Annotated in this window: 49 protein-coding genes (1 of these 49 only partly in view); 44 read left to right on the forward strand and 5 right to left on the reverse strand. The window is 57.7% G+C overall.

What is annotated here, in order from left to right:
* From LARV_RS07145 to LARV_RS07230, 18 genes are all read left to right on the forward strand, one after another.
* Nucleotides 1-1369: TolB family protein (locus LARV_RS07145; protein ID WP_172797806.1), on the forward strand; the 1369-nt coding region annotated here is incomplete at its 5' end.
* A 124-nt stretch (nt 1370-1493) separates the two neighbouring features.
* Nucleotides 1494-2633, forward strand: coding sequence for a PrsW family intramembrane metalloprotease (locus LARV_RS07150; protein ID WP_075072988.1), 1140 nt, complete (start codon nt 1494-1496; stop codon nt 2631-2633).
* Nucleotides 2634-2989: 356 nt separating this feature from the next.
* Complete coding sequence (locus LARV_RS07155) at nt 2990-3769, forward strand: MinD/ParA family ATP-binding protein (RefSeq protein WP_075072989.1); 780 nt, start codon at nt 2990-2992, stop codon at nt 3767-3769.
* An 11-nt stretch (nt 3770-3780) separates the two neighbouring features.
* Nucleotides 3781-3993 carry a hypothetical protein gene (locus LARV_RS07160; RefSeq protein ID WP_075072990.1) on the forward strand — a complete coding sequence of 71 codons (213 nt, stop codon included), beginning with the start codon at nt 3781-3783 and terminating at the stop codon, nt 3991-3993.
* Between the two features lie 19 nt (nt 3994-4012).
* Nucleotides 4013-4396 (forward strand): hypothetical protein, encoded by a 384-nt coding sequence (locus LARV_RS07165; RefSeq protein WP_075072991.1) that lies wholly within the window; start codon nt 4013-4015, stop codon nt 4394-4396.
* Between the two features lie 53 nt (nt 4397-4449).
* Nucleotides 4450-5205, forward strand: a complete 756-nt coding sequence (locus LARV_RS07170) for a MinD/ParA family ATP-binding protein (RefSeq protein ID WP_075072992.1) — start codon at nt 4450-4452, stop codon at nt 5203-5205.
* Between the two features lie 79 nt (nt 5206-5284).
* Nucleotides 5285-5611 carry a hypothetical protein gene (locus LARV_RS07175; RefSeq protein WP_075072993.1) on the forward strand — a complete coding sequence of 109 codons (327 nt, stop codon included), beginning with the start codon at nt 5285-5287 and terminating at the stop codon, nt 5609-5611.
* Nucleotides 5612-5724: 113 nt separating this feature from the next.
* Entirely contained in the window at nt 5725-7068 is a 1344-nt protein-coding gene (locus LARV_RS07180) for a hypothetical protein (protein WP_075072994.1), read from the forward strand.
* A 24-nt stretch (nt 7069-7092) separates the two neighbouring features.
* The gene (locus LARV_RS07185) at nt 7093-8121 is read left to right on the forward strand and encodes a HAMP domain-containing protein (RefSeq protein WP_083522398.1); all 1029 of its coding nucleotides are present in this window, start codon (nt 7093-7095) and stop codon (nt 8119-8121) included.
* Between the two features lie 96 nt (nt 8122-8217).
* Nucleotides 8218-9570, forward strand: coding sequence for a hypothetical protein (locus LARV_RS07190; RefSeq protein WP_075072996.1), 1353 nt, complete (start codon nt 8218-8220; stop codon nt 9568-9570).
* Between the two features lie 309 nt (nt 9571-9879).
* Entirely contained in the window at nt 9880-9969 is a 90-nt protein-coding gene (kdpF, locus tag LARV_RS07195) for a K(+)-transporting ATPase subunit F (RefSeq protein ID WP_075072997.1), read from the forward strand.
* On the forward strand, nt 9969-11714 hold the full coding sequence (gene kdpA, locus LARV_RS07200; protein WP_075072998.1) for a potassium-transporting ATPase subunit KdpA: 1746 nt from the start codon (nt 9969-9971) through the stop codon (nt 11712-11714). Before kdpF ends, kdpA begins: the two co-directional genes overlap by 1 nt.
* 2 nt (nt 11715-11716) lie before the next feature.
* The gene (gene kdpB / locus LARV_RS07205) at nt 11717-13819 is read left to right on the forward strand and encodes a potassium-transporting ATPase subunit KdpB (protein WP_075072999.1); all 2103 of its coding nucleotides are present in this window, start codon (nt 11717-11719) and stop codon (nt 13817-13819) included.
* A 12-nt stretch (nt 13820-13831) separates the two neighbouring features.
* Nucleotides 13832-14116: a hypothetical protein gene (locus tag LARV_RS07210; RefSeq protein ID WP_152031743.1), complete on the forward strand. Its 285-nt coding sequence runs from the start codon at nt 13832-13834 to the stop codon at nt 14114-14116.
* Nucleotides 14113-14685 (forward strand): potassium-transporting ATPase subunit KdpC, encoded by a 573-nt coding sequence (kdpC, locus tag LARV_RS07215; RefSeq protein WP_075073001.1) that lies wholly within the window; start codon nt 14113-14115, stop codon nt 14683-14685. Before LARV_RS07210 ends, kdpC begins: the two co-directional genes overlap by 4 nt.
* Nucleotides 14686-14689: 4 nt before the next feature.
* Nucleotides 14690-17389 carry a sensor histidine kinase gene (locus LARV_RS07220; protein WP_075073002.1) on the forward strand — a complete coding sequence of 900 codons (2700 nt, stop codon included), beginning with the start codon at nt 14690-14692 and terminating at the stop codon, nt 17387-17389.
* Nucleotides 17382-18080 carry a response regulator gene (locus tag LARV_RS07225; protein WP_075073003.1) on the forward strand — a complete coding sequence of 233 codons (699 nt, stop codon included), beginning with the start codon at nt 17382-17384 and terminating at the stop codon, nt 18078-18080. Before LARV_RS07220 ends, LARV_RS07225 begins: the two co-directional genes overlap by 8 nt.
* A gap of 189 nt (nt 18081-18269) precedes the next feature.
* Complete coding sequence (locus LARV_RS07230) at nt 18270-19067, forward strand: HD domain-containing protein (protein ID WP_075073004.1); 798 nt, start codon at nt 18270-18272, stop codon at nt 19065-19067.
* 90 nt (nt 19068-19157) lie between these two features.
* Here LARV_RS07230 and LARV_RS07235 read toward each other — a convergent pair whose 3' ends face one another.
* From LARV_RS07235 to LARV_RS07245, 3 genes are all read right to left on the reverse strand, one after another.
* Nucleotides 19158-20264, reverse strand: a complete 1107-nt coding sequence (locus tag LARV_RS07235) for an Ldh family oxidoreductase (RefSeq protein WP_075073005.1) — start codon at nt 20262-20264, stop codon at nt 19158-19160.
* Nucleotides 20265-20340: 76 nt separating this feature from the next.
* A complete protein-coding gene (locus LARV_RS07240; protein ID WP_075073006.1) occupies nt 20341-21312 on the reverse strand; it encodes an ABC transporter permease in 972 nt (323 codons plus the stop codon).
* A gap of 1 nt (nt 21313) precedes the next feature.
* Nucleotides 21314-22366: an ABC transporter permease gene (locus LARV_RS07245; protein WP_075073007.1), complete on the reverse strand. Its 1053-nt coding sequence runs from the start codon at nt 22364-22366 to the stop codon at nt 21314-21316.
* A 248-nt stretch (nt 22367-22614) separates the two neighbouring features.
* Between LARV_RS07245 and LARV_RS07250 the strand changes: the two genes are divergently transcribed.
* The 11 genes from LARV_RS07250 to LARV_RS07300 all read left to right on the forward strand — a co-directional run bounded on the left by LARV_RS07250 (nt 22615) and on the right by LARV_RS07300 (nt 35057).
* Nucleotides 22615-23922, forward strand: coding sequence for an Nramp family divalent metal transporter (locus tag LARV_RS07250; protein ID WP_172797808.1), 1308 nt, complete (start codon nt 22615-22617; stop codon nt 23920-23922).
* A 2-nt stretch (nt 23923-23924) separates the two neighbouring features.
* Entirely contained in the window at nt 23925-24830 is a 906-nt protein-coding gene (locus tag LARV_RS07255) for a universal stress protein (RefSeq protein ID WP_075073009.1), read from the forward strand.
* 126 nt (nt 24831-24956) lie between these two features.
* Nucleotides 24957-25409 carry a MarR family winged helix-turn-helix transcriptional regulator gene (locus LARV_RS07260; RefSeq protein ID WP_075073010.1) on the forward strand — a complete coding sequence of 151 codons (453 nt, stop codon included), beginning with the start codon at nt 24957-24959 and terminating at the stop codon, nt 25407-25409.
* 22 nt (nt 25410-25431) lie between these two features.
* On the forward strand, nt 25432-27195 hold the full coding sequence (locus LARV_RS07265) for an ABC transporter ATP-binding protein (RefSeq protein WP_075073011.1): 1764 nt from the start codon (nt 25432-25434) through the stop codon (nt 27193-27195).
* Nucleotides 27192-29003, forward strand: coding sequence for an ABC transporter ATP-binding protein (locus tag LARV_RS07270; protein ID WP_075073012.1), 1812 nt, complete (start codon nt 27192-27194; stop codon nt 29001-29003). Before LARV_RS07265 ends, LARV_RS07270 begins: the two co-directional genes overlap by 4 nt.
* Nucleotides 29004-29098: 95 nt before the next feature.
* Nucleotides 29099-30115 (forward strand): TIGR00374 family protein, encoded by a 1017-nt coding sequence (locus LARV_RS07275; protein WP_075073013.1) that lies wholly within the window; start codon nt 29099-29101, stop codon nt 30113-30115.
* Between the two features lie 117 nt (nt 30116-30232).
* Nucleotides 30233-30808 (forward strand): TetR/AcrR family transcriptional regulator, encoded by a 576-nt coding sequence (locus LARV_RS07280; protein ID WP_075073014.1) that lies wholly within the window; start codon nt 30233-30235, stop codon nt 30806-30808.
* Nucleotides 30809-30855: 47 nt separating this feature from the next.
* A complete protein-coding gene (locus LARV_RS07285) occupies nt 30856-31395 on the forward strand; it encodes a hypothetical protein (RefSeq protein ID WP_075073015.1) in 540 nt (179 codons plus the stop codon).
* 16 nt (nt 31396-31411) lie between these two features.
* Entirely contained in the window at nt 31412-32596 is a 1185-nt protein-coding gene (locus LARV_RS07290; protein WP_075073016.1) for an iron-containing alcohol dehydrogenase, read from the forward strand.
* A 30-nt stretch (nt 32597-32626) separates the two neighbouring features.
* The gene (locus LARV_RS07295; RefSeq protein ID WP_075073017.1) at nt 32627-34570 is read left to right on the forward strand and encodes an aldehyde ferredoxin oxidoreductase family protein; all 1944 of its coding nucleotides are present in this window, start codon (nt 32627-32629) and stop codon (nt 34568-34570) included.
* 37 nt (nt 34571-34607) lie between these two features.
* On the forward strand, nt 34608-35057 hold the full coding sequence (locus tag LARV_RS07300) for a 4Fe-4S binding protein (RefSeq protein WP_075073018.1): 450 nt from the start codon (nt 34608-34610) through the stop codon (nt 35055-35057).
* A gap of 53 nt (nt 35058-35110) precedes the next feature.
* Here LARV_RS07300 and LARV_RS07305 read toward each other — a convergent pair whose 3' ends face one another.
* Nucleotides 35111-37210, reverse strand: coding sequence for a glycosyl hydrolase family 65 protein (locus LARV_RS07305; RefSeq protein WP_075073019.1), 2100 nt, complete (start codon nt 37208-37210; stop codon nt 35111-35113).
* Between the two features lie 436 nt (nt 37211-37646).
* Between LARV_RS07305 and LARV_RS07310 the strand changes: the two genes are divergently transcribed.
* From LARV_RS07310 to LARV_RS07355, 10 genes are all read left to right on the forward strand, one after another.
* A complete protein-coding gene (locus tag LARV_RS07310; protein ID WP_075073020.1) occupies nt 37647-38996 on the forward strand; it encodes a GAF domain-containing sensor histidine kinase in 1350 nt (449 codons plus the stop codon).
* Nucleotides 38997-39006: 10 nt separating this feature from the next.
* Nucleotides 39007-39714, forward strand: coding sequence for a response regulator transcription factor (locus tag LARV_RS07315; protein WP_075073021.1), 708 nt, complete (start codon nt 39007-39009; stop codon nt 39712-39714).
* 549 nt (nt 39715-40263) lie between these two features.
* Nucleotides 40264-40740, forward strand: coding sequence for an NADH-quinone oxidoreductase subunit NuoE family protein (locus LARV_RS07320; protein ID WP_075073022.1), 477 nt, complete (start codon nt 40264-40266; stop codon nt 40738-40740).
* A complete protein-coding gene (locus LARV_RS07325) occupies nt 40737-42602 on the forward strand; it encodes an NADH-quinone oxidoreductase subunit NuoF (protein WP_083522400.1) in 1866 nt (621 codons plus the stop codon). The genes LARV_RS07320 and LARV_RS07325 overlap by 4 nt, the downstream gene beginning before the upstream one ends.
* Nucleotides 42603-42611: 9 nt before the next feature.
* Entirely contained in the window at nt 42612-43319 is a 708-nt protein-coding gene (locus LARV_RS07330; protein ID WP_075073023.1) for a 2Fe-2S iron-sulfur cluster-binding protein, read from the forward strand.
* A gap of 8 nt (nt 43320-43327) precedes the next feature.
* Complete coding sequence (locus LARV_RS07335) at nt 43328-45457, forward strand: hydrogenase iron-sulfur subunit (RefSeq protein ID WP_075073024.1); 2130 nt, start codon at nt 43328-43330, stop codon at nt 45455-45457.
* A 41-nt stretch (nt 45458-45498) separates the two neighbouring features.
* The gene (locus LARV_RS07340; RefSeq protein WP_172797810.1) at nt 45499-46665 is read left to right on the forward strand and encodes a Coenzyme F420 hydrogenase/dehydrogenase, beta subunit C-terminal domain; all 1167 of its coding nucleotides are present in this window, start codon (nt 45499-45501) and stop codon (nt 46663-46665) included.
* Nucleotides 46666-46688: 23 nt separating this feature from the next.
* Nucleotides 46689-47339 carry a GltB/FmdC/FwdC-like GXGXG domain-containing protein gene (locus LARV_RS07345; RefSeq protein ID WP_075073026.1) on the forward strand — a complete coding sequence of 217 codons (651 nt, stop codon included), beginning with the start codon at nt 46689-46691 and terminating at the stop codon, nt 47337-47339.
* A gap of 54 nt (nt 47340-47393) precedes the next feature.
* Nucleotides 47394-48968, forward strand: a complete 1575-nt coding sequence (locus LARV_RS07350; protein ID WP_075073027.1) for a glutamate synthase-related protein — start codon at nt 47394-47396, stop codon at nt 48966-48968.
* Between the two features lie 74 nt (nt 48969-49042).
* Nucleotides 49043-51592, forward strand: a complete 2550-nt coding sequence (locus tag LARV_RS07355) for a PEP/pyruvate-binding domain-containing protein (RefSeq protein WP_075073028.1) — start codon at nt 49043-49045, stop codon at nt 51590-51592.
* A 38-nt stretch (nt 51593-51630) separates the two neighbouring features.
* Here the strand turns inward: LARV_RS07355 and LARV_RS07360 are convergent, their stop codons facing one another.
* Nucleotides 51631-52401 (reverse strand): alpha/beta hydrolase, encoded by a 771-nt coding sequence (locus LARV_RS07360; protein WP_075073029.1) that lies wholly within the window; start codon nt 52399-52401, stop codon nt 51631-51633.
* Nucleotides 52402-52600: 199 nt separating this feature from the next.
* Here LARV_RS07360 and LARV_RS07365 point away from each other — a divergent pair, with 199 nt between their 5' ends.
* The 5 genes from LARV_RS07365 to LARV_RS07385 all read left to right on the forward strand — a co-directional run.
* A complete protein-coding gene (locus tag LARV_RS07365; RefSeq protein WP_075073030.1) occupies nt 52601-53602 on the forward strand; it encodes a phosphotransferase enzyme family protein in 1002 nt (333 codons plus the stop codon).
* Nucleotides 53603-53700: 98 nt separating this feature from the next.
* Nucleotides 53701-54186: a hypothetical protein gene (locus tag LARV_RS07370; RefSeq protein ID WP_075073031.1), complete on the forward strand. Its 486-nt coding sequence runs from the start codon at nt 53701-53703 to the stop codon at nt 54184-54186.
* Between the two features lie 71 nt (nt 54187-54257).
* Nucleotides 54258-55028: a hypothetical protein gene (locus tag LARV_RS07375; RefSeq protein ID WP_075073032.1), complete on the forward strand. Its 771-nt coding sequence runs from the start codon at nt 54258-54260 to the stop codon at nt 55026-55028.
* Between the two features lie 16 nt (nt 55029-55044).
* Nucleotides 55045-55824, forward strand: coding sequence for a hypothetical protein (locus tag LARV_RS07380; RefSeq protein WP_152031744.1), 780 nt, complete (start codon nt 55045-55047; stop codon nt 55822-55824).
* A gap of 311 nt (nt 55825-56135) precedes the next feature.
* Nucleotides 56136-57671, forward strand: partial view of an SH3 domain-containing protein gene (locus LARV_RS07385; protein WP_075073034.1) — the 5' portion only. It continues 546 nt past the right edge of the window; 1536 of the gene's 2082 nt are visible here — the first part of the coding sequence; its start codon is at nt 56136-56138; the stop codon falls past the right edge of the window.

Genomic DNA, 57671 nt, shown 5'->3' on the forward strand with positions numbered 1-57671 from the left:
CACGCCGACGGCCACGGCTACACACACACCGACCGCCACTGCGACCAATACGCCGACGGCGACCTTCACTCCAACCGCTACGGCCACGCACACCCCAACGGCCACGGCTACACACACACCGACCGCCACTGCGACGCACACGCCGACGGCCACAGCCACACACACACCGACCGCCACAGCAACGCATACTCCAACAGCGACCTTCACTCCAACCGCTACGGCCACGCACACCCCGACCGCCACGGCAACGAACACCCCGACGGCAACCTTTACGCCAACTGCCACGGCGACGAATACGCCCACAGCTACGTTTACCCCGACTGCGACCGTGACGAGCACGCCGACGGCCACCGTAACCCCCACGGTTCCGGTTCCGACGGTTGTGCCGGCGCCTCAACAGCCCTGCGTCCAGTGCCTTATCTTCCACACCTTCCGGGATGGGAACCTGGAGATCTACCGGTTGGATGGCATTGAAGGCCAGCCCGGCTACAAGCTGTACAACCTATCCAAGAGTGAGTCGGTCGACAGCCGCCCCAGCCGTTCGCCAAACGATACCACGATCGTCTTCCAGAGCAACCGCAACGGAAACGTCGAGTTGTACACCACCAACCTCCTGGGCAGCGGTCAGGCCGTTCGTCTGACCAATACGACATCCAACAACACCAACCCAATGTATGGCCCTGACAGCCGCACGATCGTCTATCAGAGCGATCGCAACGGCAACAGCGATATCTTCACCATCGACCAGAAGACGCTCGTCGAACGGCAGTTGACCACCAACCCGGCCGAAGATATCAACCCGTTCTTCTCTCCGGATAAGAATTGGGTGGTCTTCCAGAGCAATCGCAATAATAACTGGGACGTCTTCGCGCTCAACCTCAGCACCGGTAACGAATACCAGATCACGAGTTCGCCCGCGAACGAGACCTTCCCGGCCTGGTCGCCCAATGGAAAACAGATTGCCTTCCTCTCCGATCAGGACGGAGGCACCAACCTGTTCGTGGTCGACACCGACGGCGGCAACCTGATCCAGATCACGACGGATGGCATGACGAACAATGCCGTCTGGTCGCCCGAAGGTTATCGCCTGGCCTACCAGTCTGAACGGAACGGTAACCTGGACGTGTATTCTTACGACCTGAAAGCCAAAAAGGAATACCGCGTAACCGATTTCGAAGGTCCGGACAGCGGCCCGACCTGGGATTGTGGCGGCAATAATCTGGCCTTTACCTCCACCCGTGACAACAACCCGAATGTGTTCATGGTCTTCTGGAAGGGTGGGACAGCCGGCAACATGACGATCGATCCTTCCACGGATAAATGGTCACAATGGCGTCCTTCCAACGACATCTCCAGCACCGGTTACTAACCGGTTCCAGATAGCCAAAAGGGACCGTCCAGTTTTTCCTTAGGACGGTCCCTTCCTCATTCCAATGCGTTTTGCTTGACAATCTTGATGGATCCGTGTCTTTGATGAAATTCCAGGTCAAACCATGCAAATCATAGCCCTGCTTATTGCCTCTCTAATTCCATTGTTGGCGCTGTATTTGATCTACAAGCTGGATTTGTACAAGACTGGCAATTTTCGCTCCGTGTTGATCTGTTTTCTGGCCGGGGTGGTGGGTTTCTGGGCAGCTTCGATGATCAACCGGACCACGATCAGCCTGGGTTGGCTTCCACGAACCAGTGTCGTCCGCTATTCGGCTCCGGTCGTGGAGGAGATTTGCAAGGGCCTGGTGCTTCTTTATCTGGTGCGCCGCCCGAATTTTACTTACTTCGTGGAAGGTGCAATTTACGGTTTCGCAGCCGGAATTGGTTTCGCAATCTTCGAAAATTATCAGTACATTTTGGCGGCCAGGGATGCCGGGCTTTCGGTGGCCATCGGGCGGGTGCTTTCGACCAATTTGATCCATGCCACCACCTGTGGTTTGCTGGGGATTGCCCTGGGGCTGGCTCGCTTCCAACGTGGTTTTCGGGTTGCGCTGGTCAGCCTGGCGGGTCTGATGCTGGCCATGTTGCTGCACATCGGCTTCAACAACCTGGTGACGCGGGTCAATAGTGGTTTGCTGCTGGTCTACGCGGCCATCTGCGGATTGGGCGGGGCGGGCATCATCGCTCTGGCGATCCGGCGCGGGTTGAAAGAGGAGAAAGTCTGGATCGAAGAGACGCTGGGAATGGACGATCGGGTGACCGTCCATGAGGCGAACGCCGTTCAAAGCATCCAGAATGTGCACGAGATCCTCAAACCCCTGGCGCAGCGGTTTGGCGACAAGAAAGCCGCCCAGATCGAACGCTTCCTGATCATCCAGGCCCGCCTGGGCATTCTGCGAAAGTCGTTGGAAAAACTCAACGACGAACGCATGAAGCGCTCGGTGGAGGAACAGATGGCCCGATTGCGGATCGAGATGGACGCGGCCCGCCGGGATGTGGGCAGTTACGCCATGCTATATCTGCGCTATACCTTCCCTGAAGACGCCAGCCCATTATGGGGCCGGTTGGAAACCGCCATTCAGGAAAAAGCGGCGGCGCGGCCGGCGACCGGCGGCATCAATTTGTGGGCCAATCTCCAATCGCGCCAGGCCGAAAAGAAAAGTGAGACGCCTGCGCCATCCTCAGACACGCCTGCCTCCTGAGGAGGTGCCCTAAAACCAACCGGCGCATTGGTCCGGAAGATCGCGTTTTTCGGAAATAGGTGAAATTCCTGCAAGGCGAAAGGAGGATCCAGATGCATCCAGACGGTGCCGACCGCCATCCAGGGCGGGCACAGTCTATGCAACCGGAAAGGGTTATCGTAAAATTGATAGTCACCTGCAAGTTTATCGGCCGATCCACTTATGCTAGTATGGTTGAGATAATCAGGCGGGATTCTTAAAAATGAAATTGCCTGCCGCTTCCGGCCAGGAAAGTAAGATCAGCCACAAAGCGCTTCTTCCAATCTTGCGGTAGATCCGCAGTTCTTAAAGTGAATATCAGCATCAAGGAATGGCCTATGGGGAACATCGTATCAATTCACTCCTTCCGGGGTGGCACTGGCAAATCAAATCTGACCGCCAATCTTGCTGCGCAGGTTGCCATGGCTGGCAAACGCGTCGGGATTATCGATACGGATATCCAATCGCCGGGTATTCATGTTCTGTTTGGCCTCAACGAAGCCAAAATGGGCCATACTCTGAATGAATATTTGCGCTCGGAATGCGACATCCTGGATGTGGCTTATCCGGTCGGCGAGCATGGAAGTGAACTTCCCGGTCTGAAACAACTGGCCGGAAAGCAACTCTGGTTGGTGCCGTCCAGCATCAAGAGCAGTGAAATCAGCCGTGTGCTGCGGGATGGGTATGATGTCGCCCGCCTGAACGAAGGCATGCAGCGCCTGTTCAAGGAAATGAAGCTGGATTACCTGTTCATCGATACACATCCGGGGTTGAACGAAGAAACCCTGCTGTCGATCGCGGTTTCGGATATCCTGATGATCATCCTGCGCCCCGACCAGCAGGACTTTCAGGGTACTTCGGTGACCGTGGATATCGCGCGCGGTCTGGATGTCCCGAATCTTTTCCTGATCATTAATAAGGTGTTGACCCGGTACAATTTCGCCCAGATTCGCGAGCAGGTTGAAAAGACTTATCAAGCGGAAGTTGCCGGGGTTCTGCCGCTCACGGAAGACGTGGCAGACATGGCCAGTGCGGATATATTTTCGCTACGCTATCCAGATCATCCCTGGTCTCGATCGCTGCGCGAAATTGCAAAAACTATCATGGAAACTGCCTAAAGAGGTGTCATATGCAATGCTGGGTATGTGAAAAACCGGCGCGCGCCGCCTGTTTTTTCTGCGGTCGTTTTGTTTGCAAAGAGCATGCCAAGACCATGCCGGCTTTCCTGGCCATGTTCCTGGGATCGAATTCGACTCCCAAAGGCCTGGCTGTAGCAAATGTCATCTGGTGTGGAATTTGCGAACCGCAGCCCGAGCCCATCGGCATGCCTGAGTTGTGGTGACCCCTCTGTGGAGGTCCAAATGACCATTTTCGACAGGCTGCAACGTCAGCTTGACATCCAGAAACGCGAACAGGGCATCAGTGCACTGGAACTCATGGACTTACCTCCGAATTTACGGCGCATCATGAAGCTCATGCTGCGCGAGATTGTCATTAAATATGACCATCTGGTGCAGGTAGCCGCGGAGTTCCCTCAGGCCAACCGCATGACGCGCGAAGAATTGGACGGTGCGTTGGCGACCCTGGTCGAGCAGAACTGGTTGATCACCAACGGCGAGGGAGAATTTCTAAGTTATCGGGTTAACCTGCGGCGCAAGGCCGGCAGTGCACTGGATCAGGATATCTGGGCTGCTCTGAATGATCGGATTGCAAAATCATCCGCGCAGCACACCGATCAGCAATGAAGGGAAAAATCCTTCTCAATTTGCATTGAAATTTCAGAGGGAGAATCGAACCTATGGCAAAAATTATCTCCGTGCATTCGTTTCGTGGCGGGACCGGAAAATCGAACACCAGCGCCAATCTGGCTTCGATTTATGCTATGGAAGGAATGCGTGTCGGCGTAGTGGATACGGATGTTCAATCGCCCGGCATCCATGTCCTGTTCAACCTGGATGAAGCTCAAATGGCGCATTCACTCAACGACTACCTGTGGGGCAAATGTACCATTATCGATGCCGCAGTCGATGTGACCGCGAACCTGAAAAGGAATATTCCGGGCAAGATTTACCTCATTCCTTCCTCGATCAAGGCGGGTGAAATCGCCCGTGTGCTGCGCGAAGGGTACGACGTCGGCCTGCTGAACGATGGCTTTCAGAATTTGATCTCCGAATTGAACCTGGACATGCTGGTGATCGATACGCACCCGGGTTTGAACGAAGAGACCCTGCTCTCGATTGCCATCTCGGACGCGCTGGCAATCATCATGCGCCCCGACCAACAGGATTATCAGGGCACCAGCGTCACGGTCGAGATCGCCCGAAAGCTGGGCGTCCCCACCATGTACCTGGTCGTGAATAAAGTGCCGCAGGCTTTCGATCAAAAGCAGTTGAAGACCAAGATCGAGAATATCTACAACTGTGATGTCGCGACGATCATTCCGCACTCGGATGAGGTCATGACCCTGGCCAGCGCGGGTATTTTCACGATGGAATACCCTGATCACCCCATCAGCGCTCTGTACAAGCAACTGGCGGCCCGGCTGATTGCCTGATTGACGATCAGTTCTTAAGCCAACGCACGTGATGCCATTGCCCCGGAGATCTCTGTCGCACAAATGGAAAGAGGGCAGAATGTATGCGCAGTTGATACGCGAGTTGGAGCAAGTGTCCCCGATCACCAGGGACGTCGAATTGAACGTCACCAATTTATTGTCATTTCCTCCCGCCGTCAGGCAGTTCATCACCTGGATCATGCGCCAAAAATTGGTTCAGGTCAACAGCGTCACCAGTTTTCTCGACCAGGATGAGCCCACCAGCCAGGCTTTGATGGATTTGCTGGTGCAAAAGGGGTTGGTGGAGGAAGAACGGTCCGCGAAAGGACTTCAATACCAGGTGCCGGTTCGCTCTTCCCGAAATTACCGGGTGCCGGAACGGATCTGGAAAGCGCTGGACGAATGACAGCCGATTGAGGCAAGTATTTATGTCACCCGAGGAATGCGCCGATGAACCATTCGCGCAATCCTCAATCGCATTGAAGCAAGAACTTCACGTTCCACACAAAACCGAGGGGTATGCTGTCATTAAAGGGTCGCGGATCTGCTTTTCAAGCGGGTGAACTGAAAGTCGTTTTGATTCTGGGATTCTTACTGTTGGGAAATTCCCTGGCCCGGCAGGTGGCTGGAATTGTCGGCCTCAGCGGCTTCCTTTCGGCCAGCGGGGTGAACTCGATGCTGCTGGTCATGGCCATCGATTACCTGATTGTGCTGGCCGTCAGCGCGGTCCAATCCCTGATCGTGGATAAGTTCGACCGGAAAAAGCTGCTGGCTGGCATTTGCCTGGTATTCATGCTGGTCTTCATTTGCCTGCGGATGCTGTTCCTGTTCCACGCTCCGGAATGGCTGAGTTATGCCATCATGTACCTGGTGGCGGAACAGCAGTTGATCTTCTTCCCGCTCATTTTCTGGGTGCTGGCCAATGACATCTGTAACATGGCCCAGAGCAAACGTCTTTTCCCGGTCATCTCAAGTTGGAGTTTCGTCGGCAAGATCCTGGGAATAGGCGTTGCGGCAGCTTCACCGGCGCTTTTTGCGAAGATTGGAATTCCAACCGAAGAAATTCTTACGTTGAATGTCCTGATCTATCTGATTGCCTTTTTGCTGATCGTTTTCGGCCTAAAGAATCAAGAGATTCGGAAAACAACCCAGACGAAGGAAACCGTTCGCGAAACGATGGCTGAAGGCTGGGACTTCATCAGTAACGTGCCTTCCTTCCGCTACCTGATCATCGCCATCCTGGCCATGGCAGTCTGCGATACGATCGTCGAATTTCGCTTTCTGGTCATTTCCGATGCCTCTTTCCCGGGGCAGGGCGCTTACCAGCAGTTCTACAGCCTGTACCGCCTGGGCGCGACCCTGTTGTCTTTCCTGATGCAGACGTTCTTCACCAGCCAGATCATTTCCCGCCTGAATTTGAAGAATGTGTTCTTTATCCTGCCGACCGTGACTCTCCTGGGTTCGGTGGGCATGTTCTTCCTGCCGGGGTTATCGATGGCATTGGTGGCGATGGTATCTCTCAAACTAATGCGCGAGACCGTCGACGAATCATCCCGGAAGTCATTCGAGGCGCTGGTGCCCGAAGAACGGCGTGGACGGGTCAGCACCTTTATGGATAGCTACCTGCCCGCAATCGGCACGGTCGCGGCCTGCCTGGTTACCGGAATCATCGTTTTGTTGGGCCTTGGATTTGGGCGGGACCTTTCGGGAGTCTATATTGCCGTGGCGATTGCCGGGGCGATTGGCGCGATCTGGTCGATCGTAAAGATGCGCACCTGCTATGACAGCAGTTTGCTCAACTGGCGTTTGAAGCGTCGCCAACGCGGTATGGCCGCGGACCTCTTGGATAAATTGACCTTCTAATCCTTTTCACCGGAGCATGAAGATATGGGCACTGTAGCATTGAATGTAAAGCCGTCTCAGAGAGTTTTGTTCTTCAGCCTGCGATGGAAACTCCTGCTGGGATTCACATTGGTATTCAGCGTGGTGTTTGCCGCAGCTTTCTACTGGTTCCTGACCTATTCCACCAATACGGCGTTGGATAAAATCCAGAACGATTTGGAGAATACGGTCAGCGGCGCTGCCAAAGGTGTAAACACGGAGGAATTGTTAGCGCTGGCAAATGAAGGCGTGCCCAATGCGGACGGTTTTACGGATGACCCACGTTTCCAGGATCAGCTCAACTGGTTGGACACGGTTCATCAGATCGAGCCGCGCGCCTGGCCCTATATCTACATCCCGGGTAAGGAAACCAACGAGATTATCTACGTGGTCGACCTTTTTGCGCGCTATGACGCCAACCGGGCGACCACCTTCCTCAAGCACAAAATCAGCAAGGGCTTTTCGTTGGCCGGCCTGAAGGAAATGACCATTCGAACCACGGATGGAAAATTCGATACCTACGAGGATGAATATGGCTCGTGGGTCTCGGCCTACACGCCCATTCGGGATGCCCAGGGCAAAATTGTGGGCGCGATGGGGATGGACTTCGAGGCCAGTTATGTCAACCGGGTCCGCCAGGCCATCCTGGATAAAATCGTGGTCGCCTTCGCCATTACTTATTTGACCCTGTTCGTACTGGTCTACCTGGTTTCACGCACGTTGACCTCCCCGATCCGCAAACTGACCCGGGTGGCCGAAAAAATCAGTGAAGGCGATTACAACCAGGATTTCGCGCAGATGATCCACGAGCGCTTCCCGGATGAAATCGATACGTTGACCTCGGTATTTGGCGTGATGGCCAGCAAGATCTACCAGCGCGAGCAATCCCTGCGCGCCCAGGTGGAGCAATTGAAGATCGAGATCGACGACGTCAAACGCCAGCGCCAGGTGGCCGAAATCGCCGATACAGATTTCTTCAAGGAATTGAAATCGAAAGCCATTCTGATGCGCCAGCGGCACGCCACTTCGAGTTGAGCGCGTCCGCCGGAATGCCCCGCGGCAGATCCGGATCCGCCTTAGAACACGACCCTGCTCAAGCAGGACTTGAGTGGGGGATTCACAGGTAAAACAATGGATAGAAGCATCGAACCCTCCCATTGCACCCAAAAGCCGCCGGTTGTGGTGATTTATAACAACCTGGAAACTTTCTATCCATTTCTATCCCGCTTCGAGGATCCGAGCATCCTTGAAAAGCGCAAGTACCGCGGCGACCGGGCGCTTTTCTGGCTGGGCAGCCAGAAACTGGTCATTGCCAGTTCCTCGATTCCGGACGCGGAGAGGCTTTGCCAGCTCTATGGGTATAAAGGGACCCGTTCGATCACGCCCCGGAAACCGAGCTATCAGTTAAGCCTGGATATCCTGAATGATCCGCAGACGGTGGCGCACATCGTTCAACTTGCCGGGCCGGGTAAAGCCATTCGGCTGATTCCGTATGCTGCCACGCGTGAGATGTATCGCCTGGCCCGTTTTCTACGCGAAACCTGTGGCCTGCGCGTTGATTTACCAGAGAGCCCGGCTGAAAAGGACATCGAAATCCGCGATTTCTATGATACCAAGCTGGGTTTTCGCCGGGATGCACCGGATTGGATTACCGAGTCCGTCCGCCTGCCGCGAGGCTTCGGCGTGCAAGACCGGCATTCCGCCAGTGAGGCGATTACCTGGTTTCTGATCCGCGGATTGGATTGCATGGTTAAGCCGGATCGCGGCGAGAGCGGCCTGGGCATTCAATACTTCGACCACCACGTGGCGCATCCCAACCTGCTGGCCGAACTGCAATCCAATGCCTTTTGTCCAGGCGAAAGTGTCCTCGTGGAAGAATACATCCGCCCCCAGGCCGGGCTTTCGCCATCTCTGGAACTCTTCGTACCCCCGCTCGGTTGCGGCGAACCGTTCATCACCTATCTTTCCAACCAGCACTTTGGGCAGTTGGGTCGTTTCAGCGGGGTCATCATCTCGAAAAGCTACTTGGAGGCGAATTGGTATGCTCCGCTGGCTGAAAACGGCCTGCGAATCGCCAGCCAACTGCAAAAGTTGGGTTATGTCGGCAACTTCGACCTGGACACGGTCATCGACCAACAGGGCCGGGTCTACCTGCTGGAAATCAACACGCGCCGCACCGGGGGGACTCACGCCCACGAGTTCGGCCGGTTCGCCTTCACCGACCGTTATCTTGAGGATGTGGCCCTGTTCAGTTCCAACCAGGTAAAGGCGGCCGGCGTCTCCTCCCTCGACCAGCTCTTCGAATTGTTGTCTCCCGTGCTGTTCCCAATCTGCTCCGAGAAGCGCGGTGTGGTGATTACGGTTTCATCCACCCTGAAATCCGGCGATTTCGGCTGCCTGATTGTGGGCGAAAGCATTGCCGACCTGATGGAGATCAAGCAGGAAATGGAATTCCTGCTCCATCCGGTCGTTCAAGTTCAGTAGACCCGGAAAAATCACTGAGAGGAATGGAAGATAATCATTCCCTGTCCTGATCTTTTTCACCGGTCGGGTAGACAACTGAAGACATCGAAACATGCCAAATTACCAAAAACGCCCGTCACCGGGCGTTTTTGGTTTTAACATCCCCGAATTTCTTTTTTCTTTACACCGTCTTAACTTTCATATGAGTATAACCGTTTGAGAGTTGGAGGTTTCTCAAATGCGTGATCTTGTTTTGATCGTCTCATTACTCTTGTTCTTCGCTCTTTCGTTCCTGATGATCAAGGGAATTGAGAAGCTAAGGGATTGACGATGACGTTTCTCTATGTGATTACCGGCGTGGTTGCCTTTCTGTTGCTGATCTACCTGTTTGCAGCTTTGCTCAAACCGGAGAAATTCTAATGACGCTCACAGGCTGGTTCCAAATCATATTATTCGTCCTGGTATTGGTTTTGTTGGTTAAACCGGTCGGCCTCTATATGGCGCGGGTATACCAGGGCGAGCGCACCTTCGTATCCCCGATCCTGGCGCCGGTCGAGCGGTTCATTTACCGAATCAGCGGTGTGCACCCAGAAGAGGAGATGACCTGGAAAGAATACGCTGTCGCTTTACTTCTTTTCAGCCTGTTGGGTATCCTGCTTTTGTTTATTCTGCTTCGTGCGCAAAACGGATTGCCCCTGAATCCTGGTGGAATGAAGGCGATGCCTTCGGATTTGGCTTTCAACACTGCCGTCAGCTTCGTTACCAACACAAACTGGCAAAACTACGGCGGCGAATCCACGCTTTCCTATCTTTCTCAAATGCTCGGATTGACCGTTCAAAACTTTCTGTCAGCCGCCTCCGGGCTGGCGATTGCCATGGCTTTGATCCGCGCATTCGCGCGCCACAATGTACAGACACTGGGTAATTTTTGGGCGGACCTTACGCGCAGCGTTGTGTATATCTTGATTCCATTGTCCATCCTGTTAGCGATGATCCTGGTTTCACAAGGAGTGGTCCAAACCTTCTCTCAATCGATCACTGCCAATGTACTCCAGCCATCCACGACCTCAGGTGGTGAGACGATCCATCAGCAGGTGATCGCAGTTGGCCCGGTGGCTTCCCAACTGGCGATCAAGCACCTGGGCACCAATGGCGGTGGTTTCTTCAACGCCAATGCCGCTCACCCCTTCGAAAATCCAAATGCGCTGACGAATTTCCTGCTCATCCTTGCCGAGACCCTCCTCCCCGCGGCGCTGACTTACACCTTTGGCAGGATGGTCGGGGATACAAGGCAGGGCTGGGCGATTTTCATCGCCATGATGATCTTGCTATGCGTTTTTGCCGGATTTGCTTATGCATCGGAATCGGCGGGGAATCCAGTGTTCTCGAAACTGGGAGTGGATCAAGGTGCCACAAACATCAATCCGGGCGGCAACATGGAGGGCAAGGAAGATCGGTTTGGAATTGCACCTTCCACGCTGTTTGCTACCGTCACGACGGCCACATCCACCGGCGCCGTGGACAGCATGCATGATTCCTACACGCCGCTGGGCGGATTGGTTCTGCTCTTGATGATGGAATTTGGAGAGGTGGTTTTGGGTGGCGTTGGTTCCGGCCTGTACGGCATGCTGGTCTTTGTCATCGTGGCAGTTTTCGTGGCCGGGTTGATGGTCGGCCGGACCCCCGAATATCTGGGAAAGAAAATCGAACCTTTCGAGATGAAAATGGCGGCGTTATTGATCCTGATCATGCCGATTGTGGTATTGGGCCTGACAGCTCTGGCGTCGGTGACCGGCGCCGGACAGGCGGCCATCAGCAACCCCGGGCCGCATGGGTTCAGTCAAATCCTGTATGCCTTCACATCCCAGGGAAACAACAACGGCAGCGCTTTTGCCGGACTTTCCGGAAATTCGGCTTTCTATAACCTGACCGGCGCGGCGGCCATGTTGATCGGGCGATTCTGGCTGGCAATCCCGACTCTGGCCCTGGCTGGATCGCTGGTTTCGAAAAAGAAAGCCGTCCCCGGCGCGGGCACCCTCTCGACCACATCCCCCCTGTTTATTGGCTGGCTCATTGCCATCGTCATTGTGGTCGGAGCGTTGAATTTTGTTCCGGCCCTGGCTTTGGGGCCGGTCATCGAGCATTTACTGATGATAGGCGCTTGAATATGAGAACGTTGCGGAAGAATTCCAGTACTTTTCGAAGGGAGCTCTACCAACGGGCGTTTCTGGATGCATTTGTGAAATTGAATCCACGCCGGATGGTGCGTAATCCCGTGATGTTTGTCGTTGAAGTTGGCAGTGTTCTAACGACCGGCCTTTGGATTCAATCTCTCCTGGGTAAGGGCGAGGCTTCAGCCTGGTTTGTAGGAACGATCTGCATCTGGCTATGGTTCACGGTGCTGTTCGCCAACTTTTCTGAAGCGCTTGCCGAAGGGCGTGGAAAAGCTCAGGCAGAATCGCTGCGCCGGACGCGCAAGGAAACGAGCGCAAAGAGACTGTCTCAAATTCCGCGAAAAGGAGAACATCCGGGTAAATATTCGACCACTCCATCTTCGGCTTTGCGCCAGGGAGATCTATTTCTGGTTGAGGCTGGCGATATTTTGCCTGCGGATGGGGAAATTGTCGAAGGCATCGCCTCTGTCGATGAATCGGCGGTGACGGGCGAATCCGCGCCAGTCATTCGCGAGTCGGGTGGTGACCGCAGCGCCGTAACCGGTGGAACCCGCATCCTTTCGGATTGGCTGGTCGTAAAAGTAACCGCCAACCCGGGTGAAGGCTTCCTGGATCGGATGATTGGCCTGGTCGAAGGCGCAAAACGGCAAAAAACGCCGAATGAAATTGCCTTGAGCATTCTACTGGCTTCTTTTACGATCATCTTCTTGATTGTGTGTATCACTTTGCTGCCTTTTTCGCTCTTCAGCATTCGAGCGGCCGGGCAGGGGACGCCGATCACGATCACCGTGCTGGTGGCGCTTCTGGTGTGTCTCATCCCGACCACGATCGGCGGTCTGCTTTCCGCGATCGGCATTGCCGGAATGGACCGCCTGATCCAGCGTAATGTCATCGCCCTTTCCGGTCGCGCGGTGGAAGCGGCAGGCGATGTCGACGTCTTGCTGCTGGATAAAACAGGCACGATTACCCTGGGAAACCGGCAAGCCGTGGATTTCATACCGGTTGGAAATATTGAACCGGATTCGTTGGCCGAGGCAGCCCAATTATCTTCCCTGGCGGATGAGACCCCGGAAGGCCGGTCTATCGTTGTCCTGGCGAAGGAAAAGTACGGGCTGCGAGGTCGGACATTGACCTCGACCGATATCGCTCCACAGGGAATGAAATTTATCCCGTTCACCGCTCAAACCCGGATGAGCGGGGTGGATTTCGATGGTTCCTATATTCGCAAGGGATCTCCAGAGGCCATGTACCAGTACCTGGAATCGAATGGCACCTCAGCGTTCACCGAACTGTCCCAAATTGTCGATTCGATCGCACGCAGCGGGGGAACCCCGCTTGTGGTTGCGCGTAACAGCGTTCCCCTAGGCGTCATTCACCTCAAGGACATCGTCAAAGGCGGGTTGAAGGAACGATTCTCTCAGCTTCGCCGGATGGGTATTAAAACGGTGATGATCACCGGCGACAACCCGCTGACCGCCGCCGCGATTTCCGCCGAAGCCGGGGTGGACGATTTCCTGGCCCAGGCCACGCCGGAGAAGAAATTATCGCTGATCCGGCAATACCAGGAAGCCGGAAAACTGGTTGCAATGACCGGAGACGGGACAAATGACGCTCCTGCCCTGGCCCAGGCGGACGTGGCGGTGGCCATGAACACCGGAACGCAGCCGGCGCGCGAGGCGGCCAACATGGTGGATTTGGATAGCAATCCAACCAAGCTCATTGAAATTGTCGAGATTGGCAAACAACTGCTCATGACCCGGGGTTCACTGACCACATTCAGCATCGCCAACGATGTATCCAAATACTTCGCCATCATTCCGGCAGCTTTTGCTTCGACTTATCCACAATTAGGGGCGCTCAACTTCATGCACCTGACCTCCCCGGAGAGCGCGATCCTTTCGGCGGTGATTTTCAATGCTTTGATCATCATTGCCCTGATTCCGCTGGCGCTTAAGGGAGTGCCTTATCGGGCGGTGGGCGCTGAACAATTGCTGCGTGATAACCTGCTTATTTATGGCCTGGGTGGGTTGATTGCCCCATTCATTGGGATCAAATTGATCGATTTGCTACTCGCGTTCCTTGGAATTGTCCATTGAACACCAGGAGATGTGAAGATGAAAACCTTACGTGTACTGCTTGGCTGGGCTCCTCCGATTATTCTGGCCGGGATTTTCCTCGGTGGATTATTCTGGGAGGAAAAACTGAAGATCAACCTGACTGACCACAAATTGGTCGCGATCGGTTTCTTGCTGATCTTTTTCTACTTACTCAATCGCTGGATCGATCTGAGTGAAAGAAACTACCTGGCGTCCAGAAATTTAAACAAAGACGACGATCACTATCTGGAGATTCATTTTCTGGATGAGGAAAGTCGTTCGGAGAAAAGCAAATGATGAAACAGCTCAGACCCGCGTTCACCCTCCTGATTACCTTCGCGATTCTGACCGGGTTGATCTACCCATCCTTGATCACCGGTCTGGCGCAGTTGATCTTCCCCAACCAGGCCAACGGCAACCTGATTATGCTGGATGGACGGACCGTTGGGTCGGCTTTGATTGGACAACAATTCGATGCCCCCGAATATTTCTGGGGAAGGCTTTCAGCGACGACCGGCGTTCCTTATAACGCTTCCGCTTCGGGTGGATCGAATTACAGCGCCTTGAACCCGGATTTACAAAAACAGGTTGAGACGCGTCTTCGCGACCTGAAGAACGCCGACCCGGAAAACAATTTACCGGTTCCGGTCGATCTGGTAACTGCTTCGGCCAGCGGTCTGGACCCGGATATCAGTGTTGCAGCCGCGGAATATCAGGCTGCCAGAGTGGCAGGTGCACGCGGGCTTTCCATCGATCAGGTTGATGCGTTGATCCAGGAATATACCCGCGGCCGGATATTTGGCGTGCTTGGCGAGAAAACGGTCAACGTGCTCGAGATCAATCTCGCATTGGATGGGATACAATAATTTTATGACCGAAGATTTCAAACGCCCGAATCCGGATGAACTGCTCGCCCGCCTCCAATCGGAAGAAGCGCACGCCAAACGTGGGAAGCTCAAGATCTTCCTGGGATACGTTGCTGGAGTGGGAAAAACATACGCCATGCTCGAGGCGGCCCATGAGCGTCGGGATGAAGGCGTGGATGTCGTCGTTGGTTATGTTGAGACGCACGGGCGCAAGGAAACCGAAGGGTTGCTATCCGGCCTTGAGGTGATTCCAAGACATGAGACGGAATATCGCGGGATCCGTCTCACGGAAATGGATCTGGATGCCGTCATTGAAAGGCATCCGCAGATTGTGTTGGTGGATGAACTTGCGCACACCAACAACCCGGGTTCCCGGCATCCCAAACGTTACCAGGATGTTGAGGAGATCCTGAATGCCGGGATCGATGTTTATTCGACGGTCAACATCCAGCATCTCGAAAGCCTTTCGGATGTGGTTCAACAAATTACAGGCGTTTCGGTCCGAGAGAAAATCCCCGACCGGGTGATCGACGAAGCGGATGAGATCGAATTAATCGATTTACCGACGGACGAATTATTAAAGAGACTCAAAGACGGCAAAGTCTATATTTCCGATCAGGCCATGCGCGCACTGCAGAAGTTCTTCCGCGAGGGGAACCTGACTGCGCTGCGCGAGCTCTCGCTACGGCGGGCGGCAGACCGTGTAGACAGCCAGATGCTGAGCTATATGCAGCGCAAGGCGATCGCAGGGCCCTGGCCGGCGGGTGATCGCATTTTGGTCTGCATCAGTTCGCACCCCATGGGAGAACGGTTGATTCGTTCCGGCCGCCGCCTGGCGGATGAACTGAATGCGGAATGGTATGTACTTTTTGTCGAAACGCCGCAACATCTGCATATGCCGGTCGAGAATCGGATTCGGGTGCAGCGGTTTCTCAACCTGGCTGAAGAATTGGGCGCCAAAGTCGATAGTGTTTCCGGAAACTCTGTGGCTGAAACCGTGCTTAATTTCGCCCGCGAGCATAACGTAACCAAAATCGTCGCCGGTAAACCGCTGCGCTCGCGCTGGTATGAGTTATTGCGGGGTTCCGTCATCGATCAAATCATCCGCAACAGCGGAACGATCGACGTCCACGTCGTCAGCGATGTTGCGCCCACGATTCCGATGGAAAAACCGAAGAAGGAGCTGACCTATAAAGCCCTCTGGCGATATGGTCTGAGCATCTTGCTCTTAATTGGAGTCACCGTATTCGGAAAAATCATTTTTCGGTTCCTGGATCCGACCAACCTGATCATGGTCTATCTCCTGGCCGTCGTGATATCAGCGGTCTACCTTGGGAGGGGGCCCGCAATTCTCGCTTCGGTGATCAGCGTATTGGTGTTTGATTTCTTCTTTATCAATCCAATTTTTTCGTTTACCGTAAACGATACTCAATATTTATTAACATTTTTTGGCCTCCTGATTGTTGGATTGATCATCAGCAATTCGGCAGCTCTCTTACGCGATCAGGTCAATGCACTGCGAAATAAAGAACGACAGGCTCAAGTGTTTTTAACCCTCAGCCATGAATTGACGGGGGCGGTCTCTTTGGATCAGGTGGTTGAAATTGCCACACGATCGATTTCATCGATTCTGGATAGTAAAAGCGTCATTCTCCTGCCTGAAAAAGGAAACCTGGTCAGTAAATTTTCTTCGGAGGGTCTTTCTCTTGACGAAAACGAGCTGGCGATGGCTGAATGGTCCTACAAACATGCTCAATCCGCCGGCCAGGGCACGGATACACTTCCCGCGGCGGCCATGCGTTTTGTGCCGCTGAGAACAACCCATGGATCCATTGGCGTGATCGGAATCAAACCGGATGGCACTGGAAATACGTTGACCAGCGAAAAACGCATGATCCTCGAGGGCTTGTCGCATTTCATTGCTCAAGCCGTGGAGCGCGTCAACCTTGTCGACGCAGCCACACAAAGTGAAATGCTGCGTAACACGGAAAAGCTTCAATCTGCGCTGCTGAATTCGATTTCACATGAATTGCGCACGCCGCTGGCTTCCATTACCGGGGTGCTGACATCTCTGGGAGAATCTGAAAAATCCCCAAAGCTCTCCAGAAGATTGGATACGAGGACGAAAATCGAATTGCTGGATTCAGCGACGGATCAGGCGCGGCAATTGAACCTGCTGGTTGAGAATTTATTGAACATGACCCGGCTCGAAGCTGGCAGTGTTCGCCTGAATATCGGACTCTGCGACCTTCAAGATCTGGTTGGGTCGGTGGTACAGCAATTTACGACACGATTGATGGATCATCCCCTTGACCTGGAGATCCCGGATGATTTGCCGATTATCAATTGTGATGCGATCTTCATCGCGCAGGTGATCTCGAATCTCTTGGATAACGCCTGTAAATACTCACCGTCTGGATCTCCGATTACCATCGGGGTAACCAGAAAACCTGAGGATATTGAAATCTTCATTCGCGATCAGGGGATTGGAATTCCCGAGTCAGAATTGGGCAAAGTATTTTCCAAATTCTATCGCGGCAGCCAACACAATAATACAACCGGGACGGGGTTGGGTCTTTCCATCTGCAAAGGAATCGTCGAAGCGCACGGCGGATGGATCAGAGCCGAGAAGAATCCGGATCAGGGGATGACCTTCCGTTTTAGCCTGCCATGCAAAATTGGGCAAGAGGGCCGAAATGAGTGAACGAACTCGAAAAATTCTAATCGTGGACGACGAGGCCGAGATTCGGCGCTTTTTACGAGCCTCACTCAACCTGTATTATCACGAGATCATCGAGGCGGAAAATGGATCGGAGGCTTTGGATTTAACTTATTCACAAAAGCCCGATCTGCTCATCCTGGATTTAGGGCTGCCGGATATCGATGGAGTGGAAGTAACCCAGCAGGTGAGGGCGATGAGTACCGTGCCCATCATCATTCTATCCGTGCGAGATAGTGACAGAGATAAAATCGAAGCCCTGGATGCCGGGGCAGACGATTATCTGACAAAGCCATTCAGTATGGGCGAATTGTTGGCGCGGGTGCGGGTGGTTTTACGCCGCCTGGAACCCGAGATTTCAAAAACCATTCTGAAGACAGATGCCCTGGTATTGGATATCCCGCGTCACCGGCTGACTCTGGCCGGCAAAGAGGTCGCCCTGACGCCAACCGAGTTCGACATCCTGGCGGTCTTGATGCAGAGCCGGGGCGTGGTTGTCACCCATCGACAGTTGATTCATCAGGTTTGGGGGAGCATTTATGAGGATGAATCGCGCCTGTTGCGGGTAAATATCAGCAATCTTCGGCATAAAATCGAGATCGACCCAAATCGACCGACTTACATCATCACCGAGTTGGGGGTGGGCTATCGCTTCAAGGACGTCGAGGAAGGCTGATTTTTTCTTGAAGAAATCGATAGAAGAATATCACCCAACCGGGCTGTTCTCTTGTGGGCCGGTCGCGCATCCGGGTGATGAACAGGGGGCTGAATCTGTTACAATCATTCATACAAGAGAAGATATCCTGCGATAATCAATTCGTAGATTATCGATACTCGTTGAAAATTCAAAGAGGAAGTTTACCGAATGGAACCCAAGAAGTACGCACATATCGACATCCGCGTCCCGGCGCATCGCAACAGCCTGCTGGAAAAAGCCCTGGCGTTGATCAACGAGGATGTCGAAATCAAGACTCTGTGGCGCATCAATAACATCAACGCCATCGACCGGTTGGGTATGACCGATCACGGAGCCGTCCATTTTCAAATCGTCGCCAATATCGCGCTGCGCCTGGCGCGCATCCTTGAGAAGAACGATGTCGTCATGTCGGTTGCCCGCGATTATGAGCTTTCGAATGATTATTCAGAGCTGGTCATTTTACTGGCCAGCCTTTTCCACGACCTGGGCATGTCCGTCAGCCGCGAAGGCCATGAAGAGTACAGCCTGTTTCTGGCGAACAGCATCCTGCACCGGATCCTGGATTTCCTGCCGGTCGAGGAAAGAACGATTGTGATCTCGGAAACACTGCACGCCATCATCGCCCACCGCAGCGGCGGCACGCCCTACACCGTCGAGGCCGGCATCGTGCGGGTGGCGGACGCCCTGGATATGAGCGAGGGCCGTTCGCGTATTCCCTACCAGGCCGGTAAGATGGATATCCATTCCGTTTCGGCGGCTGCGATCGACAAGGTCGAAATCCAGGAGGGGACGGACAAACCCATTCAGATCAACATCTGGATGAACAACAACGCGGGCATCTTTCAGGTGGATGAGCTGCTGCGCCGCAAGCTGATCGGATCTGGAATCGAGAAATATGTCAAGGTCAGCGCTTACCTGGTCGAGGGCGAGGAGAAGAAGCTGTTCAAGGAATTTCAAACCCAGTGAGGGCTTGAAACGAAATTTTCGAGCGAAGGCTGAAGCAAAGTAAAAAAAATCTACCCGACCGGGTAGATTTTTTTATCGTAAATCCGAACTCTAGAAGGGGAAATCGTACTGCGACAAACCCAATTCGGATTGCAGGAACTTGATTTCCTTTTGCAGGTTGGGAATGATCGGGACGCCGTCCCGGCGGATGATCTTTTCTTTCTCATATTCTTTTTCGCCGGCCGTATAAATGCGCGTCTGGCCGGGCGCCTTGGTGGAAGCGCGCAGTTCGCGCAGGATTTCACCCGTGGTGCGCTTGAATTCGTCTACCGGGCAGAATTGCTCGATGTCGATGGCCATGAAGAAGTGTCCCAACTTGAACGGCTGCTTACTGCTGTCCGGGGCGATGCCGGTCAGACCATACATGAAGGCGCCACCCTGCAGGGAAGCCGAGAGGATTTCGACCATGGTGCCCAGGCCGTAACCCTTATAACCGGCCAGGGTTTCGCCTTCGCCGCCCAGCGGGAGAAACGCCGCCAGGCCCTTATCCAATCCGGTCATGACCTGGTTCGGGTCGGTGATGGGCTGGTTGTTCTGGTCGATAACCCAACCGGACGGAATGGGCTTCTCCTCGCGGACCTTGATTTCGATCTTGCCGCGCTGGGAGATTGGCGTCGATCCGTCGTACAGGAAGGGGCATTCCTCGTCCGTCGGCGCGCCGAAGGCAATCGGATTGGTGCCGAGCATGGGCTGCACGCCGAAGGTGGGGGCCGTGGCGGGGCGGGCATTGGTGAAGGCCATGCCGATCATGCCTTCCCGGATGGCCATCAGCGGGTAGTAGCCGGCGATGCCAAAATGGGTCGAATTGCGCACGGCCACCGAACCCATACCATAGGTGCGCGCCTTGTCGATGGCCATCTGCATGGCCTTGTGGGCCACCACCATGCCCATGCCGTGATGCCCATCCAGCACGGCCGTCGTCGGTCCTTCGCGGATGACCTCGATTTCGGTGACGACTTTGTGTTGCCCGGCCTTGATTCGGTCGTAGTAATACTTCAGGCGGCCGATACCATGCGATTCGATGCCGCGCAGGTCTGAGGTGATGATGACATCGACACACGTTTCAGCATCATCGGGAGGGACGCCGAGCGCCAAGAGCACATCCTTCATGAAACTGCGCAGCGTGCCGACCGGAATATGGGGTACATTCTTGTCCATGGGGGTTCCTTTATAACAATTTCGTAGAGAAGCCGGGTGGTTGTGTTTTCGTAGAATGTCTGGCCCGAACCGGGGATCAGACCGAATGGGGGTTGAGCGCGTCGTTCAGGCCGTCGCCCAGCAGATTCCAGCCGATTCCGAACAGAACAATGGCCAGGGTGGCCGGCAGGAACACCCACCAGTAGGTGAGAATGCCGCCGGGAGCATAGATCCAATCCCGGCCGGTGACCAGCAGGGTGGCCCAGGGCGAACCCTGCCCAAAGCCGATGAAAACGAAGGTCGCCTGAAGAACGACCATGCTGCCAATGTCCCGGGCTGCCAGGACGATCATGGGGGCGATGGCGTTCGGGATCAGGTGGCGGACGATGATGCGGGAAGGCCGGTCGCCTGAAGTTTTGGCGGCCTGGACGTAATCGACGTCCTTGAGGCGCAGAACGGTCGTGTTCATGACGCGCGCGTACGGCATCCAGGAAAAGAGAATCAGGGCAATGGCGACGGAATCGATCTTCAGTAACAGATCAAAAGTGGCCTTGATACCTGCGGGTACCTCGTACGGTAAGCCGTTTACCATATATACATAAATGCCCGTTAGGGAGTATTGGATTCCCATATTGTCGATAGCGATGGTGATCAATTGCTGGATCAAAACGACACCGGCAATGACCGGAAAAGCCAGAAATGCATCCGTCATGCGCATCAGGAAGCTATTCAGAAAACCGCCGAAATACCCGCTGACGGCGCCGATCAACACTCCGATAACCGCGCAAATGAGGGTTATGGTCAGGCCAAAGAAAAGCGCCGAACGGGCGCCCCATACCAGGCCGTGATAGACGCTGATCTGTCGGGGCAGGGTGCCAAGGGGCGCCTCGGGGCTGGGCGGATGGGGGCGGAGATCCGTGTTCGATCCGACCACCTTCATCGGGCCCGGATTGCGGGAATCGACGGGGGATAACAGCGGGGCGGCAATTGCCATTCCGATGAAGGCGAGGACCAGCAGCATCCCCAGCCAGTTTTGCCAGCGTGAGAAGAAAATGCGCGCTATCCTCATATCAGGCCTTCTCTCGCAGGCGTGGATCCAGGCTGTACTGGACCAGATCCAGAATGCTCATCAGGATCAGAACGAGGATCACGCTGAAAACGGCAAACCCCAAAGAAGCCGGCGCATCCGGAATACCTCCCATGCTTTGCACGGCGATATACGAGATGCCCGGATAATTGAAGATGATTTCCGAGACGAAGACGCCGGTCAGCAGGGAGGCGGCTGAGACCATGCTGCTGGAAAAGGCGGGGGATATGGCGTTGCGCAGCATGTGCTGCCAGACGATGCTGCGTTCGGTGACGCCGCGCGCCCGGGCCGCCATGACGTAATCCTGGTTGGCTTCTTCGATCATCGTGGCGCGCGTGATGCGTCCCAACGTGGCCCATTGGGCCAGCGCCAGGGTGATGACCGGCATGACCAGGTGGCGCAGGGCATCCAGACTGATATCCGGCCGGCCGTTGAGCAGACCGTCCAGAATCATGAACCCGGTCAGCCCGTGGAACTGGTCGGAATGCAGGTAGGAATAATATTGCGAACTGAACCGCTCGGGGGCGAACCAGTGCAGGTTGATATAGAATATCGCCATCATGAGGATGGCCAGGATAAAGGGCGGCAGCGACGTGGCGGTGAAGGCGGAAAATCGGAAGAGATGATCGGAAGGCCTGTTTTTACGGTGACCGGCGATGACGCCGCTGATGATGCCAAGCGGAATATAGACCAGGATCGACAGCAGGATCAATTCGGCGGTCGCCGGGGCCCTCTGCAGGATGGCGCTGAAGACCTCCTCGTTGAGCGTCGGGCTGTAGCCCCAGTTGCCCTGGAACAGACTGACCATCCAAAAATAATATTGCACCGGATAAGGGGCGTCCAGGTGATACTTTTCGATGATGTTTGCGATCACAGTATCATAAGTCTTTTCGCTCACGCGCGGCGGCAGATAGAGAGTCGCCCGGGATTTTACCGGGGTCAACATCGCGGTGGCATACAGCAAAGCGGTGATGATGAAAAATGTGAGCAGCTGGGAAAGGAATCGTTTAAATAGATGCTGGAAGAAAAGTAGCATGTCGATGTCGATGTCTGGGGGATGAAATTGTTTAGAACTGCCTGGAACTTTTGAATTGTATCACATCTCCCAATCGGGCGTCGCATTGGGGCGCAGTGCCTGATTTGCCAGGGGACCGCCGAACCCTTTCCTTATTGACGGACCTCCTGAACCTCAAAAAAACAAAGCCCTTCAGCCCTTGACTTGCCAAGGTTAAAAAGATTAATATCATACCTAAATACACCTTTTTTGATCAAAAAGGGGAGAGCATGGCAAGTAAACCAAAGCCTACCGCAATGACATCCAGTGATGACCGCACCGTAAAGGCCGCCCAGGCTGTATTACGCGGGAAGAGCAAAAAGGGCCGATTTGCCAGCCTGCTTCCTTTTCTGGGGCCGGCCTTCATTGCCAGCGTAGCCTATGTGGATCCCGGCAACTTTGCCACGAACATCGCCGGCGGGGCCGAGTTCGGGTACACCCTGTTGTGGGTCATCGTCGCCAGCAATCTGATGGCGATCCTGATCCAGACCCTGTCGGCAAAACTGGGAATTGCCACTGGATTGAACCTGGCCGAACAATGCCGCAAACACTTCCGGCCCGGATTCGTCAAGTTTTTATGGGTGCTGATGGAGCTGGTCGCCATGGCCACCGACCTGGCCGAGTTTTTGGGCGCGGCCATTGGATTCAATCTCCTGCTGCACATTCCACTCTGGCTGGCGGGAATTCTGACCGGCATTACCACCTTCTTGATCCTTGGATTGGAACGCAAGGGATTCCGGCCGCTCGAGGCGGTCATTTCGGCCATGGTCGGCGTGGTGGCGGTCAGCTACGTCATCGAAACCATCATCGACAAGCCGGATTGGGGGAATGTGCTCTACCACGCGGTCGTGCCTACCTTGAAAGGTCCCGAAAGCGTGATTCTGGCGACAGGTATTCTGGGGGCAACCGTGATGCCGCATGCCATATTCCTGCACAGCGCCCTGATGCAGGGGCGGGTCAAGGTCAAGAAGCCGGCCCAGCTCAAACGTTTGTTCCGGTTCGAGCTCGCGGACGTGCTCATCGCGATGAGTGTCGCCAGCCTGATTAACGGCGCCATGCTCATCATGGCGGCTTCGGCATTTCACAGCCAGGGATTGACGAACGTCGGAAGCATTCAGGAAGCGTACAAGACGCTCGAACCGTTGCTGGGAAAAGCGGCCCAGAGCGTCTTTGCGATCTCGCTGCTGGCTTCGGGACTTTCCAGCGCTTCAGTGGGTACCATGGCGGGCCAGGTGATTATGCAGGGCTTCCTGCACCTGGATATTCCGGTCTGGATCCGCCGCCTGGTGACCATGGTGCCATCCATGATCGTGATCGCCATTGGCTTGGACCCCAGCCGTACCCTGGTCATCAGCCAGGTGCTGCTGAGTTTTGGGCTGCCCTTTGCCATCATCCCGCTGGTCATTTTCACCAGCCAGAAGAAGATCATGGGGGCGCTGGTGAATCACAAAATAACCACCATCCTGGCGTCCGGCGTGGCCGGGCTGATCGTGGTCCTGAATATCTACCTGTTGTACACCACGTTTACTGGAGGGTAATCATGTTTGAACATATCCTTGTGCCTTTGGATGGTTCGGGATTGGCTGAAGCGGCCATCCCTCCAGCAGCGGCGTTGAGCCGGAAACTCGGTTCGGAAGTGACCCTGTTGCATGTGATCGAGAAAAACGCTCCACCGGAAATTCACGGTCAAAGGCATTTGACGGCTGAAGAGGATGCGCGTAGATATCTGAAAGAAATAGCAGAAGGCCATTTCTTTGATCCCAGCGTGCAGGTCAACACGCACGTTCACGCCGAAGAGCAAAGCCAGGTGGCGCGCAGCATTGTGGAGCACAGCCATGAATTCAAACCGGATCTGATCATCCTGTGCGCGCACGGGGCAGGGGGGCTGCGCGATTTTGTCGTTGGCAGCATTCCCCAGCAGGTGATTTCGGCCGGGACGGTGCCGGTGCTGTTACTGCAGCCCGAAACGGGAACCGAATACCAATCGCTCGAATTCAAGCGCCTGTTGGTGGCCCTGGACGGTGAGTCGGATCACGATTACAGCCTGGTCGTGGCCGGCGAACTCGCCCGGAAAATCGAGGCGGAACTGCACCTGATCCGGGTCGTGCCCACGCTCTCCACGCTCAACGCCGAGGATGCCGCCAGCGGAACGCTTCTGCCGGCCGCAACCAACGCGATGCTCGAGATCGCCGAGGACGAGGCCTGCGAATACCTGCAGGAGAAAGTGAATGCCCTGACGGCGGCTGGGATCGCGGCCGGCGCCGAAGTCCAACGTGGCGATCCGGCGATAGAGGTTGTGAATGCGGCCGACCGCCAGGAAGCAGACCTGATCCTGCTGGCCACACATGGGAAGAAAGGCATGGGGGCATTGTGGGCGGGCAGCGTCGCGCCGCAAATCGTCGCCCGCACCCACCGGCCAATTTTGCTCGTGCCGGTCGCAGCCTAGAAGGCCGTCATCCCAGGTTCGCCTGCAGGATATTGCCCGTCGAAAAGATCACACTTGACGGGCGGAATGTATATGATTATAGTTAATTAAATTAACTGTTAAGTAAGTTAATTATAGGACCAGATCATGGCTTCAACTGAAAACCTTCAAAAGACCATCGAACGTTTCTGGGATACGATTCCGCGGGTGTGGGGAAGTGTGCGCTGCGTTGCCCGGAAGAATGCGGCCCAATATTTCGACCTCTCCCTGATCCAGTTTGATATCTTACGCCACATCCGCCGCGGGGCGCACTCCGTGGCCGAACTGGCGGAACGGCAGCAGATCAGCCGGCCGGCCATCAGCCAGGCGGTGGATCTGCTGGTGGAAAAGGGCCTCGTCTCCCGCAGTCCCGGGGCAACCGACCGGCGCTACGTCCGGTTGGAACTGACCGGCAGCGGAGAACGGCTCATCGCAGAACTCTACATCAAGAACCGGGCGTGGATGGCCGAAAAATTGAGTGTGCTTTCCGATGCGGAGCTTGAAACGGTCATCGATGCCATGCAAATCTTGAAGAAAGCGCTCGACCCATCGACCCGCTGATCTTACTGGTGGTGAACCGATCATGTATGAAGTAAAACGAATTCTACACTTCGTAAAACCCTATCGAAAACTGGCCTTGATTTCCCTGGTGATGCTGCTCATCATGGTCGTATCCGACCTTTCGATTCCGCGCCTGGTCGAACGAATCATCGATCAGGGTATCCGGCAGAACAACCTGCAGGTCGTCCTGCAAACCTCGGCCATCATGCTGGTCATCTCGGTCATCAACACCTATGTCGCGGTGTTGAACAATAACTTTTCGGTGCGCACCGGAGAAAGCACTGCGCGGGATATTCGCGAAGCGATTTTCGTCAAAATCCAGGAGCTTTCTTACGGCGATCTGGACCGCTTCAGCACCGGCAAGTTGATGGTTCGCCTGACCAGCGACGCCAGCGCCGTTCAACGTCTCGTTCAGGTTTCGCTCCGCATTGGAACCCGGGCCCCCTTGCTGGGAATCGGCAGCATCATCCTTATGTTCATCACCAGCCGCACCCTGGCCACGGCCATGATTCCCTTGCTGCTGGTTGCTTCGATCATCATCATTTTCTTCAGCATCAAGATGGAGCCCCTCTTCCGGATTGTCCAGCTCAAGCTGGACCGCCTGAATACGGTCCTGCAGGAGAACATTGCCGGAGCGAGACTGGTGAAGGCGTTCGTGCGCGGCGATCATGAGGCGCAGCGTTTCCGTGCGGCCAACGAGGAACTGACCGATGAAACGGTGCGGGTCATGCAGTACATGTCCTCCATGTCCCCCTTGCTCACCATTTTCATCAATTTCGGCGTTGTGCTGGTCATCTGGTTCGGAGGCCGGCAGGCGATCCAGGGAAGTCTGCAACTGGGCCAAATCGTGGCTTTCATCAATTACCTGCTTACCACGATGACGCCGCTCATCATGATGACGCAGCTTTCCAATACCTGGGCAAACGGCCTGGCGTCTGCCAGACGCATCAATGAAGTTTTGGATGTCGATCCTGAAGTACCTCAGTCCCGTAAAGCCATGGCCCTACCTGCTCAAACCCGGAATCAGGTCGATTTTCAAGAGGTCGCCTTTCATTACCGCGGCAACAGCAATCTCGATGTGCTCGAAGGGATCAATCTACAGGCAGAGCCCGGGCAGACCGTGGCGCTGTTGGGGGCAACCGGGGCGGGTAAGTCTTCCCTGATCAACCTGATCCCTCGATTTTACGACGCCACGCGTGGCCAAGTGAATGTCGACGACAGGAATGTCCGCGATTTGCGCGAGGATTCGCTTCTGGCTCACATTGGCATCGTTCCGCAGGAAACGATCCTGTTCTCCGGCACCATTCGGGAAAATATTGCCTACGGCAAACCGGACGCAACCGAGGAGGAGGTCATCGCGGCCGCGAAAATCGCCCAGGCGCACGATTTCATCCTGCACCTGCCGCAGGGCTACGACACGCACGTGGAGGAACGCGGCGCCAACCTCTCGGGCGGCCAAAAGCAGCGCATCGCCATCGCCCGGTCCATCATTACCCGGCCGCCCATCCTGATTCTGGATGATGCCACCAGTTCGGTGGATGTGGAAACGGAAACGCAAATCCAGGATGCCTTGAATGAGACGAAGGACGACCGGACCACTTTCGTGGTCGCACAGCGCATCAGCACCGTTTTGAACGCCGATAAAATCGTCGTCCTGGATAAGGGCCGGATCATGGCCGAAGGGAAACACGCTGATTTGATCAAGACCAGCCCGATCTACCAGGAAATCTACGAATCGCAGCTTGGAAACGGATTTTCGGGACCGGAAGGGGAGAAAACCAGATGAATCGACCTTCCGATGTCCGATCCAGCCTGCAACGCCGGCCGAGCCAATTGGGCCGGATCGAAAAAGCCCAAAATCCAACTCGGGCTCTGATGCGGCTTTGGCCTTACCTGGCCGAATTTCGGCTGAGATTGATCCTGGTGATCGTTTGCGTGGTCCTTTCGACCTTGCTCGGACTGGTCGGGCCTTACCTCATGGGCGTGGCCATCGACCGCTACATCACCGGCAAAGATCCGGCCGGATTGCTGACCACGGCACTGTGGATGCTTGCGGCGTATGTCCTCAGCAACGTCTTCAACGCAGTATCCAACTGGATCATGGCGCGCCTTTCACAACTGGCGCTTCGAAACCTGCGCCGCGACCTGTTTGCGCATTTGCAGGTCCAATCCATGCGGTTTTTCGATTCGAACCCGGCCGGGAATCTGATGAGCCGTCTGACCAATGATATCGACGCCATCAATCAGGCCGTATCCCAGAATATCACCTCCCTGATCACCAGTATCCTGACCATGGGCGGCATCATCATCACTATGTTCGTCCTCGACTACTGGTTGGCGCTGGCCAGTCTATTGGTCATTCCCATCATGTTCTGGTTTACGCAGTTCGTGGCCCGCTACACCCGCAAGGGCTTCCGCGATTTGCAGAACAGCCTGGGCGGGCTGAACAGCATCGCTGAGGAAGTCATCAGCGGTGAAAAGGTGATCAAGGCTTTTCGGCGTAATGAAAGCGTGATCGCGGCGTTTCGCAAGCAGAACGATGCCGTCTTCCGGGCGGGCGTATCTGCCAACTCGTATGCCCTGCTGCTGATGCCGTTGACCAGCGTGCTGGGCAACTTCTTCGTCATCGTGCTGGCCGGCCTGGGCGGGTTTCTGGCTCTGCAGGGGCTGGTGAGTGTGGGCACGATCGCCACGTTCATCAACTACGCTCAGAACTTCATCTCGCCGCTGCGCCAGATCGCCAACCTGTATAACTCGATCCAGGCCGCGCTGGCCGGCGCGGAACGGGTGTTCGAGATCATCGATACCCCGCCTGAAATCCAGGATGCCCCGGACGCGGTTGCGTTGGAAACGATCCGCGGGGATGTGCGCCTGGACCACGTCAATTTTGGCTACGTCAGCGGCCAACCGGTCATCAAGGATATGTCCCTCCAGGCAAAGGCCGGCCAGACCATTGCCCTGGTTGGCCCGACCGGCGCCGGCAAGACCACCATCATCAACCTCCTCAACCGTTTCTATGAAATCCAGGGCGGCGGCATTTCCATCGACGGGCATGACATCCGGACAATTCGGAAGGCCGACCTGCGCCGCCACCTGGGGATGGTGCTGCAGGATACTTTCCTCTTCTCGGACACCGTCATGGAGAACATCCGCTACGGCAGGCTGGACGCCAGCGACGATGAGGTCATCCGGGCGGCGGAGATGGCCGACGCCGATCACTTCATCCGGCAATTGCCGCAGGGGTACCAGACACAATTGTCCGAACGCGCCAGCAACCTCAGCCAGGGCCAGCGCCAACTGCTGGCCATCGCTCGGGCCATCCTGGCGGATCCCGCGATCCTGATCCTGGATGAGGCCACCAGCAGCGTGGACACGCGAACCGAGGCGCGCATTCAGAAATCCCTGCTGCGCCTGATGCAGGGCCGCACCAGTTTCGTCATCGCGCATCGCCTGAGCACCATTCGGGACGCCGACAACGTGATCGTCATCAATAACGGCGGAATCGTCGAACAGGGGACCCAGCCGGAATTGCTGGCGAAAAAGGGCTTCTACCACCATCTGTATCTCAGCCAGTTCAAAGGGAACGCCATCTGAGGCGTGGGGATGCAACGGCGGTGGGTGGATATCGGCCGGTTCAATCCACAGAAATCTTCCAACGCGGGTTGTAGAATGAATTGGGAGGTTGGGGATTGAAGAATATTCTTGGCCCGGTGAAGAAAAGACGGGTGTGGGGGAATATCCTCACCCTGGCCCTGCTCGGGCTGGGCGTCTATTTGATTCTTCCCCAAATCACGGTTCTCGAAAATTCAATTCACACGCTGCTGAGCCTGCTCCTCTGGGCGGTTGGCCTGGCTTTTGTGACGCAGGGCCTGAGCTATCTGGGCAGCGGGTACCTGCTTCAAAAGATGCTCGAAATCTCGCATCAGGCCGTTGTTTTGACGCGCAGCACGCTCATCGTTCTGGGATCGGCCAGCGTCGCGCTGGTGGCGGGTGGTTCGGTGGGCAGTTCGGCGGCCATTTTCCGCTGGTCGGGTCATAAGAACACCAACGTGGCGGGCGCAACCCTGGCGAGCCTGCTGCCTTCTCTTTTCACCAGCCTCATGCTGGTCTTATTTTCGATCTTCGGGCTGGCTCACCTGATTCTCGTGCACGGGCTGACGGAAATCCAGGTGATCGGCTTCAGCATCACCATCGCATTTCTGGGGCTGGTCATCCTGGGCACGTTACTGGCGAGTCATTTTCGCAACCAGGTTTCCCGCGTGATTCTTGGCCTGTCCCTTGGAATTGCGAAATTGCTTCACCGGCCCAATCCGCAGGCAGCCGTCCGAAAGGGGATGGAAAATATATTCTCAGCCTGGGATGAATTGCGGATGGGCAAATGGCACCGGTTGATGTTGGGCGCCTTCCTGAATGTCTTCTTCGATCTGCTCACGCTTTACTTCCTGTTCATCGCCGCCGGGGTTCAAATCAGCCTCGGCGTTTTGCTTTCGGGTTACGCGCTGCCCCTGCTGCTGGGCAGGCTGGCCTTTATTCTGCCGGGTGGGGTCGGGGTGGTCGAGAGCAGTATGGCCGGGCTTTACGCCAGCCTGGGCATACCGGATGCCACCGCGGTGGTTGTGGTCCTGGCCTACCGGTTGATTTCGTTCTGGATCCCAAGCCTTTCCGGGTTCCCGATTGCGGCCTACCTGGAGAACACCAGCCGGTAATCCGGATTTCGATCGAAAAAGGATATTGACTTCGGGCATTGTTTTCTATATACTGATTATGTCAGTCAGTCGACTGACCGACTGACTGTAAAAAATCTTACTCAAAGGGAAATTCGCATGTGCGCAGTTACCCGCCGCGACCCCCAACTCCGCCTTGAAATTGTGAACGCTGCGCGCCTTTTGATCACGGAAAAAGGGGTAGACAGTACCTCGCTGGCCGATATCGCTCGAACGGTGGGCATCAGCAAGGGTACCCTGTTTTATTACTATGCCACCAAGGCGGATTTGATCTTTGATGTCACCGATCAGTACTTCGATCAGACGACCCGGACTTTGAATGCCTGGGTCGATGAGGTACACGATGCGCTCACCGCGAACGAAATCTTCAGCCATGTTTTTCATACGATCATCGAAGATGAACTGCGCAGCAAACTGCACCACTATTTGATCGAACAGGCGCTGACCGAAAACGGCAATTTGAAAGACCGTTTTCTTGAGAAATATCAGGAATGGACCGAAGTGATCCGCACCGGTCTCAGCCGGGTATTCCCGGCGAACGGCGATCAGGAGGTTCTGGCGATGATCGTCATCTCCTGTCTGGACGGCCTGATTCTGCAGGCTGTTTTGGGGAATAAGAGCATTCCCATCGAGGCGATCGTCACTCACCTGTCTACATCGGCCGCTGAAAAATAAACCCACACCGATTCACAACCCCGATTCCTTTCACCTGGGAGCATTGAATGGACGCACACAACTTCCCCGATATTCCTCCCCGCCGGAAACCCTTCAAAAGGGCCATCAATCAGATCGTCCTGTTTGTGTTGGGGCGGGCGCTCCAATCGCTTTCGCACAGCGACCCGCTGGTGCAGCAGGAGGTCAGCACCTGGCCGGAAAACCTGACCTTGATGATGGTCATCCGCCCGGACGGCGGCAGCCTGGCCGTCACGCGCGGGGAGGGCGGCCGCCTGATCTATCGCGGCAGCCGGGTCCCGGAAGCGCAGGCGGACGTGGTGATCTACATCAAGAATGTCGACGGCGCCTTTGCCATGTTCACCGGCCAGCAGGGCATCGATGTGGCTTACGCCCAGCATGCCATGTGCGCGCGCGGCGACCTCTCCAACACCGTTTCGGTGGTGCGCGTGTTGAATATTGCCGAATCCTATCTGTTCCCGGCTTTCCTGGCCAGGCGCCTGATGAAAGAACTGCCGCCCATTCCTTTACTTCGCAAACACGGCCTGCGCATCAAAACGTATACGCTGGGTCTTCTTTTTGGCCTGTAACCTCGAGGAAAATAAAATGCTGCCCAATTACTATGAATTCTCCTTCCCGGTCAAAATCATTTCCGGGCACAAGGCCCTGAACAACCTGCCGGCCGAACTGGTGCAGGCCGGCGTCGCTCACCCGATGATCATCACCGACCCAGGCGTGGCCAGAGCCGGCCTGTCAAACGTGGTGCTGGACGCGTTTGCCGAGAGCGGCATCACCATCGGCGCGTTTTACGATCAAACCCCGCCCGAATCCTCGACCCTGATCGTGAACGACCTGGCCGGGGTGTACCGTGACAAGAAATGCGACTGCCTGATCGCCGTGGGCGGCGGGTCGGTGATCGACACGGCCAAGGGCGTGAACATCCTGGTCACGCACGGTGGGGACGATGTGCGCGATTTCCGCGGCGCCGAAACACTGGCCGGACCGCTGCGCCCCTTCTATACGGTGCCCACCACCTCCGGCACGGGTTCCGAAGCCACCAACTCGGCGGTCATCGCCGACCCCGAAAAGGGCGTGAAGATGCTGTTCGTCTCCGAGTTCCTGCTGCCGCGCGCGGCCATTCTGGATTCGCGCATGACCCTGACCCTGCCTCCCAAGTTGACGGCCGCCACCGGCATGGACGCGTTGACGCACGCCATGGAGTCCTATATCAGCATCCAGAAGAATCCGATGAGCGATGCCTATGCCTTTCAGGCGATTCGACTGGTCGGGCGCAATCTGCGCAGGGTGACCGCCCACCCGCAGGATCAGGACGGCCGCCTAGCATTGGCCAACGCCAGCACGATGGCCGGCACGGCATTTTCGAATTCCATGGTGGGCTGCGTGCATTCCATGGGACACGCCACCGGCGCGGTGGGGCATATCCCGCACGGTATCGCCATGAACATCTTCCTGCCCTTCGGGCTGGAGTTCAACCTGCCGCGCTGCGCGGAGGGCATCGGCGAGATGCTGCTGCCGCTGGCCGGGCCTGAAATCTACGCCGCGACGCCGGCGGCCGAACGCCCGGCTCAGACCATCGCGGAAGTGAAGCGCCTGAAGGACGATCTTTTCGAACTCTGCGGACTGCCGCGGACTTTGAAGGAAGCCGGGGTGGGATGGGATAAAATGGAACGCATCGCCCAACTGGCGATCAACGACGCTTCGGCCATGATGAACGCCATGGAATTGACCGTTCCGGCGGCGCTGAAGATTCTCGAAAAAGCCTACGAATAATCCGTGTGCGGGATAAAAGGTAAAGAGCCCATGATCAAAGGTGTAACCGGTAAGATTCTATGGGTCGATTTGACCCACGGGACTTGTTCTGAGGAGGCCGTTCCCGAGAAGGTTTATGAAAATTACCTCGCGGGCGTGGGGCTGGCGGCTTATTATCTCTACCAGCGCATTCCGGCCGGTGCGGACGCGCTTGGCCCGGACAATATCCTGGCCTTCGTCCCCGGCCTGTTGACCGGCACGGGTTCGCTGATGACCGGGCGCTGGCTGGCTGCGGCGAAGAGCCCGCTGACCGGCACCTGGGGGGACGCCAATTGCGGCGGAACGCTGTCGCCCGCCATCAAGCAGTGCGGCTACGATGGCATCTTCTTCAGCGGCATCAGCCCCAAGCCGGTCTATCTGTATGTGGATCACGCCCACGCCGAACTGCGGGATGCATCTGAGCTGTGGGGCATGGACTCGCGCGAAACCGAAAACCGGATCAAAAGCCAGTCCCCCCGCAAGGGTATTCACGTGGCCTGCATCGGCGGGGCCGGCGAGAAATGCTCGCTGATCGCCGGAATCGTCAACGACCAGGGACGCATGGCCGCCCGCAGCGGTCTGGGTGCCGTGATGGGCTCGAAGAAATTGAAAGCCGTGGCGCTGAGCGGTTCGCACCCCATTCCGGTGGCGGACCCGGCTGAGATGAAGCGCCTGAGCGGTCGTTTCTTGAAGTTCGCGCGTTTCCAACCGCCTTTCCTCAACGGGTATGGGATGCGTTTGCTGGGCGTGCTGATGCGCATCATGCCGCTGGCCATGCGTCAGGACGGCATGCTCTACAAGGTCCTGCTCAAGAAGTGGGGCACGGTCTCCATGAATGAGTTTTCGATCGAGACCGGCGACGCTCCCCTGCGCAACAGCGGCGGCAGCGACGTGGATTTCAACCCCAGGATGCATGCGCCGATCAACCCGGATCGTTTCAGCCTGCGCGAGGAGATGAAATACCATTGTTATTCCTGCCCGGTCGGCTGCGGCGGTATTTGCAAGCTGGATTCGAAGGGCGGGGAGACTCATAAACCGGAATACGAAACCGTGCTGGCCCTGGGCGGGCTGTTGATGAACACCGACCTGGATTCACTCTTCATCATGAACGAAAAGTTGAACCGGGCCGGCATGGACAGCATTTCGGCCGGCGGAACGCTGGCCTTCGCCATTGAGTGCTTCGAGAACGGCATTCTGACGCTGGAAGATACCGGCGGACTCGAACTGCGCTGGGGCAACACCGATGCCATCCTGGCCCTTCTCGACCTGATGATCGCCCGCCAGGGATTGGGCGCGGTGCTGGCAGATGGTTCGAAGCTTGCGGCCGAGCGCATCGGGCGCGACTCGGAGCGCTTTGCAGTCCATTCCGGCGGGCAGGAACCGGCCATGCACGATGCCCGCAACGATCCCGGTTTTGGCCTGCATTACGCCGTCGAACCCACGCCGGGCCGGCACACCATTGGCTCCATCCTGTACTACGAGATGTTCCAATTGTGGAGCCGGGTCAAGGGCGTCCCCCGTCCATCCTGGCGTTTCTATCCCAAGTCCCAAAAATACCGGCCCAGCCGCGAAAATGCTGCCATGGCAGCCGCGAACAGCCAGTTCAAAATGATCATGGACGGCGCGGGGCTATGCCTGTTTGGGGCGTTCATCGGCGTGCAGCGCATCCCGATCTTCGAATGGTTGAACGCCGCCACCGGTTGGAAAAAGACACCTGAAGAATATATGGAAATTGGGCGCAGAGTTCAAACCTTGCGCCAGGCCTTCAATGCCCGGCAGGGCGCGGACCTGCTGCACAAAATGAACGACCGCATCCTGGGCCGGCCGCCGCTGTTGGACGGCGCAAACGGCGGCAGAAGCGTGCCGTTGGAGAAATTGGTCCCACAATACTGGCGCGCCATGGGGTGGGATGAAAAGACCGGCCAGCCGCCGGTGGAAGATTTGCAGGCATTCTAATTCGTTGGGGCCTTGATTTACGAGGGGAGGACTCACTATGCCGTTTTCGATCATCGAAACCTGTACCGGGTGCACGGCCTGCGCCCGTAAGTGCCCGGTGAATGCCATCCGGGGAGAGCGGAAGCAGGAGCACGTTATCGATCCCAGCCTGTGCATCGAGTGCGGCGCCTGCGGCCGGATTTGCCCCAGCCAGGCGGTCCTGGATGCCAAAGGACAATTGGCGGAACGCATCCCGCCGGCGCGCTGGTTGAAACCGGTCTGGAAGTATTCGAGCTGCGTGGAATGCTGCATTTGCATCACGGCCTGCCCGACCGGTTCGATCAACCTGGCTGAGCACCAGGTTCCCAAAGACGGCCTGAAACCGTCCTATCCATTCCTGCAGACCAAAGAAACCTGTATCGGGTGCGGTTTCTGCGAAGAAAGCTGTCCGGCCTCCGCGATTAGCATGAAAGAACCACCCCCGGCCGCTGTTCTAGTGGCCGTATAGGTAGAAATTTTTTAACAATCGAAGGCACCCATTAATAATGGTGGAAATTATTCTTACCATTGCACTTTGTTACCTGCCTCGACAACCATTGATCGTTCGCTTCCGTCCGGAGACTGGTATGTGACGGTCAGCGGGTCTGGGCCGGAAAGGTGATTCACGGTCAGCCTCGTGCGGGTCACATCTACTGTAATCGTATGCCCGCCGAAGTTCAGCTTTTCAAGTTCGGCCATCTCCCAATCGACAGGTAATTGCGGCGCGACCCTGACAGCATGCAGATCAGCTCGTACCTGTACCCCCATTAAATCCTCCACCGTTCCGCGCAAGAAGGTCGCTCCCGACCATAATTGCAGAAAACTCAAACCGTCCGGGATCAATTCGTGAAACATGCCAATACTGCCGTAATCGAGTGTGGTGGACAATTGTTGCAGCATCTGGAAACCGAGCTCAGCCTGCCCATACCGATAAGCAGCCCGACTGAGTGTGGCGGTTGGGAGAGTCCACACTCGTTCATCGCTGCCAACGGTGTGTTTTAGCCCCCATTGATTCATATACTTTGCTTGCAAGGTAGTGAAGGTGGTAGCCGCGTGCTCTGGAGAGGCGAGCCCGACTTCCAGCGGCACGATTACTGCCCAGTGTGGCACAGGTTGCTGAGAATTGTCCGATTCATTCAGCGACATGGAATAGCAATTTTCTGCTGGATTCCACCACGCAGCATCAAATCCAGTAGCCAGCCTGTCTTTGCGGGTACGGGCGCGCATTTCTGTGGCTGTGTCGCCCATCGCACTCGCCATATTCTCTAATGCGCGCAGCGCTGCCCAAGTGTAAGCTGCGCTATCCAGTTTCTTCGCGCCCATGTCTTCTCGCTCGATCAGCCCTGATCCGGAGGGGTAACCGTCAGCACTGGGGTCAAGCTTGCCAAGTGTGTATTCCAGTAGTCCTTGAACAGCATTCGGGTAGACCGATTCGAGAAATGCCCGGTCTCCGGTCCAGCGATAAGCTTCCCACAGGGAAATAACCCAGAGAGGGGTTTCGGCCGCATTGCCATTCACCGCGATCGCGCCGGAGGGCGAACGTTGGTGCGGTACGCTGCCTAACAAATCGAACTTTGCCCCGATCTGGAGGTGGTTTTTACCAGACTGAACAAACCTGGCTGCCAATAAACCCTGGATGTCATAGGACCCATCAGCGCTGAACCAAAAGGGAAAAGTCTGTAACCCGGCGTAGAAGAAACGTCCCAACGCCCGGGATTCAGCTTCGAGCATTTGCAAGTTTGCGCGGGCAAGATCAAAGGCAGCATTAAAATGTGCGTCTGGACTGTGAAAACGCGGACCGCAAGTCAATAAATCGGCATATTGTGCCTGCTTCTCGGCCAGCAGGGACTCCCGTAATGGTAGCCAATCCTCTAGATTCTTCAGGGCGCGGGCAGCTCCCGACTCCATTTCCACCACTACTGCAATCGTCCAGGCCTGCACCGCGCCTGGTTCCAGGTGGGCGGCGTATTTCATCACCCCGACGGGGTGACCGTCCTGGCCGGTAGTAACCCTGACTTCTGCGGATTGTACTGCACCTCCAATTGCAATCGCCCACTTTTTGGGTAGTCGCAGCGCACGGGCGACCAGTCTCTCCCCTTTCACCTGGACCGTCTCACCATGGTTTGGCTGATCACCAAGTGTTGTGAATTGCGCGTCTCGCAAGTCAAAGTAAGCGAAGAATTTCACCCAAACATCGATGGGCCGGGTTCCATCATTGCGCATGGTGAGGGTTGTAAAAAGTGCCGGGCGATCCTTTGGCACGAAATCAGTTCGGAAGGCTGTCAGCGCTCCCCGGCGATACTCAAACTGAACGTCTGCAAAGGTCTGGGTGAAGCGTTCGGCATCGACAAGCGGCCAAATATCATCGACGCTCTCGATGATAAAAGTGTACCCATTTAGCGCCTTTACCGGTTGTGCCCAAACACCCTGGAGGCGATTCGCCAATGGATCGCCGACTTGCGGTTTGCCAAAGGCGTACAGGTCATAAGGGTTGCTTCTTGGACGAAAATTGCCATCAATGTCGCCGATGACATATAGCCATCGCCCGGTGTTCGCGAACATTGTGTCAGGCGCTGAGAAACGTTTCTGCTGGATCTCGCCCCAGTGAAGTTGTTGGATCATGAATGAGCCTATTTCATTTATTTTATGATTCTCTCTCAGCGCGGAGTTGTCTCCAGGACAATAAATTCAGCGCGATTGTGACTGGGCGTATGCAGCAAAACCGCAAGATCCGGAAGGAAATTCTGGGCATTCATAAGGATCAACGTAGTTGAAAGTTTTGCCGCTGAAAGATCCATGAATCGAATCTCTTGTAGATCGTAATATTACCAGTAAAAAGACTGATTCTACCTGGACACGGTTTTTGTATCCAAAATAATCTCTGTGAAAGGCTTTCGAACACCACGCCATCCGTGTCCCGATTGACAAAAACCCTCATGTCTGCTACCTTAAAGAGACAAAATGTATCGAATCCGCTGATGATTACATGATTTGCGGATTCATCGTTCGAACGCCAAAATAGATCCATTCCGCTTCTCAACTCTCGGGAAAGCTATTTATGCGATCGACTGGCGAAATGACGGACATTCAAGCCGCTCGCGAGTATCAGACACTCGCCGAGGCTGCCCGGGTTTTAAAACAACCCATTCCGCTTTCCAATATTCTAAATGCCATCCTCGAGAAAGTCTTCCCGGTCATCGGCCAGGCCGATTTTGGGGTGGTGATGATCTGGGACCAATCCTCGGGGTTGTTCCGGCCGTGGGCCAGTTATGGCTGCGACCCGGTGGGGGTAAAACGCATCGGATTACGGGCTGGCGAATCGATCACCGGCCGGGTGTTTGAGGAAGGCGTCGCGATGCTCCTGAACTCGCGCCAGGACGTGGAGCGTGAGATGGAGAACATGCGGCCGGGCAATTATTCCATCCTGTCACGCGCGGTCGGGCATGATTTCAAGACCACCTGCACCATCGCCGTGCCCATCTCCGTGGTCGCGCAGAAGTTCGGCGTGCTGGTGCTGGAAAGTCTCAGCGAAGGCCATCAGTTCCATCCCGAGGAGATCCCGTTTCTCCAATCCATGGCCGACCTGATGGCGATCGCCATCGATTATTCGCGCCAGGTCGCCAAAGCCGATCTCATCCGCCAGACCCGCGAGGCGGAGCAATTGCGCTCGGAATTGATCGCCACGCTCTCGCACGAGCTACGCATGCCCCTGACCACCATCAAGGGCTACGCGACCATGCTGTTGATGGACGAAGTCAAGTGGGAGAACAATCAGATCAATGAATACCTGCATCTGATCGACGAAGAGTGCGACAGCATGCAGTCCATGATCAAGAGCATCCTGGAATCTTCCCTGATCGACGTGAACCAGCTCAGCATCGAAGCCCAGCCGCTGCGCCTGGAGACGATTGCGCGCCAGGTGGCGGATGAAATCCAACGCCAGACGAGCGGCCATCGCCTGATCCTCGACCTGTCCTCCGGGCTGCCGCTGGTCAATGCCGATTCACGCTGGATCAAACAGGTCTTTCGGAATATTCTGGACAACGCCGTCAAATATTCGCCCAACGGCGGCCTGATCGTCATCCATGCCGAGGTTCGCAAGGAGGATGTCGTCGTCAGCATAGCCGACCAGGGCATCGGCATTTCACCCGAGGATTTGATCCCCATTTTCGAGAAATATTACCGGGTGCGCAACAACCATACCCGCTGCATCCCGGGGACGGGCCTGGGACTGCCCATCGCGCGCGCCATCGTCGAAGTCCACGGCGGGCGCATCTGGGCGGACAGCAAACTGGGCCAGGGGACGACCGTATTCTTCTCGCTGCCGATCCTGAAGATCAACACCGGGCCGCTTGCGCCGCTGGCTGCGCAGAACACCGACGATTTCGACCCGTGCGAGCCGGAATAGGAAATCCGCGATGAACAACCCCGGCCGAATCTTGATCGTGGATGATGAACGCAAACTGGTGCGCTTGTTGTGCAACGTGTTTACGTCCACCGGGTTCAAGGTGCTGACCTGCCTCAGCCCCGAACAGGCCGCCGGCCAGGTGGCCCTCGAGCAGCCGGACCTGATCATTCTGGACATCATGTTTCCGGGCTCCATGGATGGGTACGCGATCTGCCGGGAGATCCGCGAGTTTTCCTCCGTGCCCATCATTATGTTGACCGCCAAGGTTCGGGACGCCGACAAAATTAGCGGATTCGATGCCGGCGCAGATGATTACGTCACCAAGCCTTTCAATTCGAAAGAATTGGTGGCCAGGGTGCGCGCGCTGCTCAAACGTGCGCAGGTGACTCAACCGGCCGAAGGCCTGACTGATCTTCACCTGGGCCGGCTGCGCATCCAGCCGGCCAACCATCGCGTGAGTGTGGATGGCGCAGAAGTTCACCTTACACCGATCGAATTCAATCTGCTGATCAAACTGGCCCAACACCACGACCAGGTCATGACCCACGAGCAGCTCCTGACCTCCGTCTGGGGCCAGGATTACGCAAACGATACCGAGTACCTGCGCGCGTTTATCTACAATCTGCGCAAGAAAATCGAAATCGATCCTTCACACCCGAATTTGATCATCCGTTGCCCGGGCGTCGGGTATTCGCTGGTCACACCCAGGGAAGAATAATCCTGTAGCTGCGGATAGCCTATGCGATCCCTGTAGTTGCGAACCGCCTGTCCCCGAAGGGGAGCGTGTCCGCTCTTTGGGCGTCGGTCGGATCGACGCCCTGTGGGCACGCGTAACCAGGTTGGGAGGGATGCCTTGCCATCCTTTGACGTATGGGTCCATACGGGTTGGGTCGACACATAGGTCGACCGCTACGAAGAAAATGGTCGACCCCCGTACCGGGTGCAGGCACGAAGGTCAACCCACGATAAGGATGGGGCATTGCCGAAATCCGGGCATCCGCCCACGCGGGTTGGGTCGGCACGCAGGCCGACCGCTACGAAGAAAATGGTCGATGCCGTTCCGGGTGCAGGCGCGCAGGTCGACCACAACAAAGAAAACGGATTCTGCTTTTTTTCACGTAATCTTTATGCAGGGATCGTATTTCTTTTCCAATTCTTTATGTAAAAAATGTACCCTTTAAGTGACAGATTCCTCGGCATTACCGGTTCAGGGGGATGAACTTAATATCCGTATTTCTTCTCGAGCAACCAAAGGAGCAAAGTACGGATGGATATTTCAATCGATGAAATCGATCAGATCATCAACCAGGAAGCCTTCGGCGAAGGCTCGTTGATTGCCGCGCTCGAGGCCATCCAGGCGCGCTACAACTTCCTGCCTTCCGAGGCCATCATCCTGGCCAGCGACCGCTTCGGCGTGCCGCTGTCGCAGATCTACTCCGTTGCCACCTTCTACAACGCCTTCAGTCTGAAACCCAAGGGCAAACACTGCCTGCAGGTGTGCATGGGCACCGCCTGCCACGTGCGCGGCAGCCCGCAGGTGCTGGATCGCATCCAGACCAAGCTGGGCATCGAACCCGGCGAAACTTCGCGCGATCACCTGTTTACGCTGGAGACGGTCAACTGCCTGGGCGCGTGCGCGCTGGGGCCGATCGTGGTGACGGATGGCGAATATTCCGGCCAGATGAACGTCCAGAAAGCCGACCAACTGCTGAAGACGATCCTGCGAGCGGAGGTGAAGGCATGAACCGCCTGCAAACCGTCCCGGAATTTCAGCAGTGGCAGCATTCGAAGGCGGCCGAAAACGACCCGCAGCGTCCCCTGGTCACCGTTTGCGGTGGCACGGGGTGCCGGGTGTACGGCAGCGAGAAGGTGTGGGAGGCTTTCAAGGCCGAACTGGCCCGCCAGGGAATGGATGCAACCCTGGCCTACGATGTGAAAGTGACCGGCTGCCACGGTTTTTGCGAAAGAGGTCCCCTGGTGGTGATTCGCCCGCAGGGGATTTTTTATTCACACGTCCGGGTCGAGGACGTGCCGGAGATCGTCTCGGAGACCCTGCAGGCGGGGCGGGTCATCGAACGCCTGCTGTACGTCGACCCGCTGACCGGCCAAAAGATCACCCACGAAGACGAGGTGCCTTTCTACAAACATCAGAAACGCCTCATCCTGGAAAAGAACGGCAACCTCGACCCGGCCCGGATCGACGAGTACATTGCCGCGGGCGGTTATTCGGCACTGGTGAAGGCGTTGACCACGCTCACGCCGGAGGAAGTGATCGCCGCCGTGCGTTCGGCCGGCCTGCGCGGGCGGGGTGGGGCCGGCTTCACCACCGGCGTCAAATGGGCGCTGTGCCGCGCCAACGTGCTAAAGACCGGCGCCGGTTACATCGTGTGCAACGCGGATGAGGGCGACCCGGGCGCTTACATGGACCGCTCGGTGATGGAGGGCAACCCGCACTCGGTCATCGAAGGCATGCTGATCGGCGCTTACGCCATGGGAATCCACCAGGGTTTCGTTTACATCCGCGCCGAATACCCGCTGGCGGTCAAGAACCTGCGCCAGGCCATTCATCAGGCCGAGGATTTGGGACTGCTGGGCAGGAATATCCTGGGCAGCGGCTTCGACTTCAACCTGAGCGTGCGCCTGGGAGCGGGCGCCTTCGTGTGCGGTGAGGAGACGGCGTTGATGGCCTCCATCGAGGGGCGCATTGGGGAACCTCGCCCGCGCCCGCCGTATCCGGCCGAAGAAGGCCTGTGGGGCAAACCCACCAACATCAATAACGTCAAGACCTGGGCGGCGGTGCCCATCATCCTGCGCCAGGGCGCGGACTGGTATGCCAGCATCGGCACCGAAAAAAGCAAGGGCACGCTGATCTTTTCGGTCGTCGGCAAGATCAACAATACCGGCCTGGTGGAAGTGCCGATGGGCATCACCCTGCGCGAACTGATCTTCGATATCGGCGGCGGCATCCCGAGGGGCAAGGCCTTCAAGGCCGCCCAGATCGGCGGGCCGTCCGGGGGCTGTCTGCCGGCCGAGCACCTGAACGTGCGGATGGATTACGAATCGCTGACCTCATTGGGCGCCATCGTCGGTTCGGGCGGGCTGGTGGTGGCGGATGAAGATACCTGCATGGTCGATTTCGCGCGCTACTTTATGACCTTCACCCAGCAGGAATCGTGCGGCAAGTGCGTCCCCTGCCGGATCGGCACCAAGGCCATGCTCGAAACGCTGACGAAAATCTGCAATGGGCAGGGTGAACCCGCAGACCTGGATTACCTGGCCGAGCTGGCAGCGCATATCCAGCGGTCGTCGCTGTGCGCCCTGGGCCAGACCGCGCCGAACCCGGTGCTGTCGACGCTGCGCTACTTCCGGGATGAATACGAGGCTCATATTTATGAAAAGCGCTGCCCGGCCAAAGTCTGCAAGGCGCTGATCACCTATTCCATCGATCCGCAGCGCTGCACGGGCTGCATGGTCTGCCTGCGCAACTGCAGCGGAAGCGCCATCCAGGGCGAGAAACAGAAACCGCACAGCATCGATCCGGCACGCTGCACGCGCTGCGGGGTCTGCCTGAACCTGTGCAAATTCGGCGCTGTGAGCGTGGCGTAAGGAGAGAGCATGATCTCTTTGACGATCGATGATAAATCCATCCGGATGACGGAAGGGCGCACCCTGCTGGAGGCCTGCCGCGAACACGGCATCCCCATTCCCACGCTGTGCTACCATCCGGCCCTCGAACCGTACGGCGCCTGCCGCCTGTGCATGGTGGAGCTGGACCTGCCGCAGCGCCCGCCGCGCCTGGTGGCGGCCTGCGTCTACCCGTGCGAGGAAGGGCAGGTGGTGCGCACGAACACCGAGCTGGTGCAGAAGAGCCGGCGCATGACGGCCGAACTTCTGCTGGCCGGCGCCGGGCAGGTGCCCGAGATTCGCGAACTGGCCGCCGAACTGGGCGTGCAGGAGGTGCGCTTCCGACTGGCCGAAGAAAACGCCTGCGTCCTGTGCGGGCTGTGTGTGCGGGCCTGCAAGGAGATTGTCGGCGTGGCCGCCATCAGCCTGATCGAGCGCGGCATGGCCAAGAAGGTCAGCGCGCCTTTCCAACTGGCTTCTTCGCGCTGTATCGGCTGCGGGACCTGCGTCCTGATCTGCCCGACGGGAGCATTCAAATTCGAGGAGGTCGCCGGGGCTCATAACGTTGAGCCGACCCTGGAGGGCTACCGGCGCGGTTATTACCGGGCCAGCGGCGAGGTCGATTTGCGGCCCAATTTTGTGCAGGATCTGACGGCCCTGCTGCGCACGCCGGCCGAACCGGACGAACCGAAGGCTTAGGAGGGAGCATGGCAGAAGAAGAACTCGTATCTCAGAGCGCTGCCCCGGAACCGCCGCGGGTGGGGGTGATCCTGTGCGAATGCGGCGCCATCCTCAGCGGGCGGCTCGATCCGGAAGCCTTGCAACGCCAGACCGCCGCCCTGCCGGGCGTGGTCTACGTCCATCACGAGGCCTTCCCGTGCAGCCGGGACGGGCAGGAACGCCTGCGCCGGGCCATTCGCGAGCAGAATCTGGAGCGCGTCCTGATCGCAGGCTGCGCGCCGCGCCTGGTCGAAAAACTCTTCCGGAACGCCGTTCGCGAAGCCGGCCTGGACCCGGGTTATCTGATGGTCTCCAACATCCGGGATGCGACCCAATTCTTCGAGGACGATCCGCAAGCTGCCCTGCGCAAAGCCTCCAGCATTATCGAAATGGGTGCGGCGCGACTCGGCACCACCCAGGCGGCGCTGCCGCGCTACGGCAAGGTGCAAAGGAGCGCGCTGGTGATTGGCGGCGGCCTGCGGGGTGTGAGCGTGGGGCTGGCGCTGGCGGAAAAGGACATCCCGGTTACGCTGCTGATTCTGAAGGAGGATGAGCGCGAGGACGATGCCCAGGGATTGGCGCGCGAGCGGCTTCAGGCCGCGCAGAATCATCCGCGCATCCGCCTGCTCGAGGATGGACGGCTGATTTCCGTTCGCGGGCATCCGGGTGATTATGAGGTCGAGGTGGACTCCGGCGGCCAGACCACCAGCATCGCGGCCGGCGCCATCATCGTCGCCAACGCATCCCGGCCCAAGGCGCTGGGCAGCGGGCACTGGTTCGACCGGGCGCGGGTCAAAACCCAGGCCGAGTTCGGGGGCGAACTGAAGGCCGCTGCGCAGCGCGGCGAGGGCCTGGGATTGAAGGACGTGGTCTTCATCCTGTGCGCCGAAGAAAGCCAGCTCAGCCACTGCTCCAGGGTGTGCTGCAATATCGGACTGCAGCAGGCCATTCGCGTCAAGCAGCTCGATCCGGAGGCGAACGTCACCGTCCTGTTCCGGGAACTTTACCTTTCGGGCATCGGCGGCAGCCAGGAAGCCGAACTGGTCCAGGCGCGCCGGCTGGGCGTGACCTTCTTCCGTTACGGCCAGAAAGCGGCTCCGGTGATCGGTGACAAGACCATCGACATCCAGGATATTCTGACCCGCGAACCGGTGCGCATCCCGTACGACCAGGCGGTCTTGAGCATGCCGCTCGTCCCGGCAGAGAGCACGCGCATGCTGTCGACCCTGCTGGGACTGCCCCTGGATGAATACGGCTTCCTGGCCGAGCCGCGCATCCGGCTGCGCCCGGGCAGCTATGCCGACCCGGGACTCTACGTATTGGGCAGCGCCCAGCAGCCCGCCGATACCGCCGAAGCGCTCTTCCAGGCCTACCTGACCGGCGCGCGCGCCCTGCGCTTCCTGAACCAGGACGCCATCCGGGTGGATTCGCCGATCGCGGAAATCGACGCCGGGCTTTGCACGGGCTGCGGCAACTGCCCGCAGGTCTGTCCGGCCAACGCCGTCCACCTCGAACGCCGCGACGGCATCCTTTCGCTCTCGACGATCGACGAACTGCTGTGCATCGGCTGCGGCAACTGCGTGGTGGTCTGCCCGGTGAAGGCCATCCGCCTGCCGGGCTGGGACAACCTGGAAATTCCGGCCCAGATCACGGCGGCTCTGGATGAGGCTCATTTCGAACCCGGCCAGTCCAAACTGCTGGTGCTGGCCTGCGAGTGGAGCGCGTATGGGGCAGCTGAATCCGCCGGACACCGCAAGATCACCTTCCCCGAGAATGCCCGCATCCTGCGCATGAATTGTTCGGCGCGCTTCGACCCGTTTCATATCCTGTGGGCCTTCCTGAACGGCGCCGACGGCGTCCTGCTGGGGGCCTGCAAACCGGGCGAATGCCATTACGGCATGGGCAACCTGTACGCCCGCGAACGGGTCGAGATGCTGCACGCGGAACTGGCCCAGCACGGCATCGATCCGCGCCGCCTGCGCCTTGAATTTTTCAGCGTTCAGGACGGCGAAAAGTTCTCGGCAGTTCTGGAAGAATTCCGACGCCAGATCGATACCGAGATGGCGGATCGTGGACAGATGCCCACCGGCGTGCACATGCCGGTGATTTCCCGGTAGAGGAGAACTTCGCCGTAAGGTTCATGGACGAGGAGGATGGAATGGTAAAACGCTTGGAAACCGAAGTTTGGGACCTGGATAACTGCTCGGGGTGCGGCATGTGCGTGGCTGCCTGTTCGAAGCAGGTTCTGGCCTGGGGGGAGGAAACCCATCCCGTGCGCCAGATGCGCACCAAAAACCTCGGGCTGTCCAAAACGACCCTGGACAGTTGCACATTCTGCCGCAAATTCTGCGAGGAAGTCTGTCCGCGCCTGGAGCACTGGCTGCCCATCGAGGCCCAATCGATCCAATCCGCGCACGCGCGCGGGCCGGTTTTCTCGGGCGCGCCGAACGATATCGCCCGGGCCGTGATCAGCGCCGGGCGCAGCGCCGGACTGCTGGACGGCATGATCATGCTCGATCTGGATCGCTGGAACCTGGAACCAGTGGCGCGCATCGGCAGCACGGTCGAACAGATCGTCGATACGATCGGCCCCCAGTACCTGTGGGCGCCCATTTTCGACGCCCTGAACGAGGCCGTCTTCGAGCAGAAGATGGAAAACATTGCCGTGATCGGCACGCCCTGTTCAGCCCAGGCGATTCGAAAATTACGCAGCTCGACCAACGAGCTTCTCAAACCGTATCAGAAGGCCATCCGCCTGAGTGTGGCCGTATTCTGCACCGGGATCTACAGGCCGGAGATGATCGACGAGGTGCTGGTCAAACGCATGAACGTCTCGCGCGATCAGGTCCGCCGGCTGGAGATTTCACCGGACCGGCAGTGGCTGCAGGCGACCTTGTGGGACGGCAGCGTGCGCACCATCCAGCGCCAGCAGGCTGAAAGCTTCACGCGCCCGGGCTGCGGCAAGTGCGACGATTACCTGGGCGAATCGGCGGACCTGGCCATCGGCACGTTGGGCGCGCCGGCCGGAACCTCCACGCTGATTGTGCGCTCGCAGGCCGGAGCTGTTTTCACGCGCAACGCCGTCCAGATGGGCCTGCTGGAGACCTCGCCAGAGGTGGATGTGCAGGCTCTGGAAGCCGCCGCTAGCGAAAAAGACCGCCGCGAACGCGCCCAGGCCTTCAAGGATCTCGAAATCCTGATGCTGGATGGACTGGTCGACCCTAAGAAACGCGCTGACGCCATTCAGCAGTTCATCCGCCTGTACCGCACGCCAGTCCGCCCCGGCGCAGTCGAAGCCTTCCCGCGCGGCTGCACGGGTTGCTGATCCCCCGACACAGGAGAGGTTCCATGACCACAAAAGATGTAAAAACCCAAAGCCTGCATGAGGTAAATTCCTACCTGCGCGCGGGCGTCAACGGCACCCCGCTCACCCTGAACAACGCCAGCCACCTGCACGGCCTGGCGGCCGGACTGAAGCACGGCGAAGTCGTGATCGAGGGAGACGCCGGCGATTACCTGGGCGTGCTCAACGCCGGGGCGACCATCCGGGTGACCCGGGATTCGGGGAATTATCTGGCCGATAACATGACCGCCGGCACGGTCATCATCCAGGGCAATGTGGGCTACGGCGCCGCGCAGTACTGCTATGGCGGAACCGTCCTCATTCACGGCAACGCCGGCGACTTCACCGGAACCATGAACAAGGGCGCCGTCATCATCGTCAACGGGGACGTGGGCGACGAGGTCGGCACGTACATGCTCAAGGGCGACCTGATCGTGATCGGGAACGCCGGAGAGAACTTCGCCAATTACCTGATCCGCGGTTCGATCTACCTGGGCGGCGAATACCGCTCCCTGGGACACAACACCCGGCTGGTCCCGATGAGCGAGGAAGACGTTGCCAAACTGCAGGGCTACTTCGAGCATTACGGCATCCAGGCGGATGCGGCTCATTTCAAGAAGATCGTCGCCGCCTCAGAGAAACCGTTTTATCACTAAACGCTGCGAGCCGACCGGGAAAATTGGATCGCTCGATGAGAACTGGAGGATAACATGCCTATCGTGGGAGCCTTTTGTGTCAGCATCAACCGGGAAACCTGCGTCAACGCGCGCATGCCGGGCAAGTGCGCCACCTGCGCGGACGTCTGCCCGCACGGCGTTTACGCTCTCGACCTGACCAGCGGCGAGATGAACGTGCAAAACTTCAACGCCTGCGTCGGCTGCCGCATTTGCGCCGAATTCTGCCCGGCGAATGCCATTCGCATCAATCCCGCCGAACCGGAATATTTCACGCGCTATCCGTGGACCTTCTCGACCGTGGAGGAGATCCACTACAAAGCCCAAACGGGCGATTACCTGCTGCGCGGGTTCGGCACCGCCGGCCAGACCCCCAACTTCGATATGATCACCGTCGTGCCCAGCCAGATCGCCAGCGCATCGCCGCGGGATAAATATCGCGAGGAATGCGACATGCAGGTTGTGATCGGCGAGGACACCTGCGAGCAGCCCATGGTGCTCAAGCAGCCCTTCCTGTGGCCGGCCATGTCGTTTGGCGCGCTGAGCAAGGAAGCCAAGCTGGCCCTGGCCATCGCCGCTGCCCAGACCGGCATTGCCACCAACACCGGCGAGGGCGGGCTGGTGCCCGAGGAAGCCTGGCTTGCGCGCGGTTTCAGCGATTCGAAGATGGCCAGGCGGGCCTGGGAGCCGGGAGGTTATTTGATCATCCAGTGGTCCACCGGGCGCTGGGGCGTTTCAGCCGATTACCTGAACGCCGGCGACGCCGTCGAAGTGAAGATCGGGCAAGGCGCGAAACCCGGCATGGGCGGCCACCTGCTGGGAGCCAAGGTGACCGAAGAAGTCTCCCGCGTGCGCGGCGTGCCGGTCGGTTCGGATGCGCTCAGCCCGTGCCGTTACTACGATGTGCAGACCCTGGACGATATCAAGCACATGGTGGCCTTCATCCGGGATGTGACCGACAATCAACGCCCCATCCTGTTCAAGCTGGGTCCGTCGCGCCCCTACGCCGACGTGGCGGCCTGCATCGAGGCCGGTGCGGATGCGATCAGCCTGGACGGCCTGGTCGGCGGGACGGGCTGCTCGCCGGATGTGGTGACGCAGGGCGTCGGCATCCCGACCATCGCCTGCATTCCACCCGCGGTTCAGGCGCTCCAGGATTACGGCGTGCACCACAAGGTGAAGCTGATCGCTCTGGGCGGCATCCGCAACGGTTTGGACGCCTACAAGGCGCTGGCGCTGGGCGCGGACGCGGTCGGTTTCGGCTCGGCGGCCGAGATTGCCCTGGGCTGCCGGGTATGCTACGCCTGTCACAAGGGCAACTGCCCGTACGGCATCACCAGCCAGAAGGCTGAATTCCGCAGCCGGCTGGATCCGGTCGAAGGCGGCCAGCGCCTGGCGAATTTCATCCATGCCTGTAGTGAGGAAGTCAAGATTCTGACCATGCTCTCCGGGCACGTCAGCATCAAAGAGCTGTCGCCCGAGGACCTGCGTGCCATGGACCTCAACACCGCCGCCCTGACCGGGCTGAAACTGGTTGGTTACGACCGCCCGCTGCCCATCTGGGAAAATGGATATACGGCCGGAAAAGGCGGTGGAAACGGCCACAAGTAATTCGGGCCTGGCCGGACCACTGTCTCAGGCATTTGATTCCGCACCAATCCGTTGGATTGAGATGGAAGGACCCGATGGCTGATGCTTCCGTGGAACAATCGCTGGCTGATTCGCTGGTGCATGCGGCAATCACCGATTGCGCTGACCAGAGTTATTCGGGCAATACCGCCCAGGTGTTGGAGATGCTTCACCAGGGGCGCTGCGACGTTTGCCGGGTATTCACCAACCATCTGATCATCCATCTCGTCCGTTACCTGAGCCAGGTGGACAGGAACCTGAAGGCGGTGGTCAAGTACGAACCGGAGCCGGCCCTGCACAATCCAGCGGCAGCCAGCGTTCACCTGCCCTCGCGCCAGAGCGGCATCAACCTGATTGCGTGGGTGGACCGCAAGAGCGCCGCCCTGACTTCATTGAACGCCACGCTGGAGACTGCCCTGTGCGGGGCGCGCCGCGAGCTGGGTTGCCCGAACTCCCAGCCGGCCTGCTTCAACCTGGACATGCAAATGGTCGATGACCGCGAGGTTTTCGAAGGACGCGGCTATGGATTGGTGGTCAGCCAGCCCTTCCTGCGCTCCATGCAGGTCTGGAAGCGTTCTGATCTGGAAATAGGGCCTGAGGGCGGCCTCAGCAGCGCCGGCCTGGGTGGCGCGCCGACCACGCTGACGCTGGAGCTGACGCCCGAATCGGTCCTGTTCGAACGGGCCTTCGCCATCGAAAAGATGCCGCCCGGCGAACGCCAGATGCTCGAACCGCACCTGCGCGAGTTGAAAGTCACCCTGATCCGGCGCCTGGTCAGCGACCAGTTGGCCTACATCAACGTCGCCAAGGACTGGCTGACCATCGGCGACCTGTTCGAGGTTTACCAGCACCGCATCAGCAGCGGCAAGATCGGCGGGAAAGCGGCCGGGCTGGTCTTTGCCGGGCGCATCCTGCGCGAAGTCGCCGACGAAGCGTTACGCGAGTCGATCGTCATTCCGACCTCCTACTTCCTGGGTTCGGATTTGATCTATATCTTCATGGCGATGAACGGCCTGATGCACTGGAACAACCAGAAATACAAACCCGAAGAGAAGATCTACAGCGAGTATCCGCTCATCTGCGAGCAGTTTGCCGCCGGGCATTTTCCGCCCGAAGTTGTCGAACGGCTGAAGGAAATCCTGGCCGAAATGGGCCCCAAACCGCTCATCGTGCGTTCCTCCAGCCAGCTTGAGGACAGCTACGGCACCTCGTTCGCCGGAAAATATGAAAGCTTCTTCTGCCCCAACCAGGGGACGTCGGAGGAAAACCTGCGCGCCCTGACGACCGCCATCGCCAGGACCTATGCCAGCACATTGAACCCGGATGCGCTGCTCTACCGGCGCAGCAAGGGCTTGCAGGATTACGATGAGCGCATGGCGGTGATCATCCAGGAGGTGCAGGGGCAGGCGTGCGGGCATTATTACCTGCCCTTTGGGGCCGGGGTGGCGTTCAGCCACAACCTGTTCCGTTGGGCGCCGCAGATTCGGCGCGAGGACGGCTTCGCGCGCCTGGTGTGGGGGTTGGGGACGCACGCCGTCGAACGCGGCGGCAACGATTACCCGCGCCTGATCGCCCTCAGCCACCCGACACTCCAGCCGGACGACGACCCGCAGGCCATCCGCTATTATTCGCAGAAATTCGTGGATGTCATCGACCTGCAGGAAAACACGTTCAAAACCCTGCCCGTCAAAGAGCTGCTGGATTCAAATTATCCGCCGCTCAAGTACCTGGTCCAGATCGAAAACGACGGTTATTATTCGACGCCGCGTTCGCGGGTGATGAGCGATGAACTGCCCCGGGCCGCGATCACCTACGACGAACTGCTGCGCCGGACGCCGTTTGCCAGGAATCTGTCGCGCGCACTGAAAATCCTGGAGGAGCACTACCGGACGCCGGTGGACGTCGAATTCACGGTCCGGATTCCGGACCCGCCTTTGCCGGTGTGCCCCGTTCAGATCACCCTGCTGCAGTGCCGTCCGCAGAGCCAGTTGATGCTGGTGCTGCCGGACGTGGTGCCGGCGAATTTGAAACCCGAGGACATCATTTTCTCCACCCATTTCATGGTCCCGCAGGGCTATCTGCCGAATGTGCGCTACGCCATTTACGTCGACCCGCAAAAATACTTTGCCCTGCCCGGCGACGCTGAACGCGCGGAGCTGACCCGTATCATCTCGCAGCTCAATCACCTGCTGGGTGCCAAGACATTCATCTGCGTCGGGCCGGGGCGCTGGGGGACGACCAACCACGACCTGGGCGTCTTCGTCAATTACGCAGATGTGTTCAATGCCGGCGCGATGATCGAACTATCCGGCACCGGCGGCGGTTCGGCCCTGGATTCGTCCTTTGGCACGCATTTCTTCCAGGATTTGATGGAAGCCCAGATCTATCCGCTGGCCATTCAGTTGGGTGAAGAGCGCACCTTCTTCAACCGGGATTTCTTCGAGAAAGGTCCCAACCACCTGCCCGAACTGATCAGCGCCAGCCCTGGGGTGGCGGAGGTGATCCGCCTGGTCGAGGTGGCGTCCTACCGCCCGGATACGCACATGGAAATTTATTTTGACGGCGATAAAAACCACGCCATCGCCTACCTGGCGCCGGATCACTAATCCTGCCGGTCTGGTGAGGGGCGATTCGATGAAAAATCCTATTCTTCCGGCTCGAGCACCATGCCCAGGAAGCGCTGGATCTGCCGATCCCAGAAGGGCCAATCGTGGCGGCCGTCTTCTTCGTGATAATCCAGCGCCACGCCCAACGATTGGCAGCGGGACTTGAATTGCAGGTTTGTCGGGAGGAGATCGTCCTGTCTGCCGCAGGCGGCGAACAGCCGGGGTAAGACGGATTTGTTCTGCGCCGCGCGTTCCAGCCAGACAGACGGGTCGTGCTCGCTGCCGGGCAGCCGGTTCAGGTCGCCGAACAGAAGCTCGAACTCCGTCTGGCGCTGGTCGCTGGCATGGGCGGCCCAGATATCCATCGACAGCACGCCCGAGAAGCTGGCCGCCGCAAAATAACGTTCCGGGCGCAGCAGCGCGGCCTTGAACGCGCCGTAGCCGCCCATCGAGAGTCCGGCGATGAGCGTTTTCTCCCGCCCGGGTTGGATGCCAAACACGTCTTCCAGGTAACGCGGCAGTTCCTGGGTCAGGTAGGTAAAATAAGCCTGCCCGTTGGGTTGATCGATGTAGAAACTGCGTCCCACCGAGGGCATGACTACCACCAACCCGTACCGTCTGGCAAGGATTTCGATCGTGGAGAAGCGCGACCAGGCACTGGCGTCGTCGCTCAGCCCGTGCAGCAGGTAAAGCACCTTGCGCTCGCGCACCGGAATGCCACGCATGGCGCCCGGCTCGGGAACGATAATATAGAGCGGCAGGTTGACCTTGAGATTTTCCGCTAAATGATCCATTCGAATCAGCGCCATGGTTCTTCTCCAATCCATCCAAAGGTTCGGCATAAAGATCAAGAGGATAAAACGACCTTTTATTATAACAACCATCCAAAGAGAAAATTGAACAAAAAGGATAGAGTTTAAACTAGACCTTTTCCTCCGGCATCCGGTCTATAATTCAAATCGCCCGCGTTGGTTTCACGATCACAGCCTTAATTATGGAGATACCCGAATGGATAAACACAGCCGCGCGCTTTTCAGCGACGCCATTCTTCACGAAGCCCTGCAACGTTTTGACGGATGCCCGGAGGAGGTCGTTGCCCTGGATGGATTCGAGAACTTCATCTATGAAATCCAGGTCGAAAAACAACCTCGCATCCTGCGCATCGTTCACAGCCTGCACCGCAAACCGCAGATGATCGCGGGTGAAATCGATTGGATCAACACCCTGGCGAATCACGGCGTGAGTGTACCGCGCGCGCTGCCATCGACCGGCGGCCGACTGGTGGAGGTCATCCCGGCCGCAGACGGATCGGTGTTCTCCGCAGTGACTTTCGAAAAGGCGCCCGGCCGCCCGCCGCGCCGCGAGGACTGGACTGACGGGCTGCCCGCGACGCTCGGGCGGATGCTGGGCCGGATGCATGCCCTGGCCAGGGATTACCGTGTGCCAGACCCGGACATCCGGCGCCCCGAAATTTTCGCCGACCTGGAAGGTTTCGCCCGGCGCTACCTGCCGGCCGGTGAGGAAACGGTCATCCGCAAATATGACGAATTGCTGGCCTATCTGCACACCCTGCCCACCACGCCGGACGTGTACGGGTTGATCCATCAGGACGCGCACGGCGGAAATTTCTTCGTACAGGACGGCAAGATCACGCTCTTCGATTTCGACGACTGCCTGTACGGCTGGTATGCTTACGATATCGCCATGGCGCTTTTCTACGTCCTGCCCCTGCACTGTACGCAAAAAGATTGGGAGTTCGGGCGCAATTTTCTGGCGGAATTCCTGTCGGGTTACCGGCTCGAAAATTCGATCGAGCCTTTCTGGCTGGCGCAGATCCCGTATTTCCTTAAGCTGCGCGAAATCGATCTGTACATCGCCATCCACCGCAGCCTGGATTTGAATCACCTGGATGCGTGGTGCGCAGATTTCATGCGCGGACGCAAGGAGAATATCGAGAACGATGCGCCCTACTTCGCGTCGGCGCAGGATTTCGTCGCTTTACTGCCCTGAGCGCGCCGCCGGTTTTCGATTCCCGGCGAGATATTGGTATCTCTTCAGAACCAAAAGCGGATAAAATTACAGTAATCATTGCCAGACGGAGGATTTCCATGACGGATGAAACGAATGAGAGTATCGCACCCACCGAACCGATCGATGAAATCCATGGCACAGCCGATCACGTCGCGGCGCGGGATGCCCATATCACGGACAGCCTGATCGGCGCCGTGCAGGCCGAGGGCAGCGCCAGCATCACCGATTCGGCCTGCGGCGCCGTCGTCGCCGGCCAGGGCGCGCAGGTCGAGAACAGCTTCAGCCAGGCGGTCGTCGCGGGCGCCGGGATCGAGATGAAAAACAGCGGGGGCGGCATCCTGGTCGCCGGTGCCGGCATCGACCTGCAGAACAGCTCGACCGGCATCCTTTACAGCCGGAAGGCTAAAGTCGAGAACAGCACCATTGCCGTCCTGCTCACCCCGCAGGCCGAACTGGGCCAGAACGTCAAGGTGCAAATGTCAACCGTCCAGGCCATTGCTTTCGGCGCGGCGTTTGGGCTGTTTGCCGGGTTGCTGGGATTCCTGCTGCGAAGAAGACGGTAAGGGAAAATCGCTATTGCTTTCACTTCTGTAAAAATTCGGATTGTTTTGTCCGAATATGCTAGAATTTCCTCATGTGGAAAACAATCCCCCTCAGCCTGATTGTGCTGGCCTTCTTGCTCAGCGCATGCGGCGCGGCGCAGCCCGCGCCGACTGCCACAGCGCTTCCGCCCACTGCGACCCTTACGGCGACGCCCGAGCCAAGCGACACGCTCACACTTACGCCGACGATCACGCTCACGCCCAGCATCACCCCCACCCCGACCATCACCCTCACGCCCAGCATCACCCCCTCGCCGACCTTCGACTTCCCGGATGTGGTCGTGAACCAGACTGCGCACTGCCGTTACGGCCCGTCCAAGGCCTACCTGCACGCGGCGGATCTGTATGCCGGCGATAAGGGCGTGGTGTGGGGACGCTTCCTCTACAGCAACTGGCTTCAGATCAAGTTCGAAAAACTGGCCTATGCCTGCTGGGTGGCGCCTTCCGTCATCGATGTGACCGGCGATATCACGACCATCCTTTACACCACGCCGGACCTGATGAAAGTCGGTTCCAACCAGTACGGTCCGCCGCGCGGCGTGCAGGCTTCGCGCAACGGCAACCAGGTGACCATCACCTGGAGCCGCATGGTGATGACCGAGGACAAGGATCGCGGTTATTTCATCGAAGCCTGGGTGTGCCAGAACGGCGCTTACCTGTGGTGGACGGTCTCCTTCCCGGACCAATACACCACCACTTATACGGTCCAGGACGATTCGGGGTGCAGTCAGCCCTCCAAGGGCGAGATCCGCACCGTCGAAAAACACGGCTTCTCCGAGCCGGTGGCCATCCCCTGGCCGTGATGCAGAGAGAATAATGATGCGATTTCGATCTGTGTTGCTTGCTTTGACGCTGCTGGCGACGCTGGCAGCCTGTTCCGCCACACCGCCCATCCCAACCGAACAACCGACGGCCGCGCCCACTGAACTGCCCTCGCCGACCGATACGGCATCGCCGGCCCCGACCGGGACAGCGACGCTCACTGCGACGGCGACGGAAACGCCGACTCCCACCGCCACCCTTACGCCCATCCCAACCTACGTGGTGCTGCGCGGGATCGTCAACCAGGAGCACGTGAGCTGCTTCTACGGCCCGTCCAAGGCTTACCTGTACAAATACGGCCTGCTGAAGGGCAACCGCCTGGACATCATCGGCTATATCGCCGATACCGGGTACATTGAAGTGCAGGCCATCGGCGGCGACAACCCGTGCTGGATGAACCTGGAGTGGATGGACGTGCAAGGCGACATCAACCAGGTGCAGCCGGTCGACCCGCTGACCGTCAAGCGGCCCTGGTCGACGCGTTATGATGCACTGGATTATGTGACTGCCACGCGCAAGGGTGACGAGGTGACCATTACCTGGGCGCCGATGGTGTTGATCGCCGGCGACGATTCGGAGCAGGAACCTTACCTGCTGGAAACCTGGGTCTGCCGGGACGGCAAGCTGACCTTCGTGCCGATCGGCGCATATGAAACGACGGCAACGGTGGTGGATCAGGCCGGCTGCAGCGAGCCTTCGTTTGGGCGGGTGTACGGTGTGGAGAAACATGGTTATACCAAGTATTTGAAGATCGATTGGCCTCAGGCGGGGAAGTAGAAGAATACCGGCCACAGAGATCATAGAGTTCACAGAGGGATAAGAGAGTTGAAAGAGAAGAGAAGAAGAAAACTCTGAACCATGAAGGTTACAGAGTTTTTTTATAATGTGATGAAAAAGATATAAATGTAAAGTTTGCGGGGATTTTTTCAAGAAGAAATATTCTTCATTTCTCTCTTCTTCCCCTTTCTTTTCCCTCTGTGTTCTCTGCGGCCTCTGTGGCTAATCCTCCAAAATTTATTAATTGTTTACCTGTTATATGTATAATAAATAGGACTGGAACGGTTCAGCGATCCCCCTGGAGGTGACCGATGGCTTTGGTGCAGACCGATTTCCTGCCCCACACGCATGGCTTTCCGTTTGCGAACGCTTTCGATGTGCGCCTGCCGCTGCATTACGACCTGCCGCTGGGCGGGTCGGTCGATGTAAACGCGGTCAGCGATGGCTTGTGCGGCGGCATGTGCTTCGCCGCGCTGGATTATTTTCAGGCCGGGCAGCGCCCGCCGGCCGTGGCCGACGAAGGCCTGCAGGTTTACCTGCGCGGACGCCATCTTGACAGCCTGAAGCCGGAAACGATCCTGAAGATCATGGAGTTGCTGCTTGTGGATGGCGAGCGCGGCAAACGCCTGCTGCAACGCGAGATCCTCAAGTTGCGCCGCCAGCTCGATAAAGGAAAGCCGGTCGTGCTGGCGCTGCTCTTTTCGGGCACGCAGGCTGGCCAGGCTGCCAGCCATTTCGGGGTTGCGGTGGGCTATGAGCACCAGGAGAGTCCGAGCCAGTTCCATTTCAATCTGTACGATCCCAACCATCCGGGCGCCACGCAGCACCTGGTTGCATCCCTTGCCGGCGGTGGGCTGACTTATGGCAGCGCCGCACTGCTCGGCCTGCTGGTGATTCCCTTCAAGCCGAGTCCCAATCCACCCCGGCAGCTCTGGCCGGAGCAGGCGCTGGCCTTTGCCGCCGAAACCGCGCCGGCATTCCGGCTGCGCTGGCCGGTCGACAGTCGCCGCGTGAACCAGTATTTCGGCGAAAACCCGGAAAGTTATCGGGGCTTCGGCCTGCCGGGTCACGAGGGCCTGGATCTGTACGCTCCTTCCGGCGCGAACATCTATGCCGCCGCAGATGGTGAGGTGTACCAGGCGGGCTTTCCGAAGAATCACCCGTACGGGCGCCACATTCGCATCCGCCACCGCATTGCCGGCAAGACCGTGCACACCGTTTACGCGCACCTCTCGGAAATCCGGGTCGGGGTGGGGCAGCACGTGGCGGCCGGCGAATGGATCGGCAATGCGGATAACACCGGCAACTCGCGCGGTTCACACCTGCACCTGACGCTGAAGATCGAAGGCGAAGGGGCGAAAGGTTACCCGGCCGGGGTCGTCGACCCGTGGCCGTATCTCAAGGACAGCCCGGCCGTCGAACCGGAACCCGGGGTCGGGCCGTTCCCGCCGCCGGGCGGCGTGGAGGTGTTCACGACCATCGAGCTCTACCTGCGCCGCGGGCCGTCGACGGACGCCGAGGGTATCGCAGTGCTGCCGGCGGGTGAACGGCTTCAGGTGTTGGGCAATGCCGCTGAAGGGCGCCCGAAGATCGGCCGGCAAGGCGAATGGCTGGCGGTGCTCACCGCCAGCGGGCAGGCCGGTTACGCGGCGGCCTGGTTTTTGCAGGACACGCGGCAGGCTTTTCCGCCCAGCGATCTGGTGATCTATCCGTTCGACCAGCTCAACCTGCGCGCCGGACCGGGCACGGGTTTCGAGCTGCTGGCCATGCTGACGCTGAACGATCCCCTGACCGTGTTGGGGGATGCCGGCCTGGCGCGCGAAAAGCTGGGCAGGAAAAATGAATGG

This window comes from Longilinea arvoryzae, from assembly GCF_001050235.1.
Classification (GTDB): domain Bacteria; phylum Chloroflexota; class Anaerolineae; order Anaerolineales; family Anaerolineaceae; genus Longilinea; species Longilinea arvoryzae.

What these genes read in the sequence shown, in the direction of transcription:
- LARV_RS07230 (WP_075073004.1), top strand. Translation starts at nt 18,270, where the DNA reads ATGGAACCCAAGAAGTACGCACATATCGACATCCGCGTCCCGGCGCAT.
- LARV_RS07335 (WP_075073024.1), top strand. Translation starts at nt 43,328, where the DNA reads ATGGCAGAAGAAGAACTCGTATCTCAGAGCGCTGCCCCGGAACCGCCG.
- LARV_RS07315 (WP_075073021.1), top strand. Translation starts at nt 39,007, where the DNA reads ATGAACAACCCCGGCCGAATCTTGATCGTGGATGATGAACGCAAACTG.
- LARV_RS07245 (WP_075073007.1), bottom strand. Translation starts at nt 22,366, where the DNA reads ATGCTACTTTTCTTCCAGCATCTATTTAAACGATTCCTTTCCCAGCTG.
- LARV_RS07150 (WP_075072988.1), top strand. Translation starts at nt 1,494, where the DNA reads ATGCAAATCATAGCCCTGCTTATTGCCTCTCTAATTCCATTGTTGGCG.
- LARV_RS07290 (WP_075073016.1), top strand. Translation starts at nt 31,412, where the DNA reads ATGCTGCCCAATTACTATGAATTCTCCTTCCCGGTCAAAATCATTTCC.
- LARV_RS07360 (WP_075073029.1), bottom strand. Translation starts at nt 52,401, where the DNA reads ATGGCGCTGATTCGAATGGATCATTTAGCGGAAAATCTCAAGGTCAAC.
- kdpC (WP_075073001.1), top strand. Translation starts at nt 14,113, where the DNA reads ATGATGAAACAGCTCAGACCCGCGTTCACCCTCCTGATTACCTTCGCG.
- LARV_RS07365 (WP_075073030.1), top strand. Translation starts at nt 52,601, where the DNA reads ATGGATAAACACAGCCGCGCGCTTTTCAGCGACGCCATTCTTCACGAA.
- kdpA (WP_075072998.1), top strand. Translation starts at nt 9,969, where the DNA reads ATGACGCTCACAGGCTGGTTCCAAATCATATTATTCGTCCTGGTATTG.
- LARV_RS07180 (WP_075072994.1), top strand. Translation starts at nt 5,725, where the DNA reads ATGCTGTCATTAAAGGGTCGCGGATCTGCTTTTCAAGCGGGTGAACTG.
- LARV_RS07325 (WP_083522400.1), top strand. Translation starts at nt 40,737, where the DNA reads ATGAACCGCCTGCAAACCGTCCCGGAATTTCAGCAGTGGCAGCATTCG.
- LARV_RS07155 (WP_075072989.1), top strand. Translation starts at nt 2,990, where the DNA reads ATGGGGAACATCGTATCAATTCACTCCTTCCGGGGTGGCACTGGCAAA.
- LARV_RS07240 (WP_075073006.1), bottom strand. Translation starts at nt 21,312, where the DNA reads ATGAGGATAGCGCGCATTTTCTTCTCACGCTGGCAAAACTGGCTGGGG.
- kdpB (WP_075072999.1), top strand. Translation starts at nt 11,717, where the DNA reads ATGAGAACGTTGCGGAAGAATTCCAGTACTTTTCGAAGGGAGCTCTAC.
- LARV_RS07285 (WP_075073015.1), top strand. Translation starts at nt 30,856, where the DNA reads ATGGACGCACACAACTTCCCCGATATTCCTCCCCGCCGGAAACCCTTC.
- kdpF (WP_075072997.1), top strand. Translation starts at nt 9,880, where the DNA reads ATGACGTTTCTCTATGTGATTACCGGCGTGGTTGCCTTTCTGTTGCTG.
- LARV_RS07300 (WP_075073018.1), top strand. Translation starts at nt 34,608, where the DNA reads ATGCCGTTTTCGATCATCGAAACCTGTACCGGGTGCACGGCCTGCGCC.
- LARV_RS07280 (WP_075073014.1), top strand. Translation starts at nt 30,233, where the DNA reads ATGTGCGCAGTTACCCGCCGCGACCCCCAACTCCGCCTTGAAATTGTG.
- LARV_RS07255 (WP_075073009.1), top strand. Translation starts at nt 23,925, where the DNA reads ATGTTTGAACATATCCTTGTGCCTTTGGATGGTTCGGGATTGGCTGAA.
- LARV_RS07305 (WP_075073019.1), bottom strand. Translation starts at nt 37,210, where the DNA reads ATGATCCAACAACTTCACTGGGGCGAGATCCAGCAGAAACGTTTCTCA.
- LARV_RS07345 (WP_075073026.1), top strand. Translation starts at nt 46,689, where the DNA reads ATGACCACAAAAGATGTAAAAACCCAAAGCCTGCATGAGGTAAATTCC.
- LARV_RS07330 (WP_075073023.1), top strand. Translation starts at nt 42,612, where the DNA reads ATGATCTCTTTGACGATCGATGATAAATCCATCCGGATGACGGAAGGG.
- LARV_RS07160 (WP_075072990.1), top strand. Translation starts at nt 3,781, where the DNA reads ATGCAATGCTGGGTATGTGAAAAACCGGCGCGCGCCGCCTGTTTTTTC.
- LARV_RS07250 (WP_172797808.1), top strand. Translation starts at nt 22,615, where the DNA reads ATGGCAAGTAAACCAAAGCCTACCGCAATGACATCCAGTGATGACCGC.
- LARV_RS07375 (WP_075073032.1), top strand. Translation starts at nt 54,258, where the DNA reads ATGTGGAAAACAATCCCCCTCAGCCTGATTGTGCTGGCCTTCTTGCTC.
- LARV_RS07380 (WP_152031744.1), top strand. Translation starts at nt 55,045, where the DNA reads ATGCGATTTCGATCTGTGTTGCTTGCTTTGACGCTGCTGGCGACGCTG.
- LARV_RS07295 (WP_075073017.1), top strand. Translation starts at nt 32,627, where the DNA reads ATGATCAAAGGTGTAACCGGTAAGATTCTATGGGTCGATTTGACCCAC.
- LARV_RS07235 (WP_075073005.1), bottom strand. Translation starts at nt 20,264, where the DNA reads ATGGACAAGAATGTACCCCATATTCCGGTCGGCACGCTGCGCAGTTTC.
- LARV_RS07370 (WP_075073031.1), top strand. Translation starts at nt 53,701, where the DNA reads ATGACGGATGAAACGAATGAGAGTATCGCACCCACCGAACCGATCGAT.
- LARV_RS07340 (WP_172797810.1), top strand. Translation starts at nt 45,499, where the DNA reads ATGGTAAAACGCTTGGAAACCGAAGTTTGGGACCTGGATAACTGCTCG.
- LARV_RS07310 (WP_075073020.1), top strand. Translation starts at nt 37,647, where the DNA reads ATGCGATCGACTGGCGAAATGACGGACATTCAAGCCGCTCGCGAGTAT.
- LARV_RS07270 (WP_075073012.1), top strand. Translation starts at nt 27,192, where the DNA reads ATGAATCGACCTTCCGATGTCCGATCCAGCCTGCAACGCCGGCCGAGC.
- LARV_RS07185 (WP_083522398.1), top strand. Translation starts at nt 7,093, where the DNA reads ATGGGCACTGTAGCATTGAATGTAAAGCCGTCTCAGAGAGTTTTGTTC.
- LARV_RS07190 (WP_075072996.1), top strand. Translation starts at nt 8,218, where the DNA reads ATGGATAGAAGCATCGAACCCTCCCATTGCACCCAAAAGCCGCCGGTT.
- LARV_RS07260 (WP_075073010.1), top strand. Translation starts at nt 24,957, where the DNA reads ATGGCTTCAACTGAAAACCTTCAAAAGACCATCGAACGTTTCTGGGAT.
- LARV_RS07165 (WP_075072991.1), top strand. Translation starts at nt 4,013, where the DNA reads ATGACCATTTTCGACAGGCTGCAACGTCAGCTTGACATCCAGAAACGC.
- LARV_RS07170 (WP_075072992.1), top strand. Translation starts at nt 4,450, where the DNA reads ATGGCAAAAATTATCTCCGTGCATTCGTTTCGTGGCGGGACCGGAAAA.
- LARV_RS07225 (WP_075073003.1), top strand. Translation starts at nt 17,382, where the DNA reads ATGAGTGAACGAACTCGAAAAATTCTAATCGTGGACGACGAGGCCGAG.
- LARV_RS07220 (WP_075073002.1), top strand. Translation starts at nt 14,690, where the DNA reads ATGACCGAAGATTTCAAACGCCCGAATCCGGATGAACTGCTCGCCCGC.
- LARV_RS07350 (WP_075073027.1), top strand. Translation starts at nt 47,394, where the DNA reads ATGCCTATCGTGGGAGCCTTTTGTGTCAGCATCAACCGGGAAACCTGC.
- LARV_RS07355 (WP_075073028.1), top strand. Translation starts at nt 49,043, where the DNA reads ATGGCTGATGCTTCCGTGGAACAATCGCTGGCTGATTCGCTGGTGCAT.
- LARV_RS07175 (WP_075072993.1), top strand. Translation starts at nt 5,285, where the DNA reads ATGTATGCGCAGTTGATACGCGAGTTGGAGCAAGTGTCCCCGATCACC.
- LARV_RS07265 (WP_075073011.1), top strand. Translation starts at nt 25,432, where the DNA reads ATGTATGAAGTAAAACGAATTCTACACTTCGTAAAACCCTATCGAAAA.
- LARV_RS07320 (WP_075073022.1), top strand. Translation starts at nt 40,264, where the DNA reads ATGGATATTTCAATCGATGAAATCGATCAGATCATCAACCAGGAAGCC.